Source organism: Pseudomonas sp. WS 5071 (assembly GCF_012985765.1).
GTDB classification, from domain to species: Bacteria; Pseudomonadota; Gammaproteobacteria; order Pseudomonadales; family Pseudomonadaceae; genus Aquipseudomonas; species Aquipseudomonas lundensis_A.
This window is the reverse complement of record NZ_JAAQWY010000006.1, coordinates 1-57,671: the sequence shown is the minus strand read 5'-3', so window position 1 is coordinate 57,671 and position 57,671 is coordinate 1. Positions and strand designations below refer to the sequence as shown.

At 57.9% G+C, this 57,671-nt stretch carries 48 protein-coding genes (1 of these 48 running past the window's edge); 25 read left to right on the top strand and 23 right to left on the bottom strand.

Annotated features, from left to right (window positions below):
- The 3 genes in view from HBN61_RS05210 to HBN61_RS05200 are tightly spaced (at most 59 nt apart) and all read right to left on the bottom strand, a layout consistent with a single transcriptional unit that may run on beyond the window.
- Positions 1 to 846, bottom strand: partial view of a hydroxymethylglutaryl-CoA lyase gene (locus HBN61_RS05210; protein WP_170046275.1) — the 5' portion only. The gene continues 51 nt to the left of window position 1, outside the view; only the first 846 of its 897 coding nucleotides appear in the window; it begins with the start codon at positions 844 to 846; its stop codon lies beyond the left edge, outside the window.
- A gap of 59 nt (positions 847 to 905) precedes the next feature.
- Positions 906 to 1,301 (bottom strand): MerR family transcriptional regulator, encoded by a 396-nt coding sequence (locus HBN61_RS05205; RefSeq protein WP_170046274.1) that lies wholly within the window; start codon positions 1,299 to 1,301, stop codon positions 906 to 908.
- A 26-nt stretch (positions 1,302 to 1,327) separates the two neighbouring features.
- The gene (locus HBN61_RS05200) at positions 1,328 to 2,293 is read right to left on the bottom strand and encodes a LysR family transcriptional regulator (protein ID WP_094993449.1); all 966 of its coding nucleotides are present in this window, start codon (positions 2,291 to 2,293) and stop codon (positions 1,328 to 1,330) included.
- Positions 2,294 to 2,447: 154 nt separating this feature from the next.
- On the opposite strand from HBN61_RS05200, the gene HBN61_RS05195 reads away from it, so the two are divergent.
- On the top strand, positions 2,448 to 3,662 hold the full coding sequence (locus HBN61_RS05195; protein ID WP_094993448.1) for an acyl-CoA dehydrogenase: 1,215 nt from the start codon (positions 2,448 to 2,450) through the stop codon (positions 3,660 to 3,662).
- Positions 3,663 to 3,722: 60 nt separating this feature from the next.
- Here HBN61_RS05195 and HBN61_RS05190 read toward each other — a convergent pair whose 3' ends face one another.
- Entirely contained in the window at positions 3,723 to 5,039 is a 1,317-nt protein-coding gene (locus HBN61_RS05190) for a substrate-binding domain-containing protein (RefSeq protein ID WP_170046273.1), read from the bottom strand.
- Between the two features lie 95 nt (positions 5,040 to 5,134).
- Positions 5,135 to 5,947: an exodeoxyribonuclease III gene (gene xthA / locus HBN61_RS05185; RefSeq protein ID WP_170046272.1), complete on the bottom strand. Its 813-nt coding sequence runs from the start codon at positions 5,945 to 5,947 to the stop codon at positions 5,135 to 5,137.
- 183 nt (positions 5,948 to 6,130) lie between these two features.
- Here xthA and HBN61_RS05180 point away from each other — a divergent pair, with 183 nt between their 5' ends.
- From HBN61_RS05180 to HBN61_RS05170, 3 genes are all read left to right on the top strand, one after another.
- Positions 6,131 to 6,781: a GNAT family N-acetyltransferase gene (locus HBN61_RS05180; RefSeq protein WP_170046271.1), complete on the top strand. Its 651-nt coding sequence runs from the start codon at positions 6,131 to 6,133 to the stop codon at positions 6,779 to 6,781.
- A 63-nt stretch (positions 6,782 to 6,844) separates the two neighbouring features.
- A complete protein-coding gene (locus HBN61_RS05175; RefSeq protein WP_170046270.1) occupies positions 6,845 to 8,572 on the top strand; it encodes an autotransporter assembly complex protein TamA in 1,728 nt (575 codons plus the stop codon).
- Complete coding sequence (locus tag HBN61_RS05170; RefSeq protein WP_170046269.1) at positions 8,569 to 12,243, top strand: translocation/assembly module TamB domain-containing protein; 3,675 nt, start codon at positions 8,569 to 8,571, stop codon at positions 12,241 to 12,243. Before HBN61_RS05175 ends, HBN61_RS05170 begins: the two co-directional genes overlap by 4 nt.
- 61 nt (positions 12,244 to 12,304) lie before the next feature.
- Here HBN61_RS05170 and HBN61_RS05165 read toward each other — a convergent pair whose 3' ends face one another.
- Positions 12,305 to 13,300, bottom strand: coding sequence for an aldo/keto reductase (locus HBN61_RS05165; protein WP_169965156.1), 996 nt, complete (start codon positions 13,298 to 13,300; stop codon positions 12,305 to 12,307).
- Positions 13,301 to 13,418: 118 nt separating this feature from the next.
- Here HBN61_RS05165 and HBN61_RS05160 point away from each other — a divergent pair, with 118 nt between their 5' ends.
- Positions 13,419 to 14,324, top strand: coding sequence for a LysR family transcriptional regulator (locus HBN61_RS05160; protein ID WP_170046268.1), 906 nt, complete (start codon positions 13,419 to 13,421; stop codon positions 14,322 to 14,324).
- On the opposite strand, the gene HBN61_RS22585 is transcribed toward HBN61_RS05160, so the two are convergent.
- The gene (locus tag HBN61_RS22585; RefSeq protein ID WP_262373556.1) at positions 14,321 to 14,443 is read right to left on the bottom strand and encodes a hypothetical protein; all 123 of its coding nucleotides are present in this window, start codon (positions 14,441 to 14,443) and stop codon (positions 14,321 to 14,323) included. The two genes, HBN61_RS05160 and HBN61_RS22585, sit on opposite strands and share 4 nt — an antisense overlap.
- Positions 14,444 to 14,680: 237 nt before the next feature.
- On the opposite strand from HBN61_RS22585, the gene HBN61_RS05155 reads away from it, so the two are divergent.
- Entirely contained in the window at positions 14,681 to 14,869 is a 189-nt protein-coding gene (locus tag HBN61_RS05155; RefSeq protein WP_047276524.1) for a hypothetical protein, read from the top strand.
- Here HBN61_RS05155 and HBN61_RS05150 read toward each other — a convergent pair.
- Entirely contained in the window at positions 14,866 to 15,249 is a 384-nt protein-coding gene (locus HBN61_RS05150; RefSeq protein ID WP_094993440.1) for a fe2+ zn2+ uptake regulation protein, read from the bottom strand. The two genes, HBN61_RS05155 and HBN61_RS05150, sit on opposite strands and share 4 nt — an antisense overlap.
- Before the next feature lie 270 nt (positions 15,250 to 15,519).
- On the opposite strand from HBN61_RS05150, the gene pvdQ reads away from it, so the two are divergent.
- A complete protein-coding gene (pvdQ, locus tag HBN61_RS05145; RefSeq protein ID WP_346266453.1) occupies positions 15,520 to 17,814 on the top strand; it encodes a bifunctional acylase PvdQ in 2,295 nt (764 codons plus the stop codon).
- Here pvdQ and HBN61_RS05140 read toward each other — a convergent pair.
- Positions 17,811 to 18,812: a FecR family protein gene (locus tag HBN61_RS05140; RefSeq protein WP_170046266.1), complete on the bottom strand. Its 1,002-nt coding sequence runs from the start codon at positions 18,810 to 18,812 to the stop codon at positions 17,811 to 17,813. The genes pvdQ and HBN61_RS05140 overlap by 4 nt on opposite strands.
- A 59-nt stretch (positions 18,813 to 18,871) precedes the next feature.
- On the opposite strand from HBN61_RS05140, the gene HBN61_RS05135 reads away from it, so the two are divergent.
- Positions 18,872 to 19,255, top strand: coding sequence for a PepSY domain-containing protein (locus tag HBN61_RS05135; RefSeq protein WP_262373555.1), 384 nt, complete (start codon positions 18,872 to 18,874; stop codon positions 19,253 to 19,255).
- A gap of 137 nt (positions 19,256 to 19,392) precedes the next feature.
- Here the strand turns inward: HBN61_RS05135 and HBN61_RS05130 are convergent, their stop codons facing one another.
- The gene (locus HBN61_RS05130; RefSeq protein WP_170046265.1) at positions 19,393 to 19,650 is read right to left on the bottom strand and encodes a DUF2790 domain-containing protein; all 258 of its coding nucleotides are present in this window, start codon (positions 19,648 to 19,650) and stop codon (positions 19,393 to 19,395) included.
- 301 nt (positions 19,651 to 19,951) lie between these two features.
- Positions 19,952 to 20,206: a DUF2790 domain-containing protein gene (locus HBN61_RS05125; protein ID WP_169965150.1), complete on the bottom strand. Its 255-nt coding sequence runs from the start codon at positions 20,204 to 20,206 to the stop codon at positions 19,952 to 19,954.
- 304 nt (positions 20,207 to 20,510) lie between these two features.
- On the opposite strand from HBN61_RS05125, the gene zapE reads away from it, so the two are divergent.
- A complete protein-coding gene (gene zapE, locus HBN61_RS05120; protein ID WP_170046264.1) occupies positions 20,511 to 21,629 on the top strand; it encodes a cell division protein ZapE in 1,119 nt (372 codons plus the stop codon).
- Positions 21,630 to 21,664: 35 nt separating this feature from the next.
- Here zapE and dkgB read toward each other — a convergent pair whose 3' ends face one another.
- Positions 21,665 to 22,468 carry a 2,5-didehydrogluconate reductase DkgB gene (gene dkgB, locus HBN61_RS05115; RefSeq protein WP_170046263.1) on the bottom strand — a complete coding sequence of 268 codons (804 nt, stop codon included), beginning with the start codon at positions 22,466 to 22,468 and terminating at the stop codon, positions 21,665 to 21,667.
- 227 nt (positions 22,469 to 22,695) lie between these two features.
- Here dkgB and pvdP point away from each other — a divergent pair, with 227 nt between their 5' ends.
- Complete coding sequence (gene pvdP, locus HBN61_RS05110; RefSeq protein ID WP_170046262.1) at positions 22,696 to 24,306, top strand: pyoverdine maturation tyrosinase PvdP; 1,611 nt, start codon at positions 22,696 to 22,698, stop codon at positions 24,304 to 24,306.
- A 39-nt stretch (positions 24,307 to 24,345) separates the two neighbouring features.
- On the opposite strand, the gene HBN61_RS05105 is transcribed toward pvdP, so the two are convergent.
- The 5 genes from HBN61_RS05105 to HBN61_RS05085 form a co-directional block, all read right to left on the bottom strand.
- Positions 24,346 to 25,248: a hypothetical protein gene (locus HBN61_RS05105; RefSeq protein WP_170046261.1), complete on the bottom strand. Its 903-nt coding sequence runs from the start codon at positions 25,246 to 25,248 to the stop codon at positions 24,346 to 24,348.
- Between the two features lie 256 nt (positions 25,249 to 25,504).
- A complete protein-coding gene (locus HBN61_RS05100) occupies positions 25,505 to 26,257 on the bottom strand; it encodes a hypothetical protein (RefSeq protein WP_170046260.1) in 753 nt (250 codons plus the stop codon).
- A gap of 232 nt (positions 26,258 to 26,489) precedes the next feature.
- On the bottom strand, positions 26,490 to 27,884 hold the full coding sequence (locus HBN61_RS05095) for an efflux transporter outer membrane subunit (protein ID WP_170046259.1): 1,395 nt from the start codon (positions 27,882 to 27,884) through the stop codon (positions 26,490 to 26,492).
- Positions 27,885 to 27,891: 7 nt separating this feature from the next.
- Positions 27,892 to 29,859 carry a MacB family efflux pump subunit gene (locus tag HBN61_RS05090; protein ID WP_170046258.1) on the bottom strand — a complete coding sequence of 656 codons (1,968 nt, stop codon included), beginning with the start codon at positions 29,857 to 29,859 and terminating at the stop codon, positions 27,892 to 27,894.
- On the bottom strand, positions 29,860 to 31,032 hold the full coding sequence (locus tag HBN61_RS05085; RefSeq protein WP_170046257.1) for an efflux RND transporter periplasmic adaptor subunit: 1,173 nt from the start codon (positions 31,030 to 31,032) through the stop codon (positions 29,860 to 29,862).
- Positions 31,033 to 31,344: 312 nt separating this feature from the next.
- Between HBN61_RS05085 and HBN61_RS05080 the strand changes: the two genes are divergently transcribed.
- From HBN61_RS05080 to HBN61_RS05045, 8 genes are all read left to right on the top strand, one after another.
- A complete protein-coding gene (locus tag HBN61_RS05080) occupies positions 31,345 to 31,824 on the top strand; it encodes a sigma-70 family RNA polymerase sigma factor (protein WP_170046256.1) in 480 nt (159 codons plus the stop codon).
- Between the two features lie 117 nt (positions 31,825 to 31,941).
- Positions 31,942 to 33,276, top strand: a complete 1,335-nt coding sequence (locus HBN61_RS05075) for a lysine N(6)-hydroxylase/L-ornithine N(5)-oxygenase family protein (protein ID WP_170046255.1) — start codon at positions 31,942 to 31,944, stop codon at positions 33,274 to 33,276.
- 694 nt (positions 33,277 to 33,970) lie between these two features.
- A complete protein-coding gene (mgtA, locus tag HBN61_RS05070; RefSeq protein ID WP_170046254.1) occupies positions 33,971 to 36,733 on the top strand; it encodes a magnesium-translocating P-type ATPase in 2,763 nt (920 codons plus the stop codon).
- A 71-nt stretch (positions 36,734 to 36,804) separates the two neighbouring features.
- Positions 36,805 to 37,521 carry an MgtC/SapB family protein gene (locus tag HBN61_RS05065; RefSeq protein WP_170046253.1) on the top strand — a complete coding sequence of 239 codons (717 nt, stop codon included), beginning with the start codon at positions 36,805 to 36,807 and terminating at the stop codon, positions 37,519 to 37,521.
- 289 nt (positions 37,522 to 37,810) lie between these two features.
- A complete protein-coding gene (locus HBN61_RS05060; RefSeq protein ID WP_170046252.1) occupies positions 37,811 to 38,440 on the top strand; it encodes a response regulator transcription factor in 630 nt (209 codons plus the stop codon).
- On the top strand, positions 38,437 to 41,685 hold the full coding sequence (locus HBN61_RS05055; RefSeq protein WP_170046251.1) for a transporter substrate-binding domain-containing protein: 3,249 nt from the start codon (positions 38,437 to 38,439) through the stop codon (positions 41,683 to 41,685). Before HBN61_RS05060 ends, HBN61_RS05055 begins: the two co-directional genes overlap by 4 nt.
- A gap of 128 nt (positions 41,686 to 41,813) precedes the next feature.
- Positions 41,814 to 42,164, top strand: coding sequence for an ANTAR domain-containing protein (locus HBN61_RS05050; protein WP_169965136.1), 351 nt, complete (start codon positions 41,814 to 41,816; stop codon positions 42,162 to 42,164).
- Between the two features lie 57 nt (positions 42,165 to 42,221).
- Positions 42,222 to 42,710, top strand: coding sequence for a GNAT family N-acetyltransferase (locus HBN61_RS05045; protein WP_169965134.1), 489 nt, complete (start codon positions 42,222 to 42,224; stop codon positions 42,708 to 42,710).
- A 140-nt stretch (positions 42,711 to 42,850) separates the two neighbouring features.
- Here the strand turns inward: HBN61_RS05045 and HBN61_RS05040 are convergent, their stop codons facing one another.
- Positions 42,851 to 44,593, bottom strand: coding sequence for a phosphoethanolamine transferase CptA (locus HBN61_RS05040; RefSeq protein ID WP_169965132.1), 1,743 nt, complete (start codon positions 44,591 to 44,593; stop codon positions 42,851 to 42,853).
- A 169-nt stretch (positions 44,594 to 44,762) separates the two neighbouring features.
- Positions 44,763 to 44,945: a DUF6026 family protein gene (locus HBN61_RS05035; RefSeq protein ID WP_094993418.1), complete on the bottom strand. Its 183-nt coding sequence runs from the start codon at positions 44,943 to 44,945 to the stop codon at positions 44,763 to 44,765.
- Positions 44,946 to 45,236: 291 nt separating this feature from the next.
- Between HBN61_RS05035 and gnd the strand changes: the two genes are divergently transcribed.
- From gnd to nudC, 5 genes are all read left to right on the top strand, one after another.
- The gene (gene gnd, locus HBN61_RS05030; RefSeq protein ID WP_170046250.1) at positions 45,237 to 46,217 is read left to right on the top strand and encodes a phosphogluconate dehydrogenase (NAD(+)-dependent, decarboxylating); all 981 of its coding nucleotides are present in this window, start codon (positions 45,237 to 45,239) and stop codon (positions 46,215 to 46,217) included.
- Entirely contained in the window at positions 46,214 to 47,737 is a 1,524-nt protein-coding gene (gene zwf, locus HBN61_RS05025) for a glucose-6-phosphate dehydrogenase (protein ID WP_094993416.1), read from the top strand. Before gnd ends, zwf begins: the two co-directional genes overlap by 4 nt.
- Positions 47,734 to 48,555, top strand: a complete 822-nt coding sequence (locus HBN61_RS05020) for an HAD family hydrolase (protein ID WP_170046249.1) — start codon at positions 47,734 to 47,736, stop codon at positions 48,553 to 48,555. The genes zwf and HBN61_RS05020 overlap by 4 nt, the downstream gene beginning before the upstream one ends.
- 119 nt (positions 48,556 to 48,674) lie before the next feature.
- Positions 48,675 to 49,487 (top strand): crotonase/enoyl-CoA hydratase family protein, encoded by an 813-nt coding sequence (locus tag HBN61_RS05015; protein WP_094993415.1) that lies wholly within the window; start codon positions 48,675 to 48,677, stop codon positions 49,485 to 49,487.
- 42 nt (positions 49,488 to 49,529) lie between these two features.
- On the top strand, positions 49,530 to 50,360 hold the full coding sequence (gene nudC, locus HBN61_RS05010; RefSeq protein WP_094993414.1) for an NAD(+) diphosphatase: 831 nt from the start codon (positions 49,530 to 49,532) through the stop codon (positions 50,358 to 50,360).
- Here nudC and HBN61_RS05005 read toward each other — a convergent pair.
- Both HBN61_RS05005 and HBN61_RS05000 read right to left on the bottom strand, forming a co-directional pair.
- A complete protein-coding gene (locus tag HBN61_RS05005) occupies positions 50,328 to 51,107 on the bottom strand; it encodes a TSUP family transporter (protein ID WP_170046248.1) in 780 nt (259 codons plus the stop codon). The genes nudC and HBN61_RS05005 overlap by 33 nt on opposite strands.
- A gap of 318 nt (positions 51,108 to 51,425) precedes the next feature.
- Complete coding sequence (locus tag HBN61_RS05000) at positions 51,426 to 52,505, bottom strand: sigma-54 interaction domain-containing protein (RefSeq protein ID WP_170046247.1); 1,080 nt, start codon at positions 52,503 to 52,505, stop codon at positions 51,426 to 51,428.
- A gap of 331 nt (positions 52,506 to 52,836) precedes the next feature.
- On the opposite strand from HBN61_RS05000, the gene HBN61_RS04995 reads away from it, so the two are divergent.
- Together HBN61_RS04995 and HBN61_RS04990 are read left to right on the top strand one after the other, a co-directional pair.
- Positions 52,837 to 54,006 carry a cysteine desulfurase family protein gene (locus HBN61_RS04995; RefSeq protein ID WP_170046246.1) on the top strand — a complete coding sequence of 390 codons (1,170 nt, stop codon included), beginning with the start codon at positions 52,837 to 52,839 and terminating at the stop codon, positions 54,004 to 54,006.
- A gap of 56 nt (positions 54,007 to 54,062) precedes the next feature.
- Entirely contained in the window at positions 54,063 to 55,886 is a 1,824-nt protein-coding gene (locus HBN61_RS04990; protein WP_170046245.1) for an aminopeptidase P family protein, read from the top strand.
- Positions 55,887 to 55,941: 55 nt separating this feature from the next.
- Here the strand turns inward: HBN61_RS04990 and HBN61_RS04985 are convergent, their stop codons facing one another.
- Both HBN61_RS04985 and rhtA read right to left on the bottom strand, forming a co-directional pair.
- Positions 55,942 to 56,223, bottom strand: coding sequence for a hypothetical protein (locus HBN61_RS04985; RefSeq protein WP_094993410.1), 282 nt, complete (start codon positions 56,221 to 56,223; stop codon positions 55,942 to 55,944).
- A gap of 165 nt (positions 56,224 to 56,388) precedes the next feature.
- Complete coding sequence (rhtA, locus tag HBN61_RS04980; RefSeq protein ID WP_169965122.1) at positions 56,389 to 57,276, bottom strand: threonine/homoserine exporter RhtA; 888 nt, start codon at positions 57,274 to 57,276, stop codon at positions 56,389 to 56,391.
- Between the last annotated feature and the right edge of the window lie 395 nt (positions 57,277 to 57,671).

Sequence of the window (57,671 nt, the reverse complement as noted above, 5' to 3'; positions counted from 1 at the left end):
CCGGCTGATGTGTTCACCGGCGAGCAACAGTTTGTCCATGTCGATACCGGTTTCGATGCCCATGCCGTTGAGCAGGTACAGCACGTCCTCGGTGGCCACATTGCCGCTGGCGCCCTTGGCGTAAGGACAGCCACCCAACCCCGCAATGGAGCTGTCGAACACGGCAATGCCTTCCTGCAGGCTGGCGTAAATATTGACCAGCGCCTGGCCGTAAGTGTCATGGAAATGGCCGGCCAGTTTTTCGCGGGGCACAGAGGCACTCACGGCTTCAATCAACGTGCGGGTTGCGGTGGGGGTGCCGGTGCCGATGGTGTCGCCAAGCGATACCTCGTAACAGCCCATGGCATAGAGCTCCTTGGCCACGGCCGCCACCTGTTGCGGCGCAACGTCCCCTTCGTAGGGACAACCGAGCACACAGGACACATAGCCGCGCACCGTGATGCCGTGACGGTGTGCGGCGTCGATCAGCGGCACGAAACGCGCCAGGCTTTCACTGATCGAGCAGTTGATGTTGCGTTGCGAGAAGGCTTCAGACGCGGCGGCAAATACCGCGACTTCTTTGACCCCGGCCGCCACTGCGTCTTCAAAGCCGCGCATATTGGGCGTCAGCGCGCCGTACACCACGCCCGGTTTGCGCTGGATGTGGGCGAAGACCTCGGCCGAGCCGGCCATTTGCGGCACCCATTTGGGCGAAACGAAACTGCCCACTTCGATGTAACCGAGGCCGGCATCGGTCAGGGCGTCAACCAACTGCACCTTGTCGGCCACGCTGATAGGTCGGGCTTCGTTTTGCAGGCCGTCGCGGGGGCCGACTTCAATCAGGCGCACATGGGCGGGTAATGTCATGGGGTCACCGGGTGTGAGTGGAAGTGGCTACTGTCGCGTACCTGCCGCGACGGCAGGGGTCAGGCTGTCTGGCTTTTTATGGTTTGTTCCAGTGCGTGCGTGCAGCGCTCTTCAGCGGTGTCCAGCTCCAGTTGCATCTGCTGAATGTCCAGCAGTTGTTGCTTCAATTGCTGGCGGCGTTCTGTGATTTTGGCCAGCATGCTGGTCAGTTGTTTCTGATTGCCGCTGCTGGGGTCATACAGCTCAATCAACTCGCGGCACTCGGCCAATGAAAAGCCGATGCGCTTGCCGCGCAGAATCAGCTTCAGACTGACCTTGTCGCGGGCGGAGTACACCCGCTCCTGACCTCGGCGTTCAGGAGCAAGCAACCCTTGCTCCTCATAAAAGCGGATCGCACGGGTAGTGATGTCCAGCTCGCGGGCAAGGTCGGAAATACTGTACGTCGGGCTGCTCATGGGTGGGCTCTGAAAGGTGGGTGGGATTAAGCTACTGGCAGGTTGACGTTTACGTCAAGCAGGGGCTGAGCCCGGTTTTTAGTTTCTTGCGCCACTTGTTGTTCGCACAGCTCGATCAACAGTTCACGCATCCAGCGGTTGGCCGGGTCTTGCTCGGTACTTTCGTGCCAATACAAATGGGTTTCCACGCTTGGCAGTTCGTTGAGCGGCAGCGCTACAAAATGCAGCGCATGACGGCGTGCAAAGCGTTCGGGCACAGTCATCACCATGTCGGTGTGTTGCAACACGTTGGAGGCCATCAGGTAATGCTGCGAGCGCAGGGTGATCTTGCGTTGCAGGCCCATTTTGCCCAGTGCCAGGTCAACCTGGCCAAGGCCGTTACGGCGCGTCGATATGTGAATGTGCGTCAGCCCCAAATACTCATCGAGTGAAACAGACGGCTGGCCTGCCAACGGATGGGCAGGGCGCATTGCGCACACGTAGCGGTCTTCCATCAGCTTGACGTGGCGCACTTGCGGGTCGGTGTTAAGCGGCGCATCAATGGCGAAATCCAGGCGTCCTGCCGCCAGATCGCTGGTGGTCTCACGACGATGGGACAAAAAACTTTCAACCACCACCGATGGAGCTTGCTTGCGCAAACGCTGAAACAACGGCGGCAAGACCACGGCTTCTGTCAGGTCGGTCATGCTGATGCGAAAGGTTTTGTTGGCCTGCAATGGGTTGAAGGTGCGGCTCTCTTGTACCGATACGCGCAGCAAGGCCAGTGCACTGCGCACCGGGCTGATGATGTTTTGCGCCATCGGGGTCGGCACCATGCCTTGGGCGGTACGTACAAACAGCGGGTCGTTGAAGCTTTCGCGCAGGCGGGCCAGCGCATTGGACACTGCTGGCTGAGTGATGCCGATGATCTGCCCGGCGCGTGTCAGGTTGGCTTCGGTATAGATGGCATCGAACACGACAAACAGATTGAGATCGACCTTGTTCAGGTTCATGGCACGCAGCTCGTGTTATCGAAGGGAGGTTGGCGGCGAATCATATATTGCTTATGAATGGTAATACACGCTGCAAATAGACAGGGTAAATGATAGGCGGCTGGACTAGCATCGGGTAACACGTTCCCACATTCCCGGTAGAAGGTAGCCACCCATGGATTTCGCTTATTCCCCCAACGTTCAGGCGCTGCGTGAGCGGGTCACGGCCTTTATGGACGCTCATGTGTACCCGGCGGAAGCGATCTTTGATCAACAGGTGGCGCAAGGTGATCGCTGGCAGCCAACAGCCATCATGGAAACCCTCAAGCTCAAGGCCAAAGCCGAAGGGTTATGGAATTTGTTTCTGCCCCAGTCAGAACGCGGCGCAGGGCTGACCAACCTTGAGTACGCACCGCTGGCTGAAATCATGGGGCGCTCGATGCTCGGGCCTGAGCCGTTCAACTGCTCAGCGCCGGACACCGGCAACATGGAAGTGTTGGTGCGTTACGCCACTGAGGCGCAGAAAGCACAATGGCTCGAGCCGTTGCTGCGCGGGGAAATCCGTTCGGCGTTTGCCATGACCGAGCCGGACGTGGCGTCGTCGGACGCGACCAATATGCAGGCTCGCGCCGAACGTGATGGCGATGAATGGGTCATCAACGGCCGCAAATGGTGGACGTCCGGTGCCTGTGACCCGCGCTGCAAAATCATGATTTTCATGGGCTTGAGCAACCCGCAGAACCCGCGCCATCAGCAGCATTCGATGATTCTCGTACCCGTCGACACGCCCGGTGTACAGATTGTGCGCCCGTTGCCTGTTTTCGGTTACGACGATGCGCCCCACGGGCACGCTGAAGTGCAGTTCGACAACGTGCGCGTGCCTTATGACAACGTATTGCTGGGTGAAGGCCGGGGCTTTGAAATTGCCCAGGGCCGACTGGGGCCGGGGCGGATTCACCACTGCATGCGCTCGATCGGCATGGCCGAGCGGGCACTGGAATTGATGTGCAAACGCTCGCTGAAACGCACCGCTTTTGGCAAGCCGCTGGCACGCTTGGGCGGCAACATCGACAAAATCGCCGAGTCACGGATGGAGATCGACATGGCACGCCTGTTGACCCTCAAAGCGGCGTACATGATGGACACCGTGGGCAACAAGGTGGCGAAAAGCGAGATCGCGCAGATCAAAGTGATCGCACCGAATGTGGCGCTGCGGGTCATTGATCGGGCAATTCAGATGCATGGCGGTGCCGGGGTCTCAGGGGATTTTCCGCTGGCCTACATGTATGCGATGCAGCGCACCCTGCGCCTGGCCGATGGACCCGATGAAGTGCACCGCGCCGCTGTGGGCAAGTTTGAGTTGGACAAGTACGCCAAGCTATCAGGTTGAGTCAGATTCTTTACCTGTTATGTGGGAAGTGGCGTTGCGCGTCTGCGGTGGGGCGTACATTCAGTACACCCACACCTCCACCCGGCGATTTTTCAGGCGGCCTTCATCTTCTGTGTTGGCTGCCACCGGCATTTGCGCGCCGTAACCGCGTATTTCGCGCAGGATGACCCCGCTCTTCAGCAACTCGCGGCGCACGGCCATTGCCCGCAACTTTGACAGCAACTGCGCACGCTCGGGGTCGTCTTTCACGTCGCCAAAGCCCACCAGCGTCACCTGTTTGTCGAGCTTGGCGTGGGCACGCAAATAGTCCACTACACGCAACATATCCTGACGTGCCTTGTTGTCCAGTGAGGCGCTGCCTTCTTCAAATCGAAAATTCACGGACAACCGCTGAGCCTGTTGCGTCAGTTTCCGGTAATCGGGCGGCATGTGCGGTCCCGCAGCCACGTGGCCTGCCACGACGCTTTGAGCTACAAAACCGTTATGCGCGACCACGGCCTGGCCTTTTGCACTCTGGGTAAAAGCAATCAGAGCTTTGGCCCAGGGATTGCTCGCGCCGGGCGGCAGGTAAAAGAACAAGCGACGTGACAACGGGTAATCCTCGCTCGCGATCAGGCTGTCCAGCGGCAACATCGGTTGTGATTCGCCGTCAACGATGGCCACTGCTTTGGCCGCGCGCACGTAGGGTAAACCGATAAACCCGATGGCTTGCGGGTCCTGGCTGACGGCATCGGACAATTGTTCGCTGGACTCGAAACGCTGGGCGGTCGGGCTTAACACGTGAGCGCCGCGAGTGAGCACCAACTCCTTGAAGGTTTCCCATGTGCCGGACTGATCGTCACGCGCATACAGATGAATACCCCCACCGCTGCCGCCTAACGCTTCCCACGTTTTGATCTGGCCGCTGAACACCTGCGCCAGTTGTTCGGTGCTCAAGGCAGTGAGGGGATTGTGCGGGTGGAGGATGATTGCCAGGCCATCAATCGCAATCACGTGTTCGGCCGCCTGGCTTTTCAGGTCACCCAGGCGTTCCAGTTCCACCAGCTCGCGATCTTTGATCGGGCGTGAGGACGCCACAATATCGGCTTGACCGGCCTTGAGTGCGGCGAATCCGGTCCCGGAGCCATGGGCCGCCACGTCCACACGCACCTCACGGCCCTGGGCGTCAGTGCCCATGACTGTGTGTTCGTTGGGGGGCGCCGCCGCCACGCGATGAATATCGCGTAAACCGTGTTCGGCCAGCATGGCGGCGACCAGCGCCGGGCCGAGGTTGGCGCCAATGGTGTTGGAACCTTGAATCCGCAGGTCGGCATCAGGCGCGGCGCAGGCCAGGGCGGTCACCCCCCAGAGCATGATTAATGACGTGAAACGCAGCATGTTCCGGCACCTTCCTGGGGCCATGAAAGTGCCGGTAATTTAAGACAACTACGTTGCAGCGCGATGACACCCGACAGCGCAGCGGGTGGGAGGGTTCAGCTCAGTTCCAGCCAGATCGGCGCGTGGTCAGACGGTTTTTCCATGGCGCGCAGGTCGTAGTCGACGCCCGCATCCTTGATGCGCGGCACCAGCCCTTGGGAGGCCAGAATCACATCGATGCGCAGGCCGCGTTTGGGCTCGTCTTCGAAGCCACGGCTGCGGTAGTCGAACCAGCTGAAGCGGTCGGTAACGTCCGGGTGCAGGTAACGGAAGCTGTCCACCAGGCCCCAGCCCTTGAGGCGTTCCATCCACTCGCGCTCTTCCGGCAGGAAGCTGCACTTGCCAGTTTTCAGCCAGCGCTTGGCGTTGACCTCGCCGATACCGATGTCGCAATCCTGCGGTGAGATGTTGATGTCGCCCATCACCACCAGCGGTTGCTCGTTGCTGAACCGGCTTTCTAGCAACTGCTGCAAATCGCTGTAAAAGCGTTGTTTGGCAGGGAACTTGGTCGGGTGATCGCGGCTTTCACCTTGTGGGAAATAGCCATTCATGATGGTGACTGGCTGGCCATGTTCATCGGCGAATTCGCCCCAGATGAACCGTCGCTGGGCATCTTCTTCATCCGAGGCAAAGCCTTTGTGAATGCTCAACGGCGCCTGACGCGACAGCAGGGCGACGCCGTAATGGCCTTTTTGACCATGAAAATACACGTGATAGCCCAGTGCTTCGATGTCGGCAAACGGGAATTGCTCGTCGCTGACTTTGGTTTCTTGGAGGCCGATGACGTCCGGCTGATGCTTTTCGATCAGCGCTGCCAGCTGATGAGGCCGAGCGCGCAGGCCGTTGATGTTGAATGACACAATTTTCATGGGCGGGCAGTCCTGAGCAAAAACCGCGATGCTAGCGGACTGACGCCTCAGCGGCCAGCGTGCAGTAGGGCAAATGCACTGCTAACGTAGTTCGCATGCGCCACGATGGAACTGTTGTGGCGGTCGGGGCTCGTACTCACTAGAAGCGCCGCCATCCAAGCGCCGCCAGGGAGATAAAACGTCATGACGCAAACGTCGATTGCTACAGGCCAGATCCAGCTGCTCGATGGCGGTTACTCGCGCGAGGCGCGGTCGTTGCTGTATCAGGCTTATCGGCATGAACCGACTTTCCGCTTTTTGTTCGATGCAGACCGTCCGGGTTACGAACAGCGGGTCAGGGCGACGGTGCGTGAATTGGTCAAACAGCATTTTTTGCAAGACCGCCCCGGGCTGGGCCTGCTGGTCAATGATCGGCTGGTTGGGGTGGCCCTGATCGCGCCGCCGATGCGGCGTCTGGACATCACTGAAAGTTGGGCATGGCAGTTGCGCATGGTGCTCAGTACCGGCTTGCGTTGTACCCGGCGTTACTTGGAATACCATCAGGCCGTGCTGGCCTGTGTACCGGGCGATGCCGTGCACATGTTGCCGCTGCTGGGTATTCACCCTGAATTTCAGGGCCAGCATTATGGTGAACAGTTGCTCGAAGCGGTGCATAACTGGTGCGCTGAAGACGAACATTCCGAAGGGGTGGTGCTGGATACGGGCAATCCGCGTTACCTGGCGTTTTATAAAAAGCAGGGTTACGTGGAAATTGGAGAAGTTGCGGTCGGGCCCGTGCGCGAGCACGTTTTTTTTCACGCCAATCCGCAGGTGTTACATACGGCAACGTCTTAAGGGCGAACTTCAGTCCTCAGGTGTGCTCTATGACGCTCCTTGCCCGTGTTAGCATCCGCGCCTATGACGTTTCCAGGAAGATTTACCAGCGGTGTGGTCCTGCTGCTCAGCAGCTTTGCAGCCTTTGCGCAAAGCGAGCTGGTGGTCAGGGTCAAGCCCGCCAATAACGCCCTCAAGGCCAATGTGGAAGGCTACATAGGCAGCCTCGGCGATCGCGACGAGGCGGCTTTGCTGCGCTTCAAGCGCGGCGCGCAAGAGCAGGCCCTTAAAGCATCGCAAGCCTTGGGGTACTACAACCCCACCATTGAAAGTGAAGTCCAATCCGGCAATCCGCCGCGTCTGGTGTTGAGCATTGATCCTGGCGAGCCGGTGCATCTGCGCAACGTCAATGTGCGCGTCGAAGGCCCGGCCGCTTCGCTCAAGGCCTTTCAGATTCCCGCCAGCGACGACCTCAAACCCGGGGCCGTGCTTAACCAGGGCAATTATGAAAGCGCCAAGCAAATGATTCAGAACCGGGCGCTGCGCTACGGTTTTTTCGACGGCAAATTTACCCGCCACGAGGTGCTGGTCGACCCCAAGGGCGGCTACGCGGACATCAACCTTGTTTACGAAAGTGGGCCGCGTTATCGGCTCGGCCGCGTCAGTTTTGCCGGTGATACCCCGTTTGATGAAGTGCTGTTGCAGCGCATGGTGCCTTTCACGCCGGACACGCCCTACGATTCAGAACTGGTCAACCAACTCAACCAGAACCTGCAATCGAGCGGCTATTTTGAAGTGGTGCGGGTAGATGCCGCACCCAGTACGGCGGTGGGGCAGGTCATCCCGGTTGACGTTGACCTGCATACCCGCAAACCACGCACCATGACCTTGGGCCTGGGCTACTCGACCGACACCGGACCGCGAGGTAAGGCCAGCTGGACGCGTCATTGGGACAATGCCCGTGGGGACAGTTACGGTTTTGAGTCCGAAATTTCACAACCCAAGCAAAACGTTGGCGCCTGGTATGACATTCCGCTCGACCCACCGCTGACAGACAAATTGCGTTTTGCGGCCGGGTATCAGTACGAAGAAATCGCTAACACCGACACGTTAAGTAAATTGCTGACTGTAGGCCCGGAGTGGCACAGCAAGCTGGACAACGGTTGGACACGCATTGTGTCGTTGCGCTGGCAGCACGAAGAGTACCGGTTGGGCGATGACTCGGGGCTCAGCACCCTGTTGATGCCGGGCGTCAGCTATGCCGTGTTGCGCAGCGACAACCGCATCGACCCGACCCACGGATACAGCGTGTCGCTGGATGCGCAGGTGGCGAAGGAAGGGCTGATGTCGGACACCAACTTGTTGCACGGCAACGCGCAATTCAAGGCCCTGACAACCCTGTGGGAAAAACACCGTTTCCTCGGCCGGGTTCAGTTCGGCGGCAGCGCCACCAACGGCTACAAATCAGTGCCGCCATCGCTGCGTTTCTTCGCCGGTGGTGACCAGAGCGTGCGCGGGTATGACTACCAGAGCCTGTCACCGAAAAACTCAGAAGGTGACCGAATCGGTGGTCGCTATATGGTTGCCGGCAGCGTCGAATACCAATATCAGTTCGCAGATAAGTGGCGCTGGGCAACCTTTGTCGACAAAGGTAACGCGTTCAACAATCTTGATTTTCCCAGCCTGAAAACTGGGGTCGGGGTGGGGATCCGCTGGGTCTCGCCGGTCGGTCCGATCCGCCTCGACCTGGCCCACGCGCTGGAGGATGACGGCGGCGTTCGTTTGCACTTTTCCATGGGGCCAGAACTGTGATTCGTGGTGTGAAAATAGCGGGTCTGGTGTTGCTTGGCCTTGTGTTGATGCTGGTGTTGGCGCTGGGGCTGGTGCTCGGGACTCAAGCGGGCAGTCGCTGGGTGTTGGGCATGGTGCCAGGTTTGCAAGTCGACAACTTTGCCGGGCGATTGGGAGGGCAGTGGAGCGCCGATCATGTGCTCTGGGAGCAGGGCACGAGTCGGGTTGAAGTAGACCGGCCAATCTTTGCCTGGTCGCCGTCCTGCCTGACACGCATGACCTTGTGCATCGATCAGTTGCAGGCCGACCGTGTCAGCCTGCAGTTTCCCCCCAGTGAAGACAGTAACAGCGGCCCGATCAGCCTGCCTGAGTTGAAGCTGCCGGTGGCCATTGAAGTGGGCGTTATCAAAGTCGGCAATGTGCTGTTCAACGGTATCGAGCAGCTCAAGGGCCTGCAGATGGCGGCCCGGTGGACTTCCAGCGGGTTGCAGATCGACTCGGTGCACGTGGACCGTGAGGACGTGAACGTCGAGTTGTCAGGGCTGTTGCAGCCCAACGGCGACTGGCCGTTGACCCTGCAAGGCAACATCAACCTGCCAGCGCCTGATCAAGCGCCCTGGGCGCTGGCGCTCAAGGTAGACGGCAATTTGCGCTCCTCCCTCAACCTGACCGTCGACAGTAGCGGGTATCTCAACGCACAGCTAAAGGGTCAGTTACAACCGCTCGCTGAGAACTTGCCTGCGCAGGTCAGTATTACTTCTGACGCGTTCAAGGCCAGCCCCGCGCTGCCGGACACGTTGCAAGTCAACCAGCTTGTACTGACCGTCAACGGCGACCTCAAGGCCGGTTATGCAGTGGACGGGAGCGCCACCCTGCCTGCCGAAAAGGCGCCGGTCAGCGTGTTGCTCAAAGGCCGGGTAGACGCGAACGGTGCCCACGTGTCGGCCCTGGACCTGACGGTGAACCCCGAGCAGCGCGTGAAAGTGTCGGGGCAAGTCGACTGGCAGGAAGGGGTGAAGGCCGACGCCAAGATCGACTGGCTGGCATTTCCTTGGCACAACCTGTACCCCGTCATCGACAAGCCGGATGTGGACCTGCGCACTTTTAAGGGCGAGGTGTCTTACACCGATGGCAACTATCTGGGTCATTTCAAGGCCAACCTGGATGGCCCGGCCGGGGCGTTCAGCCTGGCCAGCCCATGCAGCGGTGACCTAAGCAAAATCTACCTGCCACAACTGGAACTGGTGGCCGGTCAGGGCAAGGCCCAAGGCCACGTTAATGTGCAGTTTGCCGATGGCGTGGCATGGGATACCGCGCTTGATCTGAGCGCACTCGACCCTGCGTATTGGGTGGCCGAGCTGCCGGGCAATCTCGGGGGGCCACTGCGCAGCACGGGTTCATTCAAGCATGAGCGTCTGGAACTGAATGCCAACCTCGACCTCAAGGGCCGTCTGCGCGGCCTGCCGGCTGTGTTGCAGGCCAAGGCTCAGGGGGCGGGCGAGGACTGGAACCTCAGTGCGCTGGACATTCGCCTGGGGGACAATCGCATCCAGGCCACCGCCCGTTTGCAGCAACAACTCAAGGCGCAACTGGACCTGAACCTCCCGCGTCTTGGGCAGCTGTGGCCAGACCTGCGCGGTCAGCTCAAGGGCCGGGTCGATGTGGACGGCACCCTCAAGGCCCCACAGGGCAAGCTGGTACTCAATGGCCAGCAACTGGCGTTCGCAGACAACCACCTGCAAAACCTGACCCTGGATGCCGCACTGGATCGCAATCAGCGCGGGCGGATTGACCTCAAAGGCAGCGGGATTAAGAGCGGCGATACCCAACTGGGTGTGCTGACCGCCAACGGCAGCGGGGACCTGAAACGCCAGCAACTGAAACTCGCCCTGCAAGGGCCGATGCTGCAACTCGCCTTGGCCCTGGATGGCGGCCTGGACAAGGACAATTGGCGTGGACGTTTGCTCAGCGGGGACGTCAAGGCAGGCGGCCAGGACTGGGCATTGCAAAACCCGGCGCGTCTGGAGCGCCTGGCCGATGGTCGTATCAACATGGGCGCCCAGTGCTGGATATCAGGGCCTGCCAGCCTGTGCAGTGAAGAGCAGCGCTTGATGCCGGACCCAAAACTGCGTTTGCACCTCAAACAGTTCCCGCTCGACAGCCTGGCCAAGTGGTTTCCCAACGACTTCCAGTGGCAAGGCCAGCTCACTGCAGATGTATCCCTCGACCTGCCAGCCAGCGGGCCTAAGGGGCAAGTGGTGGTAGACGCCAGTGGTGGCACGTTGCGCATCAAGGACAAAGGCCAGTGGCTGGACTTCCCGTACCAAGCCTTGCGTTTGACCAGCAACCTGACGCCGAGCCGGGTTGAAACCCGCTTTGATTTCAACGGCGGCAAACTCGGGCAACTGATGCTCAATGCGCGCATCAACCCCTTGCCCAAAAGCAAGCCGGTCACCGGCGATTTCCGCTTGAGCGGGCTGGATGTGTCGGTGCTTCGTCCGTTTGTACCGATGGTTGAAACACTCGCTGGCCAATTGAACGGCACGGGCACGATCGCGGGCGGGTTGCTGGCGCCGCACATCAACGGCACGGTAGCACTGAGTGGCGGGCAGATTTCCGGATCGCAACTGCCGACCAACGTCGAGAACCTGCAACTGACCGCCAACATTGTTGGCGAAACGGCTCAGCTCAACGGCGGCTGGACCAGCGGCCAATTGGGACAGGGCAGCATCAGCGGGAATGTGGCGTGGGGCAAAACCATGGCCGTCAACGTGCTGGTCAAGGGCAGCCACCTGCCGGTGACCGTGGAACCCTATGCCAAACTGGACGTGGCGCCGGACCTGAGAATTTCGCTCAACCCCGACAACACCTTGCTGATCGCCGGCAAAGTGAACGTGCCCAAGGGCGAAATCACCGTGCGCGAACTGCCACCGTCAACGGTCAAGGTGTCTGACGACACCGTTATCGTTGGCCAGCAAACGTCGGAGGCCGATGCACCGATGGTGGTCGACATGGACATTGACGTCATCGTCGGGCAAGAACTGTTGACGTTTTCGGGCTTCGGTCTGAACGCCGATCTGGTGGGGCAGGTGCACATCGGCAACAACCTGGACACCCGCGGCGAATTGCGCCTGAACAACGGCCGCTACCGAGCCTACGGCCAGCGCCTGACCATACGCCGCGCGCGCTTGCTGTTTGCCGGGCCAATTGCGCAGCCGTATCTCGACATCGAGGCGATTCGCCAGACGGATGACGTGATTGCGGGTATTCGCCTGACGGGCAGCGCGGAACAACCAACCACGCAGATCTTCTCCGAACCGGCCATGAGCCAGGAACAGGCGCTTTCCTACCTGATTCTGGGGCGTCCGCTGTCGGGCACTGGCGAAGACAACAACATGCTGGCGGAGGCCGCACTGGGCTTGGGCTTGATGGGCAGTTCGGGGATTACTTCGGGCCTGGCCAATCATCTGGGCATCAAAGACTTTGAACTCGATACCGAAGGCAGCGGCGACAGCACGTCAGTGGTTGCCAGTGGCAAGATCAATGAGCGTTTGAGTGTGCGTTATGGCGTCGGGGTGTTTGAACCGGCGAGCACCATTGCCTTGCGTTACAAGTTAAGCAAACGGGTGTATGTCGAAGTTGCCAGCGGCTTTGCCAGTTCGCTGGACATCTTCTACAAGCGTGATTTTTAGCGCCCGCGTGTGACCTGTCACAGCCTCACGCTACCCGCCAGCGTGAAGCTGTGAACAGCAATCAACGATTAAGCTGCTTCATGTTTTCTTCGGCATAGCGCAAACCGGCCACGGCCTCTGACGGGAAGATGGTTTGCAGGGCGTCCAGCTCGTCAGTGCTCAATGTGATTTCAAGCGCTGCGATGTTTTCTTCCAGGTATTTACGTTGCTTGGTGCCCGGAATCGGGATCAGGTGATCGCCTTGCGCCAAGACCCAGGCCAGCGCCAATTGCCCGGCGGTGACGCCTTTGTCGGCGGCGAGTTGTGTTACCTGTTCAACCAGTCGCAGGTTTTTCGCAAAGTTATCTGCCTGAAATCGCGGGTTGGCGCGTCGGTAGTCATCGGCGGCGAAGTCTTCAGGGCTTTTCAGGGCGCCGGTCAAAAAACCGCGTCCCAAGGGGCTGTAGGGCACAAAGGTAATCCCCAGGCGCTGGCAAGCCGCAAGGCAGCCGTTGTCTTCCTGATCGCGGCTCCACAGTGAGTATTCACTTTGCAGGGCGCTGATGGGATGCACCTTATGCGCGCGTTCCAGTGTGGCCGCTGAGGCCTCACTGAGGCCCAAATAACGGACCTTGCCGGCCTTGACCAACTCGGCCATGGCGCCGACGGTTTCTTCAATCGGCACTTCGGGGTCCATGCGGTGTTGGTAATACAGATCGAGGGTGTCGACGCCTAACCGTTGCAGGCTGCCATCGATAGATTGCCGAACGTACTCAGGGCGACCGCACAATGCCCGACCCTTGGGGTTGGCCGGGTCGCGCACGATGCCGAATTTACTGGCCAGGAACACCTGGTCACGTTTGCCACGAATGGCTTGGCCGATCAGGGCTTCGTTGGTGTGCGGGCCATACATGTCGGCGGTGTCCAGAAAATTGACCCCCAACTCCAGCGCACGATGCAAGGTGGCCACGGCTTCCCGGGTATCGCTGCCGGTGGTGTAGAAGTCAGTCATGCCCATGCAGCCAAGGCCAATGGCGCTGATCTGGGGGCCATTCTTTCCGAGTGAGCGGGTGTGCATGTTAAGTACTCCTGAGTGGGTGGCCTATTCTTGACCTCGACACCTGCAAGATAAACCGGGTAAAAACGCTATCACTATTCGGATAATCCGAATAATCCATGCCACGACGGGAGCGGATATGGACCGATTCAATGCGATGCGGGTGTTTACCCGCATCGTCGAGCTGGGCGGTTTTGCCAAGGCGGCTGACAGCCTGCAAATGCCCCGCGCTTCAGTGACCGTGCTGATCAAACAACTCGAAGCGCACCTGGGCGTGCAATTGTTACACCGCACCACGCGTCAGGTCAGCCCGACACTGGATGGCGCGGCCTACTATCAGCGTTGCGTCAGCCTGCTGGCTGACCTTGACGAGGCGGAAGGGCTGTTCAGCACCAGCCAGCCCAAAGGCACACTGCGGGTCGAGATGCCCGCGGCGGTCGGGCGGTTGGTGGTATTTCCGGCGTTGCCGGAGTTCACGGGGCGCTACCCGCAGATCGAACTGGAAATCGGCCTGAATGACCGCCCGGTGGATTTGATTCGCGAAGGGGTGGACTGCGTGATTCGCGGTGGCCTCACGCTGGACGATTCGCTGGTGGCCAGGCCGCTGGTGCAGATGGACCAGGTGACCTGCGCCAGCCCTGACTATTTACACGCCCATGGCGTGCCGCGCACCCTTGCGCACTTGAGTCGCCATCAGATGGTGGAGTACTTCAGCGGGGTGTCAGGCAAGCGCTACGGGCTGGAATTTCAGCAAGGCGGGGAGGTGCAGTTGATCAATTTGCCCAAACAGGTGGCGGTCAACAGCGCCGAAGGGTATTTGGTGGCCTGTGTGGCGGGCTATGGGCTGGTGCAGGCGCCGCACTACCACGTGGCGCACCTGGTGCGCGAAGGGCGCCTGCAGGAAGTGTTACCGGATTGCCCGCCGCCGAGAATGGCGCTGACGGCGCTATACCCGCCGCACCGGCAACTGTCACGGCGGGTGCGGGTGTTTGTCGACTGGCTGGTGGACCTGTGCGCCAGGCCCACCAGTGGTTTCAGGCGTTAACCCGCAAACGACTCAGCGGCGGTAATAATCCGCTCGACCCTCGTTATAGCGATGATCGTAGCGCTGGTCATATCGTTGGTCATAACGCTGATCGTAGCGTTGGTCATGCCGATGATCATGGTGCCTTCCATGATCTGGATGGAAGACGCACCCGCTCAGGGTCAGTATGAGCAAGAGTGCAAGCGGGCGGGCAGTACGACGGAACATGGATCAATCCTCATGGTGAACGTCGGCTCAAGCGAAAACGCTTCTCCGGCTGTAAGATGAGACCAGGATTGTTTCAATTCATCTCCATGAGCCGCACATATTTGTTAAATTCCGGCCTTTGTTTTCCGCCTTACATTCAGGAACAGGTAATGACTCCTTCGCAGCGCTTGAAATACTCGATTCTGATCTCTCTGGTCGTGCTGGGGATCATGTTTGGTCTTTCGTACATGCAAAACGCCGGCATGATCACCGAGAAGATGTTCCAGTACATTGCCATCGGTGTGGCCGTGGTGGTCGTGGTCATCAATGGCGTCATGCGCCGCAAGACCAAGCTTTAAGCCTCGATTTTGCCCGTCAGCACCGCTTCAGCCTGTGGATGCAGGCTGTAGCTCTTGTCACTGTTAAGCACCACCACCCCCTCGCTGCACAAGCGCTTGAGCACCTCGCGCACACTCAGAAACGACAGCGGAATGTCCAGCGCTTGCAAATGGCTGTGCATGCCGCGCACCCCCAGTCGGCGGTCATTGCCGGCGGCCGTCAACAGCGCGTCGATCACCTTGAGCCGCACCAGGCTGGTGCGCAGGCCGAAAAATTTCAGTAAGTGACGAATACGTTCATTGCCGTGCAGTTGCACCTGTGCTTCCGGCAACCCATTGTCGGGCTGAAAAGCAGATTGGCGTTGTGGATGACCGTCCGCTGGTATGTGCGAGTCGTGCATGCAAAAAACTCCTTTTTCAGAGCTTGATCCGGAAAATAAAAAAAATGCTCTTAAGTGACTAGACGAATGAGCTGCCGAAATCATGAACATTGGGATGTAGAAAATTTGTCGTCAAACCGATGCCTATGCGCGAACCCCCCGTCCCCACAAGGTTGCGCGGGTTGATTAATTTTTTTTCACCGGCTTCGTCTTTAGTGCAGGCACAGGCCGGGTCACTGCGCGTGAATGTCAGCGCTGCGGGGCCTTTCTTACGACAGAGCAGGAGTGCGCGTGATTATTTCCAGGCCATTGAGCAAAACATGCCTTGCAGGGCTGTGTCTGGGGCTGAGTGTTTCAGCCCTGGCTCAGCCGCCCGCCCGGGACGTGAGTGCTGACATTCGCCGCACCACGTTCGGCGTGCCACATATCAAGGCCGCCGACGAGCGCGGTCTGGGTTACGGCATCGGGTACGCCTACGCGCACGACAACCTGTGCTTGCTGGCCAATGAAGTGACCACGGTAAACGGTGAACGCTCGAAATATTTTGGTCCGGATGCGCTGACCCCGGAGCAGCGTGACAACCTGTCCAGCGACGTTTTTTTCAAATGGCTGAATACGCCGCAGGCCGTAGACGCGTTCTGGCAGGCACAAACCCCAGAGGTACGTGAGCTGATTGAGGGCTATGTGGCCGGTTACAACCGCCAGCTCAGCGAACGCCACGCATTGCCGGCGCTGTGTGACAACCCTTCGGTGCGTCCGCTCACGGCACAGGATTTGGTCAAGATGACCCGTCGTTTGCTGGTCGAGGGCGGGGCGGGTCAGTTTGCCGACGCATTGGTGGGGGCGACGCCACCTCAGGCCAGCGCCCGACTGGTGGACAACACGCAGGGCTTCAACGAGGCCTACCGGCGCATGCAGCGTTTCGCCCTGGAACGGGGCAGCAACGCAGTTGCCATCGGCAGTGAGCGCTCACAAACCGGACGTGCTCTGTTGCTGGCCAACCCGCATTTTCCGTGGGTGGGCGGCATGCGTTTTTATGAGATGCAGCTGACCATCCCCGGCAAGCTCGATGTGATGGGGGCCGCCTTGCCCGGCCTGCCGTTGATCAATATTGGTTTCAACCAGCACATGGCCTGGACCCATACCGTCGACACCTCGAAACACTTCACGCTGTACCGGCTGACCCTCGACCCGCAGGACCCCAAGCGCTACCTGCTGGACGGTAAGTCTCTGCCGTTGCACGAGCAAACCGTCAGCGTTGAGGTCAAGCAGGCTGATGGCACTCTCAAGCCGCACTCACAGGTGATGTACAGCTCGGTATTCGGGCCGGTCGTGCAATGGCCGGGCAAGCTGGACTGGGACGATCACGTGGCGTTTAGCTTGCGCGACGCCAACCTCGACAACGATCGTGTGTTGCAGCAGTGGTATGCGATCAATCAGGCGAACAGCCTCGATGCCCTGCAAGCCTCGGTAAATACCCTTCAAGGAATCCCGTGGGTTAACACCCTTGCCGTGGATGACAAGGGGCAGGCGCTGTACATGAACCTGTCGGTGGTGCCGTATGTCGATCAGGCCAAATTGGCGGCGTGCAGTGACCCTTCAGTCGGGCTGGAGATGATCCTGCTCGATGGCAGCCGCCATGCCTGCGCCTGGACCGATGACCCCGACGCGGCCCAAGCCGGGATCTACCCGGCCAGCCAACTGCCGCAGTTGCGGCGCAATGATTACGTGCAGCATTCCAACGATTCGGCGTGGATGGCCAACCCGCAGGCGCCTTTGAGCGGGTTTTCCCCGCTGATCAGTCAGGACGGGCAGCCCTTGGGGCCGCGCGCGCGTTTTGCCTTGCAGCGCCTGAGTCAGCCCGGAACGCTGGGTGTTTCCGATCTGCAAGGGATGGTGATGGATAACCGGGTGTACCTGGCCGGTCAGGTGATGCCTGATCTGCTTCACGTCTGCCAGACGGAGCACCAGGCGCCGCAGGTTGCAGTGTGTGCGAGCCTCAAGGCATGGGATCAACACGCGAACCTGGACAGCGGCATCGGCCTGCTGCATTTCGAGCACCTCATGGCGCGCCTGCTCGAGGTGCCGGATGTGTGGCGGGTGCCCTTCAGTGCGCACGATCCGCAGCATACGCCGCGCGGGCTGAATATCGATCAACCGGCCGTGCGCCAAGCCGTACACGAAGCGCTCAAGGCCTCGGCCGCGCAGGTGGCTGAAGCAGGGTTGAGTGCGGACATGACGTGGGGCCAGATTCAAGGTGTCAGCGTGGGTGACCAGCGCACCCCGATCCACGGCGGCCCGGCGACTTTGGGGGTTTATAACGCCATGCAGAGCGTGCCGGGGGAGGGTGGCAAGCAAGAGGTGGTCAGCGGCACCAGCTATTTGCAAACGGTGACCTTCGACGAAAACGGCCCGCAGGCTCAAGGCTTGCTGGCGTTCTCGCTGTCAAGCGACCCGACGTCCCCACACGCTGCGGATCAGACGCAAGCGTTCTCGAAAAAACACTGGCAAACCTTGCCCTTCACCGAGGCGCAGATCAAGGCTGATCCGAACTACCAGCTGATTCAGATCCGGCAGAGCCGTTAACCGCGGGGCAGGGCGTTGAGGACCGGTTTACCGTCCTGACTCAGGGTCAGGTAGACCGGTAACACCTTCGGCAGGGAGGTCACGAGGCTGTTGATTTCTTTCGTGTTGAACACGCCGCCCACGCGCAGGGCGCCGGTGGCCCTGTCTGCCAGCACGAGTGGCGTACTCAGGTAGCGGTTGATCAGGGGCAGGGCATCGGCCAGGGTCAGGTTGTCCAGCACCAGCTTGCCGTTGCGCCATGCCAGATCCGGCGAGTTGGCGTAGGTCTGGCTGATTTGTGCGGCATAGTCGCCAGCCTTGTAGCGGGCTTGCATGCCCGGTTCCAGCCGCAGCCCGTCGCCACTGAGTTTTTTATTGCTGGTGACCAGCACCGAGCCTTCCAGCAACGTCACTTTGACCTGATCTTCATACATCCAGACGTTGAACTGAGTGCCCGTTACGCGTACACGGCCCTCGGCCGCCTGAACCACGAACGGGTGCGTGGCGTCATGACTGACCTTAAAAAAAGCTTCACCTTTGCTCAACGTGACCCGGCGCTGGTCTTTGTAGTTGGCGTAGGTCAGTTCAGTGCCCAGGTTGAGCTCAATTTCACTGCCGTCCGGCAGGGTCACCGTGCGCAGAGTGGTATCCGCCTGCACGTGCTCGTAGGCGTTGGGCACCCAGCCCAATTCCCAGCCGCTGTAAGCCGCGACCGGAACGGTCAGCAAGGTGATAGCCGCTGCGATGGCCAGTTTTTGCCAGGCGGGCTGGCGAGGACGTTGCACCAAGGCAATCACCTGCGACCCAACAGGCTCGGGCTTGGGCAAGTGTTCGCTGACCTCCCAGATGTCTTGCATCGCTTCGTATTCAAACGCGTGCAGGGGGGCGGCGTTCAGCCACACCGTGAAAGCTTTACGTTCCTGATCTGTGCAATCGGGCTCATGCAAACGCATGCACCACTGGGCAGCGGCCTCGGTGATGGCATCGTATTGGGCTTCGGTGAGGGGTGTTTCGCTCATTGGCTCTTCCTGGTTTTGGGCATTCTACCCCTGTGCCAGAGCGAACGAGAACATGAGGCATGTCAAAAGCATGTCATTTCACCCTCATGGCTGGTTTTTTCTCTGCTACGTTTACTGCGGCAAGCTACGTAACAGACGCAACATCAATTAATGGAGTTAAGACAATGTTGAAAAAAACCCTTACTGCTGCAATCACTGCTGCTGTTCTGTTGAGCGCTGGCGCTGCGATGGCGGCGCCTGATGCAAACTGGGCGTTCTCCAAAGAAGCCATTGAAGTCCTCAAGACTAAAAATGGCTACATCACCATCAAGAAAATCGAACTGGAAAACCCGGCGACGGGTATCTGGAAAGCTGAAGGCGTGAAGAAGATCGACGGTGTCGAAGTAGAGGTCGAAACGACGTTTGATCACAATGGGACAATCATCAAAGAGAAAAAAGACTGATTCTTCAGCGTCTGAACTGCCTCTAAAGCCCGGTCCTGCACGTCAGGGCCGGGCTCCAACCCAGTGCGCTTGACACGCACTAAAAAGCCCCCGAATACCGGAGGCTTGGTTTGCAACCTGCCCCTGTTGTGCCGGTCTTAGCCGTTCGAACAGCCGTTACCCATGATGCGGTACTCAAGAATGTGGCGCTGACCCTGATGGTCTTCGTAGGTCATTTGCGCCGGAACCACTTCGCATACATCGGCAGTGGGCGTCACGCTGATAACTTTGGCAACGTCCAGATCGGTAGCGTAGGTGTACTGTTCAACCACCGGTTGGGCCTGTGCCACTTGAATATCTTCAGCAGCGGCCAGTGTCGAAATACCCATCAAAGCAAGTGCGATCAAACGTTTCATTTATTTAAGACCTTAAAACAATCACGTATCACTGACTTCCATTGCCGTGCAGGCGGGAGAAGTTGTTACGTCATTAAGTCGGTATGGCGTAACACGAAGTACCGTGCCCTGTTTCACTGTTTCGTCCAGGGATGTACATAGAATACCGCCCCCTTGTATTGATTAAAGTCAAAAGATCGCCAAGCAGTTTTTCCGGATTGGTAACAATGGGGGGTTTTTCCCACGCGCACTAAAAAGCCCCCTCCGAAGAGGGGGCTTGGGGTCGCATCCGTGCGTGCAACCATGGGGGCAGCGCACGGGTTTAGTGGGTGCTGCAGCCGTCGCCCATCACTTGGTATTCGACGGTGTGACGCTGACCTTGGTGGTCTTCGTACGTCATCTGTGCGGGTACCACTTCACACACTTTTGGAATAGTCGACAAACTGATGACGTTGGCAATGTCCAATGTCGACCCGTAGGAATAATGTTCAACTTCGGGTTGCGATGGTTGGGTTGTTTCACTGGCCATGGCAACAGTCGCCATGCCAGCCATAAGTAAAGCAATTAACTGTTTCATTTATGTGGCCTCTAAAGTAATCAAGGGGTAACACTGACTGACTTCATTTGCCATGGGGCGGGAAGAAGTTACGGCGCCCGTTGATTATTCAATAAGCCCGTACGAAGTACCGGTTGGAAAGTGCATAGGTTGTGTATTACATGTCGCCAAGTTTACGCCGTTCAAACTTCTGAAAAAGCCCTGATGGCAAAAGGCTGTGTTACCGCATGGGTAACAATGTGGTGACGTTGAGCCCATTTTAAAGGGCGCGTCGTCGAGGCCTTGCTGGCATACTGGCCCGTCAGATTCTGGAGCCAGCCATCGCATGCACGTGGATTCCCCCCTCAGCGCCTGGGAGCAGGCCGTTGCACAACACGGTTTTGTTCACGACCCCGCGCAGTGGTGCGCGGTGCAGGCCTTGCAGCGCTGCCATGAGCAACTGAATCGGGACGTGAACCCCGTCAAAGGGGTGTATTTGTGGGGCCCGGTCGGGCGTGGCAAAACGTGGTTGATGGATCAGTTTTTCCAGAGCCTGCGCGTACCAGCTCGACGCCAGCATTTTCATCACTTCATGCAGTGGGTGCACCAGCGTTTGTTTCAGTTGATCGGGACGGCAGACCCGCTCACTGCATTGGCGAAAGGCCTGGCTCAAGAGGTGCGGGTGCTGTGTTTTGACGAACTGTTCGTCAATGACATCGGTGACGCGATCATTCTCGGCCGTCTGTTTCAGGTGATGTTCGATGAAGGCGTGGTGTTGGTGTGCACTTCCAACCAGCCGCCCGAGCAGTTGTACGGCCACGGTTTCAACCGTGAGCGCTTTACGCCGGCGATTACCGCGATTCTCAAGCACATGGATGTGGTTTCGGTGAACGGAGCCCAGGATCATCGCCTGCACCCGGGCATCGCCGAACAGCGTTATTGGGTAACGCCTGTGGGGCACCCCAGCGTCATGGGGCCTTTGTTCGAGCACTTGACGCAAGGGCGGGCTTGCACCCATCAACCGATTGTGCTCGGGCATCGCTCGCTTGATGTTCTGGGCGCCAGTGACAGCGTGCTGTGGTGCAGCTTTCACGCGCTCTGCGAACAGCCGTTGGCGGCCACCGAATTCATGGTGTTGTGTGACCGTTTCAAGGTCATTGTGCTCAGCGCAGTCCCCTGCCTGAGTGCCGAACAACGCGAAGGCAAGATTGCACGCGGTACTGAGGATGGCGCGGTAAAAGTCGAGGCGGGGGATCGGGAGCTGCCGCAGCTGTCGAAGTATGACGACAGCGTGCGGCGTTTTATTGCGCTGGTCGATGAGTGTTACGACCGCAAAGTGCCCGTGTGCATCGAGGCGCACGTACCTATGGAGCAGCTGTACACACAGGGCTATCTGTCATTTGCGTTTCGCCGCACCTTGAGCCGGTTGCGGGAGATGCAGTTGCAGCGGTTCGGCGTTCACTGACAGCACTGGCCAGCACGAGGCTGCTGCCCTTCGGTTCAGTCCCATTCAGGCGCCAGGCGTTCTGGGCTGGTCAGACGATGGCCACGGTCTAACGCTGCAATATGCTGCATGTCGGCTTCGGTCAGTGTCAGCTCGCACGCCTTGAGGTTGCTCTCAAGGTTGGCGCGCTTGGTAGACGACGGAATCACCGAATAACCCAGTTGCATGGCCCACGCCAGCGTGACTTGCGCCGGGGTGGCGTTGTGCCGCTCTGCAATGTGTTGAATGACCGGGTCTTTCAACACGTCGCCATAGGCCAGCGTCATGTAGGACGTTATGTGAATACCTTGGCTCTTGGCGAATTCAGCCACCTTACGGTTTTGCAAGTACGGGTGCAGTTCGACCTGGTTGGTCGCAATGTGCTCGGCGCCGACTGCGTCAATCGCTTCTTTCATCAGCGCGACGGTGAAGTTGGACACACCGATTTCTTTGGTCAGCCCCTGTTGCTTGGCGTCCAGCAGCGCGGCCATGAATTCGCTGACAGGCACTTCGTTAGCCGGCGAAGGCCAGTGGATCAGGGTCAGGTCGAGGTGGTCGGTGCGCAGTTTCTTCAGGCTTTCTTTCAGGCTCGGAACCAATGTTTCGCGGCTGAAATGATCGACCCAAATCTTGCTGGTGATGTACAGCTGATCCCGTGCCACGCCACTCTCGGCAATGGCTTGGCCGACATCGGCTTCATTCTCGTAAATCTGCGCGGTGTCCACAGCGCGGTAACCCAGCTCAAGGGCATTTTTAACCGAGTCGATCACCACTTGGCCTTTTAGTCGAAAAGTGCCGAGGCCGAAGGCTGGAACTGTCATGGATAACTCCTTGGAGGTCGTAAGAATGAGGGTGAGTATCGCTGCCCTTGTGGGGGTGAAACACCCGTCCTGAGGCAAAGCTCTCTTGAGCACAGGTCATGAATCACTGAGTTCGTTCAGGCGTGGGAGTTCCTGCTGGGTGACCCGGGCCCGAGGCCTAAATTTCGTCGATGCGCACACGTTCTAGCTTGGATAACGCCTGCATTCAGGCTGGGACAGGTAGGGCAATGACGATTTCTCGACGAGGGTTCATCGCAGGTTTAGCGATCACCGGGGCTGCCGCGCCTGCAGCGTTCTATGGACATCGCGCGTTGACGCGGGTGGACGAACCGATCACCCCTGGCGAGGCAACGGTCGATCTGGCAGACACGGCCGGGCAGCAACTGGCCGATCAGTTGCGCGGTCTATGGACGATCCGGTTCAGCGGCCAGGATGCCGGACTGCACGGGTTGCCGTCCGGCGACCTCGAAGTGTGGCTGGACATTGCGCCGCGGGGGCGAGGGGTCCGGGGTTTTCTGGACACGGCTCAGGTGTTGCACAGCGAGCAGACCCCGCGCTATCGCATCCTGGGCGATCTGGTTGAGCCGCAAGCCCGGCGCATGCACTGGCGCCTGACCCGCAGTGATGCTGCTCATGGGCTACCCGATTACGAATTGAGTTTCAGCCTTGATGAAGTGTGGGGCCTGTATGGCAATGCGGGCAGTGGCACTTTGAGTGGCCGGGTGCAGCGTCTGGATCGCCCGCTGGCATTGCCCGAGCAGGACAACCACTTTGTCGCGCTCAAATGCACCTTTCCTGAAGCCCGCGCGCGTATCGGCCTGAACCCGACCCTGCTGGCATGGCTGGTGTCGCCGCAGCATCGGCTTTTTCACCAGCTTTGGCATGCCTCACGCGACACCTGGCACGACCTGTCCGAGACCAAGCGCAATGCCCTGCGCGGCATCGGCTGGCAGCCCGGTCAGCGCAACAAGGAGCGCGACGCCCGGGGGCCACGCAAGGACCGCAATGGCTCGGGGGTGGATTTCTTTTTCATGCACCGACACATGTTGCGCACGGCGCGCTCGATGCAGCATTTGCCCTCGTGGTCCGCGCTCCCGTTGCCCCAGCCGGAGCTGGAACGCGACCGCGCGGGGTTTGCGCGTTACTTTGATAACCACGACGGCAGCGCCTTGCCACCGACCTGGCTGGCGGAGGGCGACGCGCTGTATACCCAATGGTTGAGCGACATCAAACAGCCTGAGACCTTCCACAGTAATTTTGAGGTGTGGGAGTCGCGGTATCGCGATCCGCGTTACCTGTCGAGATTGACCCTCGGCCAGTTCGGTTCGGAGGTTGAGCTGGGGCTGCACGACTGGCTGCACATGCGCTGGGCTTCTGTGCCGCGCGACCCGTCCAATGGGGCGCCTGTGCCCTATGCTCGTGATCCGGCCGATTTTTCCGCGCGTTGGTACGCCCCCGAGAATGACTTTTTGGGTGATCCGTTTTCCTCCCACGTCAATCCGGTGTTCTGGTGCTTTCACGGCTGGATCGATGACCGCCTTGAAGACTGGTACCGCGCCCACCAGCGTTTTCACCCAGGCGAAGTGACCTGCATGGACGTCAGCGGTGTGCCGTGGTTTGCGCCGGGCCGCTGGGTGGAAGTGGGCGATCCCTGGCTGGGGCCCATCACCCATGGTTGCAGCACCACGCCGGGGCTGGCAGAGGGCAAAACGGTGGAAATGGACCCTGAGACCATGAAGCTGGCGTTACGTATTACTTTCGCTGATGAACAGGTGCTGGACACGTTGCAGCGCAAGGTTCCACGTCGTCCCTGGTATGCCCGGCACCTGGCGATATAAGCCCCTCGCAGCCAATCGGCATGAGGGGTACATCAGGTATCAGTCGGGGTTGAATTTTAAAATGGCGAGATCATTGCAAGGCCGCTGACCGATCAAATAAAGATCGCCCGAGTACTGTGTGAGGCAGGGTGGTGACAAGTAAGCGCCTGCAGTTTTGTCTACGTGCTCCATCCCCTGCTTGGGTTGAAACCTGTCAATGGTGTACTGGTTGCTGTCGCGCAGGCGAGCCGCGGAAAAAAAGCATTTATCGTGTGCAGCAAGTGCCGGAGCGCCATAGGTGCCGCGCTGTTTGGAGAGGTGTATGGGGTGCCAGTAGCTGGATAAACGGCATATAAGTTGTTGCTCGGCCGGGGTTCTTATTCCCACATAAGGCACGTTCTCGTAAATGCACAGTGAAGGACTTCCTGCGGTGTTTATATCAGGATCAAGTACATGCGGTTGCCAGCCGGTGTGATCCAGAACCTTGTGGTAAAACGCGTGTTGCCGTGTGCCGCGCAAGGCGAGGTACAAACTAGCGCCATTACTTGCGACAGAAGGCGCATCAGACGTTAATACGTTGGGCACTGACTCAGTCGATGACCACTCAGCGCCTGAATAGTTAAGCAAGCGTATGGTTTGATCGGTCGCGGTATAAAAACAATACAGGTGTTGCGCGTACACCGTCACGGCCGGTCGAAAATGCGCAACTTGCGGGGCCGGTAGCTCATTGATACTTTCCAGTCTTAAGTCGTTGTCCGCGTTTTTGTTCAGCACAACATAACCCAGCGTCACAGCGTCAGGGGTTTTATGGCGGGTATAGAACGCATACAACTTACCTTTGAACTCGACGGCCGACACACCGCTGGAAATACCCGTGCCTTCAATGGGCATGATCAATTCCCAGGTTGGGCAACCCGAATTGTGTATTGGCGCATCTGAATTGTTATTGGATAAATGATTCATGGGGCGTCTTTTTGGCTTGGCTGCAAGTTGGGGGGCGGCAACGGTTAGTTTCCGTTCGCGTGAAGAGGGAGCGGGAATGGCGGTTCACTCCGGGATTTTAATCAGGGTTAAACCGCGAAATACCCAAGTCATTGCACGGCCGCTGTCCAAGTAAATATAAATCATGGTCGTAGGTCGTCAGGCACGGAGGCGACACGTAAGGGCCAGCTGTTTTGTACAGCTGCGGCCTGGCTGCGGGAGGGTGGATAAGTTCGGTTTAAAAACGGTGGGTGACGCTACTGCGCGTGGCAGTAACGATGAATTTTGCCCACGCATGCAGTGCGGGCGCGCCGTATAGGTTGCGTTGAGAAAGCCTTAAAGCAGGTCGCCATTGATTGTCGGTGAATACAAAGACATGCAGTTGTCCATCCAGGCCATTGATTGCCACGTGGGGGTTTTCCTCATACATGCACAGTGACGGGCTGTCGTTGAAAAGGATGTGATAGCTGGGGATGTTCGTGCCCCAACTGAAGTTTTCGAACACGTTGTGATAGAACACATTCCCCACGGTTCCGCGCAGCACCAAATACAAGCGGTTGCCGTGCGTGGCGACAGAGGGTGCGTCGGCCGTTAACGTATGGGGCACGGTATCCACAGCGGACCAGTCGGTTCCCGTAAATACGTGATAGCGCAGGGTTTGGTCGGTGGCTGTAAAAAAGCAAAATAAATGATCGTCGTAAACCGTAACGGCGGGTCTGAAGTGAGCCACGTCCTTGGCAGTGAGTTCATCAAGGCTTTCTACAAAGAGTCTGTTTTTAATGTTTTTGGACAAGGTGGCATAACCGATTGTCGTCGGTTGCCCGGGGTTTGATTTGAGATAGAACGCATAGAGTTTGCCTTTGAATTCAACGGCTGAAACACCACTGTTAATACCGCTTCCTTCAATCGGGATAAGTAATTCCCATGGCTGGCAAGTGAGCGTGTTTGGCAGGGTAGTTAAGTCAACGTCTTTATCAGGGGTGGCGTTCATGGTCATGCCTCGTGCGCGCAATGTGCTGAGTATTTAACTGGGTGCTGTACGAAATGTATGTGCGCTGCGCGTGGGGGATAAATGTCAGCGGGATCATGGGTCGCCGTGCAACCTCATGATTGAGGTGTTTCAACACCGCGCACATCGCTGGGTGTCGAAACAATAAGGCGCAATGAACCCGCCTTGGGGATACATAGTTAAGCGTTCAGAAAAAAGTGAATGCCGGCACAACTTACTTGGCGTGCCAGCCCCCGCCGAGTGCTTTGTATAAGGCAATGCTGGCTTGCAAGCGCGCCCTGCGCAGTTGCACGTGCAGGTCTTGCGCCTGGTACAGCGTGCGCTGGGTTTCCAGCACCGTGAGCAACACTTCCGCCCCGGCTTCATAGCGGTGTTGGGCTATGTCGAACGCCTGTTGCGCCTGCTTGAGTTCTTCGTCTTGCCACTGGCGTTGGCGGTCCAGCCCGATAGCGTTGTTCAGGGCTTTTTCGACATCGGCAAACCCGCTGATGATGCTGGCGCGGTAGGTGTAGAGCAGTTCCTGCTGGCGGGCGTTGGCTTTGTCACGTTCGGCGCTCAGGCGGCCGTTGTTGAAGATCGGCGCGGCCAGCCCTGCCGCAAGGTTATAAAACGGGCTGCGCAGCACGTCACTCAAGCGGTCGGCGCCCGAGCCCAGGCTGGCGCTCAAGGTCAGGCTGGGCAGCATGGCAGCACGCGCGACCGTGATGTCGGCGTGTGCCGCCGCCAGTTTGGCTTCGGCGCTGGCTATGTCCGGGCGTCGGCTGAGTAAGTCGCTGGGCACGCCGCTGCCGAGGGTTGGCCAGTGCAGGCGGGCGAAAGACGTCTCCCCCAGGTGCAGTTGTTGCACGGGTTTGCCCAGCAACACCGCCAAGGTAATGCGTGCTTCTTGGGCTTGTTGTTGCACAAGCGGCACCTGCCGTTGTTGGCTGGCCACCAGGCTCTTTTGCTGGGCGAGTTCCAGCCCCGTGGCCGAGCCTGCGTCATGGCGCGTTTGCACCACCTTGAGCACCCGTTGAGCGTTAGCGAGGTTGAGGCGGGCGATACGCAGTTGTTCCTCCAGGGCCAGGGTCTGCACATAACCATTGGCGACGCTGCTGAGCAGCGTCAGTTCCACGGTTGCACGATCGAACTCGGTGGCCCGAAGCGCCTGTACGGCACTGTCCCGGGCAGCGGCTTTGCCCCCCCAGAAATCCACTTCATAGCTGGCGGTCAGGTTGGCATCAAAGTAGTCCACGGCTTTATTGTCATCGGTGGCATCCAGCTGGCTGTAGCCTTTGCCGCGCAGGAGTTTCTCCCGGTTGCCGCTGCCGCTGAATTTGACCTCCGGCAGCAGCGGCGCACCGGCAATCACGGCGCTGGCGTGGGCTTGCTGCACGCGGGCGACGGCGGCCGCGAGGTCGTAGCTGTCCGCTTGGGCCCGGGTAATCAAGCGATTCAATTCGGGGCTGCCAAACTGTTGCCACCACTGTTGGTTGACGGTTAGAGAGGCGCGGACAGCTGCGGATTGCCACGTCGCCGGTGGCACCACGGCCTTATCGTCGCCTGCAGGATTCTGGCTGCAGGCGCCCAGTAACAGGCACAAGGACAACACACTCAAGGACGGCTTCATCAATTGTTTATTCACTGGTCAGGGCCGTGACCGGGTCGAGCCGGGCAGCTTTGCGGGCCGGCATAAAGCCGAAAATGACGCCAGTTACCAGTGCGCAGCCAAAGGCGCCGAGGACGGCAACCCACGAGAACGCGACTGCGACATCGCACAGAGACAACACGGCGCCGACGATAAATGCCAGGCCGACCCCGGTCGCACCGCCCACCACCGAGAGCATCAGGGCTTCGGTGAGGAATTGGCGCAGGATGTCGCGTTGGCGCGCCCCGGTGGCCATGCGAATGCCGATTTCACGGGTGCGTTCACGCACCGTCATCAGCATGATGTTCATCACCCCGATGCCGCCCACCAGCAGCGAGATCGCAGCAATCGAGCCGAGCATCAACGACAGGGTGTTGCGGGTTTTGGCTTCGGCCTGAATCATTGCCGCGTTGTTGGTGATTTCGAAATCACGATTGCCGCCGTGCAACTTGAGCATCAATTGCTCAATGGCTTTTTCGGTCTGATTGACCTTGCTCGCGTCGGCCGCGGCGATCACCACGTACTCAGGGTTGTGGGTGCCAAACAGGCGCACACTGGCCGCGGAGTAGGGCACCACGATGCGCGAGTCACTGTCAGAATCCCCGGAGCTGGCGCCTTTTTCGGCCAGAATCCCCACCACGCGAAACGGTACGTTCTCCAGCAGGATGTAGCGCCCGATCGGGTCGGGCACGTCCTTGAGTACCTTTTCCCGCACTTTCTTGCCGATCACGGCCACGGCGGCCGCGGCATCCTCGTCGGCCTGGGTGAAAAAACTGCCTTGCACCACCGGCCAATTGAAAATGGCCGGGAAGTCGATGCCGTTGCCCCCCGTGTACATCGTGTGATCGACATTGCCATAGCGCACACCGATCTCGGCGCCGTTGATCGGCATGATCATCTTCACGTGCGGCAGCGTGGACAGCGCGGCCACGTCATTGAGCGTGACAATCCCCAGCGGCGCCCGTGGGCGCGGCGACATGCCGCTCAGGTAGATGATGTTGGAGCCAAACGCGCCCATTTCGGCCATGACGTGACGCTTGCTGCCTTCACCCACGGCCAGCATCACCACCACCGACGCCACGCCAATGACGATACCGAGCAAGGTCAGGGCGGTGCGAAAGCGATTAATCCACATCACCCGCCAGGCCGCGTGGACGGCATCCAGCAGCTCGCCTTTCCAGGCGCCACGGGCTTCGCTGCCTTGATTGAGGCGCTGGCGCAGGTCGATGGCCTGCAGGGTGGTGGGGGTGTCCGTGAGCGGTTGTGCACCGTGGGCGCTGTCGCTGATGACCTCGCCATCGCGCACCTCGATGATGCGTTTGGCCCGTGCCGCGACTTCGCGGTCGTGGGTAATCAGGATTACCACATGGCCCTGGCTGGCCAGTTCATCGAGCAACGTCATGACGTCGGCGCCACTGTGGCTGTCGAGGGCACCGGTGGGTTCGTCAGCCAGGATAATGTGCCCGCCGTTCATCAAGGCGCGGGCGATGGACACCCGTTGTTGCTGGCCGCCGGACAGTTGATGCGGCCGGTTGCCAGTGCGCTCGGCCAGGCCCAGGCGCGTCAGCAGGGCAGCGGCGCGGGCATGGCGTTCGGCGGCGGGCATGCCGGCATAAATGGCGGGCATTTCGACGTTTTCCTGGGCCGAGGCAGAGGGAATCAGGTGATAGCCCTGAAACACAAAGCCGAACGCTTCGCGGCGCAGCCAGGCCAGTTCGTCGCTGTCCAGGCTGGCCACGTCTTGGCCCGCAAACAGGTAGCGCCCGGAGGTCGGGCGATCGAGGCAGCCGAGGATGTTCATCAGTGTCGATTTGCCGGAACCCGAGGCGCCGACAATGGCCACGAATTCGCCCGCATGGATCGACAGGCTGACGCCTTTGAGCACCTGCACCTGCGGGGTGTCGACACCACCGTACACCTTGCGGATGGCATGCAGTTCAATCAGGGGCGTGGCCATTTAACCTCCGTCGCCGGGGGTGGGGCCGATCAGCAGGTGGTCGCCCTCGTTGAGCCCTTCAAGGATCTGTACCCGCAAGCGGTCGCTGATACCGGTGCGGATCTGGCGGGCTTCGATGTCACCGTTTTTGGCCACCACCTGGGCTGTCTGGCGATCGCCGTCGTTGCTGCCTTGCAGGGCCACGATGGGCGCCAGCAGGACATCTCGGGCCTGATCGGCGACAAAGAACACTTGGGTCGTCATTTCGGGCATCAGCGCTTGATCGGTGTTGTCGACATCGAGCAGCACGGTGTACAGCACCACCCTTGCGCTGCCGCTTTTGCCTGAACTGGCAGGGCTGCCGCCGCCCTGGCTGGCCTCGTTCAAGGGCTTGGGCGGCACGGGCAGGATTTGCCGCACAGTGCTGGTCCAGCGCCGGTTGCCGCCGCTCAATGTTGTGAAATAGGCCTGCATACCCGGTTTGACGTGGCCGATGTCGGCTTCCGAGACTTCGGCCCAGACCGTCATGGGCGACAAGTTGGCGATCCGCAGGATCAGCGGCGTTTGCTGCTGGGCATTGAGGGTTTGTCCTTCGCGGGCGTCGATGGCCACGACAGTGCCGGACATGGGCGCAAAGATGCGCGTATAGCCCAATTCGGCTTCGTCACTGCGCAAGCTGGCCTGGGCCTGACGGATCTGCGCCTGGAACATGTCGATGCGCGCCTGAGTAGTGCGCACCTCTGCCTGGGCACTTTGTATGTCTTCTTCGCGCGTGGCGCCGCCTTGGGCGAGGCGCTGCTGGCGCTGGAATTTCTGCCGCGCCAGATCATGCAGGGCGCGCTGCTCGTGCAGTTGAGCCTTGAGGTTTTCAATGGCGAAGCGGCTGGCGTCGAGCTTTGCGGTTTGTGTCGACGGATCAATCTCCACCAGCGGCTGACCTTGCGTGACCTCGGCGCCGACCTCGACGTGGATCTTGCGGATTTGCCCGGACGCCTGGGCGCCGACATCCACGTACTGACGTGGTTGCAGCGTGCCAAGTGCCGTGACGCTGTTTTCAATGTTGCCGCGCGTCACCGTCACCGTGTCATACGTTTCGCGGCCGGGTGTCAGAAAGGGCCAGGCAACAAAGGCACCGACCAGCAGTGAAGAAAATGCGATCAGTACAGCGCGGCGGGTCTGTCGGGGGCGTTTCATGCAGGGTTCCGGCCAATGGGATTTGGCCCGTCGTCAGGTCGTCGAGCCGAAATGCCCTACAGCTAACGCTGTCACGAGCTGACAGTTACGGGGAGCTGTTGAGTAGACGTAGAGCTGAACAACGAATTTAAGGCGGGGCAGAACAGGTTATTTCTGAATATTTCCTGTTTGTCTCAACGGCCGGACTTTAAATCTATATGAGAATTACTATAAATTACGTCCCCTTAAGTGCCATCATCATGCCGCCATCTGATTCGGCCTTGTTTCAGCGCTCATGGAAAGTTGCCGCACCGGTTGCGGTCAGGAGTTACGTTGGAAAACTACTACCGCGAGCTGGTCAGCTTTTTGAGTGCCAGACTGGGCAATGCGCAGGCCGCCGAAGATGTGGTGCATGACGCCTATGTACGCGTTCTGGAGCGTTCCAGCGATGAGCCGATTGAGCAGCCGCGGGCCTTTTTGTACCGCACGGCCCTCAACCTGGTGATCGACGGGCATCGACGCAACACCTTGCGCCAGATCGAGCCACTTGAGGCGCTGGACACCGACGAGCGCTTTTACAGCCCATCCCCTCACGCCACCCTGGCGCAGGGCCAGCGTCTGGAAATGGTGCAGCGTGCGCTGAATGAATTGCCTGCGGTATGCCGCGACAGTTTCTTGCTGCGCAAGCTTGAAGGCTTGTCACATCCGGAAATTGCCGAGCGCCTCGGTGTCTCCCGCAGCGTGGTCGAAAAGCATATTGTCAACGCCATGAAGCATTGCCGGATTCGGATTCGGCAGTGGGACAACGCCTAAATTTTATTTCTGTAGTCTCGTTCCTACTCAACAGACGACCTGCCGTGCTGCCACAGCGCAATCGGGTCATGGGCTTTTTCTCCCCCCTGTTGAGGGGTAATCCAGAGGACACTGGAAATGACACAGGCAATCGCTTCGGCCGTCGTTCATGATCTGATCGGCATTGGTTTCGGGCCTTCCAATCTGGCCTTGGCCATCGCCCTGGAAGAAGGCGGGCAGGTGCAAGGCCCGCTGGATGTGCTGTTTTTGGACAAGCAGGCGGACTACCGCTGGCATGGCAATACGCTGGTCACCCAGAGTGAGCTGCAAATTTCCTTCCTCAAGGATCTGGTCACATTGCGCAACCCGACCAGCCCGTATTCGTTCGTCAATTACCTCAATGCCCACGGTCGTCTGGTTGATTTCATCAATCTCGGCACCTTTTACCCGTGCCGCATGGAGTTCAATGACTACCTGCGCTGGGTGGCGTCGCACTTTGAGGCCCAAAGCCGCTACGGCGAGGACGTGTTGGCCATCGAGCCGGTGTTGCATCAGCAACAGGTACAGGCGCTGCGCGTGATTTCCCGCGATATGTCAGGCCAGCAGCACGTGCGCACGACGCGTTCGGTGGTGGTCAGTGCCGGTGGTACACCGCGTATTCCTGAAGCATTCAAGGCACTCAACAGTGACAGCCGCGTCTTCCATCACTCGCAGTACCTGGAGCGCATGGCTGCGCAACCTTGCGTGAGCGGCAAGCCCATGCGTATCGCGATCATTGGCGGTGGCCAGAGTGCCGCCGAAGCATTCATTGATTTGAATGACTGCTTCCCGTCGGCGCAGGTGGATTTGATCCTGCGCGGCTCGGCCCTCAAACCGGCCGATGACAGCCCGTTCGTCAACGAAGTGTTTTCTCCGGCGTTTACCGACCTGGTGTATCAACAGAACACCACCGAACGTGAGCGCCTGATTACCGAGTACCAGAGCACCAACTATTCGGTGGTCGACATTGACCTGATCGAGCGTATTTACGGGATTTTCTACCGTCAAAAAGTGTCGGGTATTGCCCGTCATGCGTTTCGTAGCCTGACCAGTATTGAAGGGGCCGTTGCAGATGCGCAGGGCATCACCCTGGCGCTGCGCAACACCGCCACGGCTGACCTCAGCGCGCAGCAGTACGACGCGGTGATTTTGGCCACAGGCTATGAGCGCCAGTTGCACCGGCATTTGTTGGCACCGCTGGCCGAGTACCTGGGCGACTTCGAGGTGGACCGCGATTACCGCATTGTCACCGACCAGCGCTGCAAAGCCGGGATTTACATGCAGGGCTTTTGCCAGGCCAGCCATGGATTGAGCGACACCTTGTTGTCGGTGCTAGCGATTCGTTCCGAGGAAATAGCCGCGTCGCTGTATGCCCACGTTAAACGCCATACCCAAAGTCACCTCAACGCCGAGCAGCTGTTGGCGGCTGTATAGCCTTTAAACAAACGGGCTGTGTCACTCATTGAAGGGGCTTTTGCGGTTGAGGGTTCAGGGGGGGGGCACTTGAACCCTCACTGGAATCTGAACCCTTCCTGAAGGGTTTTCCGATTTACCGCACGGACGTATGCCTGCGGTTTACTCTCTAAAGCGTCAGGCGTAAGCTGCCGGCGTTTTCATCCATAGCGGAGTTCCTCAGTGGGTACCAGTTCGAGTGACAGTAGTCGGCCGGTCTTCAAGACTGGCAAACATTCGGCAAGTTAACGCGCAGATTCCCCTGCCGTTTCTTGCTGAACAGCGAGAAATGGCGTCTAGAACCGGTCCCCTGTGACCTGATCCGGCAAGCCCTCTCTTCGACACTTAAACCTGTGTGACCAACGCCTTTCGCCAGGCCGGTTGCCTCAGGAAGCAGGCCCATGCCCCGCGTTTGCGGCGTAGCGCCTGTGCTCGTCTGCACCTGCCGTGGAACACCGCTGACGTTGTAAGTCAGAGGACTCACCATGGGCCACACCCTTATGCCAATCCGCCGTCGCCATCATCGACCTGCATTGCCGGGCCGGGGGCGATTGCCCCGTTAAACGCAGGTATCCGACCTGCACACGAGTATTGACACCATGAATGACGGTTCGAGATTAAGGCCGCCTGCGTAAGCCCCGATCAGGGTGAGCGCAGGCGGCGCAGGAGTAGCACGATGAAACTCACCCTGAAAGAATTTTTCGCAGGTTTTCTGCGCACGCGTCACATTGCACGGCACTTTCGCCGCCTGGCATTGCTGGACAGCGTGACAGACACCACGGTCAGCCGCGAAGTGCCGCCCACCCTGGCGCAAACCCTGGTGGCGGCCGCCCACCGCGACAGCGCGCAGTTGATCGACAGTCTCGGTACTCACACCGATGGCCTGAGCGAGGTCGAAGCCCAGGCACTGCGCCAGCAACACGGGCTTAACGAGGTAGAGCACGAACAGCCCTTGAGCCGTTGGGTGCACCTGTGGCACTGCTATAAAAACCCCTTCAACTTGTTGCTGACGCTGCTGGCGGCCGTGTCGCTGGCCACCGATGACGTCCAGGCCGCTGTGGTGATTGGCACGATGGTGGTGTTGTCCACGGTGTTGCGCTTTTGGCAGGAAGCCAAATCCAACAAGGCCGCAGATGCGCTCAAGGCCATGGTCAGTAACACAGCCACAGTGATGCGCCGCGACTTCAGTGCCGATGCGGCGCCGGTGTTTGGCAAGTTTTATGGGGCGTCGTTGCACATCAAGGGTGCGCAACGCATCGAGCTGCCGATCAAGCAACTGGTGCCGGGCGACCTGATCGTGTTGTCGGCCGGGGACATGATTCCGGCAGATTGCCGCGTGCTCAGCGCCAAGGACCTGTTTGTCAGCCAGGCCGCCATGACCGGCGAATCCATGCCTGTGGAAAAATTCCCGCACCAGGCAGACCGTGACACCCGCAACCCGCTGGAACTGGAAAACATCGTGTACATGGGCACTAACGTGGTGTCCGGTGCGGCAACTGCCGTGGTGCTGACCACCGGCAACAACACCTATTTTGGTGCATTGGCCCAACGGGTCGGCGCCACGGACCGTGGCCCGACGTCGTTTCAGACCGGTGTCAATAAAGTCAGCTGGTTACTGATCCGCTTTATGTTTGTGATGGCGCCGCTGGTGCTGTTCATCAACGGTTTCACCAAAGGCGACTGGCCAGAGGCCCTGCTGTTTGCACTGTCGGTGGCCGTGGGCTTGACCCCCGAAATGCTGCCCATGATCGTTACCTCGACGCTGGCCAAGGGCGCTGTGTTTCTGTCGCGTAAAAAGGTCATCGTCAAACGGCTGGACGCGATCCAGAACTTTGGTGCAATGGATGTGTTGTGCACCGATAAAACCGGGACCCTGACCCAGGACAAAATTTTCCTCGCCCGTCATGTGGATGTGTGGGGGCAAGAGTCCGACGACGTGCTGGAAATGGCCTACCTCAACAGCTATCACCAGACCGGCCTGAAAAACCTGCTGGATGTCGCAGTGCTGGAGCATGTTGAGGTGCACCGCGAGTTGAACGTGGGCACGGCCTACAGCAAGGTCGACGAAATCCCTTTTGACTTCACCCGCCGTCGCATGTCGGTGGTGGTGGCCGAGCAAGACCGCCCGCACGTGCTGATTTGCAAAGGCGCTGTCGAAGAAGTCCTGTCCGTGTGCAAGAAGGTTCGTCATGGCGACTCGGAAGAAGCTCTGACGGATGAACTGTTGGCGCGCATTCGTCGCGTCACGTCAGCGTTCAATGAAGAAGGGTTGCGGGTGGTGGGGGTGGCGGCGCGCTCAATGGAGCCGGGGCGCGACACTTATACCCTGGCGGATGAGCAGGACCTGACCCTGATTGGCTACGTGGCATTCCTTGATCCGCCCAAGGAGAGCACGGCGCCTGCGCTTAAAGCCTTGGCTGAGCACGGCGTGGCGGTCAAAGTGCTGACCGGTGATAACGAGTTGGTGACGGCGAAAATCTGCCGGGAAGTGGGGCTGGACCAGCAGGGCTTGTTGCTGGGCAATGACATTGAGCGCATGAGCGATGCTGAACTGGCGGTTGCAGTGGAAACCACCAATGTGTTCGCCAAGCTGACGCCCACACACAAGGAGCGCATCGTGCGCTTGCTCAAAGCCAATGGCCATGTGGTCGGTTTTATGGGCGACGGGATCAATGACGCCCCGGCCTTACGCACCGCCGACATCGGGATCTCGGTCGACAGTGCCGTGGACATTGCCAAGGAGGCCGCTGACATCATCCTGCTGGAAAAGAGCCTGATGGTGCTGGAGGAGGGCGTGCTGGAAGGGCGTCGCACCTTCGCCAACATGCTCAAGTACATCAAAATGACCGCCAGCTCGAACTTCGGCAACGTGTTCTCGGTATTGGTGGCCAGCGCCTTTATCCCGTTCCTGCCGATGCTGCCAATGCACCTGCTGGTACAGAACCTGCTCTACGATGTGTCGCAGATTGCGATCCCGTTCGATAACGTCGATGACGACCTGTTGAAAAAACCACAGCGCTGGCAGCCGGCGGATGTCGGACGTTTCATGCTGTTCTTCGGACCGATCAGCTCGATCTTCGACATCCTGACGTTTTGCTTGATGTGGTACGTGTTTCAGGCCAATACCCCCGAGCATCAGACGCTGTTCCAGTCGGGCTGGTTCGTGGTTGGCCTGCTGACTCAAACCCTGATCGTGCACATGATCCGCACGCCGAAGATTCCGTTCCTGCAAAGTCGCGCCGCCACGCCGTTGCTGGTGATGACGGGGGTCATCATGGCCATCGGGATTTTCCTGCCAATGGGGCCATTGGCCAGCTACTTTAAGCTTGAAGCTTTGCCACCGTTGTACTTCGTGTTCTTGCCTGTGATTTTGCTGGCGTACATGGGGCTGACCCAGGCGGTGAAAGGGTTTTACATCCGCAAGTTCGGCTGGCAGTAACGTCAGTCTTCTTCCATCGCCGCCTGGTAAGGCGGCGATGATATCCAGCGATTGAGTCAAGGATGAAAGCTATGCAAGCACTCAACAATATCAACCTGGTTTCACTGGTCGACACGCTGCTCAGCCTTAGCGCAGCGTTTGTGTTGGGCGGATTGATCGGTTTCGAGCGTCAATACCGCCAACGCACCGCAGGCTTGCGCACCAACGTGCTGGTGGCGGTGGGGGCGGCCATTTTTGTCGACATGGCCAACCGCCTAGGCGGTGCCGAAGGCGCCGTGCGGGTGGTGGCGTATGTGGTGTCCGGCATCGGTTTTTTGGGCGCCGGCGTCATCATGCGTGAAGAAGGCAATGTGCGCGGGCTTAACACGGCCGCCACGTTATGGGCTTCTGCCGCCGTGGGCGCCTGTGCAGGAGCCGACCTGATTCTCGAGGCACTTCTGGGCACGTTGTTTGTGTTGGCGGCAAACACCTTGTTGCGCCCGATTGTGAACAACATTAACCGTCAGCCGTTGGACGTTATTTCGTCTGAAGTCACTTACATGGTCTATGTCATAGCGCGCCGTCATCAGCAAAAAGCCGTACTCGCCTTGCTGGAAGCCGAGCTTGAGCGCAGCAATTACCCGGCGCGGGATCTGGATATACACGCGTTTGGTCAGGAGGATGTCGAGATTGAATGCACACTGGTCGCCACGTCAGTGGACGGTGACGAGCTGGACGCATTGGTCGCACGCATCTCCACCTCCACGTTGGTGGTTCAAGCCTTTTGGAGCCCGAGTACCACAGAGTAAATCCGGGATAACGAATGACTTCTTAAGGGAATTCTTACAACAAGAGTCACCAATGCCCTTCCTCTCCAAGGCTTTTAATTAGCCATTATTTGCAGCTTGGCTGGATGAAGGTTAAAGCCGGGCAGCCAGCAAGTGTTGAGATGGGTACGAGCGCTTTGTAGGATTTTTCCTATACTCAGTTTATGTCTCAATAATATTGTCTGTTTGAGTTGATATTGAATCGTGTCCATTCAAAACGATATTTTTCGCTCGGTGTACACCGGCATTGAAACCACTGGCTGGGGTACGCATGACTAAAATTTTGATTGTTGACGATCATCCGTTGATCCGTTCTGCCGTCAGCGCAATGTTGAGCAACCATGGCTATCACGTGGTGGCTGAAACAGACAGCGGAATTGATGCTGTCCAGCTTGCCCGCGAACATTCTATTGATCTGATCATTCTGGACCTCAGTCTGCCCGGGCTCGATGGTCTTGAAGTTATCAAACGCATACGCCTCTCAGGGCTACAAAGCCGGATCCTGGTACTGACTTCCCAGCCCGCGCTGCATTATTCAAAGCGTTGCATGAGCGCCGGAGCGACCGGTTTTATCACCAAAACCAAGGGGCTGTCCGAGGTGCTGCAGGCGGTGAAGGTTGTCTTGGGGGGCTACACTTTTTTTCCTGATTTGAGTGATAGCTCGGTGCGCACCAGCGACTGCGGCGTGTCTGAAAAAGAGTTGATCCAGCTGTTATCCCCCCGCGAGTTAGAAATTTTGATCAAGCTTGCGCGAGGCCAGCGCAACATTGAAATTGCCAACAACATGACGCTCAGTAGTAAAACCATCAGTACTTATAAGTCACGCCTGAAAGAAAAGTTGAACATGAAGTCGGTTGTGTACCTGGCCGAGTTTGCCAAACGTAATAACCTGATTGAATGAACACGTTCATCCTCCAGGCCCGGGTGGGCGTGTTGCTGCTGATGTTCGGATGGCCGCAGGCGCATGCAGAGGTTTCAGTCCAGACGTTGCAGCTTTTGGGGCGTTCGAATGTTGAAGACTACAACGTGGTGCTGGAGGCTGCAGATAAGCGCTGGTTACAGCAAAAGGCTGTCTTGAAGTTGGGGGTGTCTGCCCCTGACAACGTCCCTTTCGAGCTCACCGAAGATGAGCAGTACCTTGAAGGCATTACGGCTGACTACGCTGAGCTGCTCTCGGAGTTGTTGCACATTGCTATTGACGTCAAGCGCTATCCCTCGAGACCGCTGGCTGTGCAAGCCCTCAAGCAGGGGGAAGTTGACCTTCTGGGCAGTGCCAATGATTTTGAAGCCCAGGATTCCACCCTCAAGTTGACCCAGGCGTATGCCGAAGACGCTCCCACGCTGGTGACGCAAACTGCGCGCAAAGGTCATTTGCCCACCGATCTGGCGGGACTGCGGGTGGCACTGCTGGATCATTATTTGCAGCCGCAAAAAGTCCAGGCGTTCTACCCCAAGGCCACGCTGCAACTGTACCCGTCGACCCTGACCGCGATCGGCGCGGTGGCCTTCGGGCAGGCAGACGTCTACCTGGGCGATTTCATTGGGGCCAATTACCTGATCAACAGAAATTATCTGAACAATGTGCAACTGGCGGACTTCTCGCGTCTCGAGGTGACGCCTTATTCGTTTGCACTGGAACGCGAAAACGTCAGGCTGCTGCGCATTGTTAACGCGACCCTGTCCGCCATTCCGCCCAGCGAGCGCATGACGATCCTGCGCCGCTGGAGTTCCGAAGGGCCTCAGGTGAGCGGCCATTGGCGATTGAACCTGAGCAGCAATGAACAGCGCTGGTTGAATGAACACCCGCGACTGAAAGTGGCCATTAACGACCACTACCTGCCGTTGTCGTTTATTGATGAGCAGGGCACTTTCAAAGGTGTGAGTGCCGATGTATTACGCAATATCAGCACTCGAACCGGGCTGGTGTTCGAACCGGTGACCGGCAAGTCGGTTGAAGAATTGATCGAACAGGTGGTCACGGGCGAGGCCGACCTGATGGGGGCCTTCACACCCAGCACCGTCCGTGAAGGGCAGCTACGCTTTACGCGGCCTTATCTCACAACGCCGTTTGTACTGGTCACGCGGGTGGGGCCGGGCAGCCCGGCGACCCTTGACCAGATGGCCGGCCAGCGCGTCGCCATGGTACGGGCCAATGTACTGCGCGATTTCGTTTTGCATCACTACCCCAAGGTTCAGGTGGTCGAGGCGCAAAATGCGTGGGAAGCCATGAACATGGTGGCGCAAGGTCAGGCCGATGCGGCGGTGAATGCGTTAATCAGCGCGCGTTTCATGATTTCACGCCATTTCAGCGAACAATTGCACATCACCAGTACGGTAGGCACCCAGCCTGCGCAGATCGGTTTCGCCACGGCGCGCCATTCATCTGAATTGAGCTCCATTCTCGATAAGGCGCTGTTGAGTATCAGCCCTGAAGAAATGGCCACCTTGACGCAGCGCTGGCGTACCACCGGGCCAGAAACAGACAGTTATTGGTTGCGTAACCGTGCTGCGATTCTTCAAGGGTTTGCGATTGCGGCTGTTTTGTTGGCGGTGGCGCTGTGCTGGATTGCCTATTTGCGTCGCGCGGTCGTTAAACGACAGCACTTGCTGGAGCAACTGCAAGCCGCCAAACAAAGTGCCGATGAAGCGAATCGCGCGAAAACCACGTTTTTGGCCACCATGAGCCATGAGATTCGAACGCCCATGAATGCCGTGATCGGCATGCTCGAACTGGCCATGAAAAAAGCCGAGCAGGGTGTGCTGGACCGTTTTGCTATTGAGGTGGCTTCCAGTTCGGCGCAAGAGTTGCTGGCGCTGATTGGGGATATTCTGGACATCGCGCGCATTGAGTCCGGGCACTTGTCTTTGAGTCCTGAGCGGGCGGACGTGCAGGCATTGATAGCGTCTGTGTTGCGTATGTTTGACGGGTTGGCGCGTCAAAAGCGCCTGAGTCTGGTCAGTCAAATTGTGTGCGAGGTGCCCGATACCGAGGTGTGGATGGACCCGCTGCGCTTCAAACAGATTATTTCCAATCTGCTGAGCAATGCCATCAAGTTCACGGATAACGGTGAAGTGAGACTTGTCTTGAGCGTGACCCAGGGCAGTGACCCTTCTGAACTCAGCGTATGCGTGCGCGTCAGCGATACGGGCATGGGCATCTCTGAAGCCGATCAGTCACGTTTGTTCAGTCCGTTTGTCCAGGCCAGCAACAACACCCAATCCGCCCGCAGCGGTTCAGGCTTGGGCTTGGTTATTTGCCGAACCCTCTGCGAAATGATGGGCGGTACGTTGCGTTTGCAAAGTGCAGTGGGCATGGGGACCCAAGTTGAAGTGCAGTTGCAGGTCCCGCGCCTGGAACCCATGGCAACCAGCGTTGAACCCGCACCGCAAACGGTACAACGCCATTCGTTAACCATTCTGGTGGTGGACGATTACCCGGCGAACCGCATGTTGCTGGCTCAACAGATGCGCTATCTGGGCCATCAAGTGATCGATGCAGAAAATGGTGCGCAGGGGGTTGAAACGTGGCGTGCGGGGTCGTTTGACGTGGTCATCACTGACTGCAACATGCCAGTTATGGACGGTTATGAGCTGACGCGTGCCATACGCGATCAAGAACGGCTATTGGGGATCAACCCTTGCTTGATCCTGGGGTTCACGGCCAATGCCCAGCCCGAAGAGGTGGGGCGTTGTCTGGAAGTCGGGATGGATAACTGTTTGTTCAAACCCATCAGCCTCAAAGATTTAAGCGACTGTCTGGCCTCGCGCGCGATGAGTAAAGAGGCCGATCCACTCACCGCTCAGTCTGAAATAGACCTGAGGTACCTGCTCGAAACAACTCAGGGCAATCGAGTACACGTGCAAAAAATGCTGGAGGCGCTGGTCGGGAGTAATCATCAGGACATGGCCCGGCTGCTGGCGTTGTTTGTGGCAGATGATCGCAAAGGGTTGATGGCGCTTGCGCATGGGATCAAGGGCGGTGCGCGGCTAATTGATGCGCGGGTTGTCATTGAATGCTGTGAGCGCCTTGAAGCGGCGTGTACTGCCAGTCATGCGCCCTTGCTGACCGAGTATGTAGACGCTCTGCATGACAGCATGGAAAGGCTTGATGAGGTCTTGGCGACTTATCTGGAGCAAGAGGATTGACCCGCTTGAAAAGACAAGCGGTCCCTTGAAATGCTGCGGGCTGTACTTATCTTGCTGTTGCCGTGACGCAGAGCTGTGTGGCGCCGGTAGAACATTCCAACGACACACTTGCTGATGGTTCAACTGAAATGCCAACTAAATCATTACGAATCTTGATCGCCGATACAGAGCGAACAGAGGCTCTGAAGATAGAGAGGGCGCTTAACGGATTGGGCTATTACCGCATTGCGCCACTGGACCGCATTGAAGCCCTGCTGGGGCTGAGGGATGCCGAGAAACATGCGTTTGATGTGTTACTCATCAGCCAACGCATGGCGAATCTGGCGGGGTTGGACTGCCCCGAAGCGCGTAAAGAGTCAGTGCACTTCAAGCACGTGCTGCTGTATGACAGTGCGCCCGCCATCCTTGAGCAACTCAACGCCCTGATGCAGGCCATTGATGTGCAAGGCGCCGCTTCCTCGCGAGGCTTGTCGGCCTGACGCTGGCCGCGTTAATGTCCCGGTCTTCTTAAGCGGTCTCATAGAGGAGCCGGTGGTATGTCAGACATCGTAGTGGTGCAAGCGGACTATTTGAATCCTGTTCATGCGCAGGCCGTCAGGGAGGTGCTCGACCACTACGCCCAGGATCCAATGGGTGGCGGCGAAGCGTTATCGGACGCGGTGTTGCAAGCATTGCCTGCTGAGCTGGCCAAGCGCCCGCATGCGTTCAGCGTGCTGGCGTTTGTGGATGGCCAGGCGGCAGGGCTGATTAACTGTTTTGAAGGCTTTTCAACTTTTGCGGGCAAACCGCTGGTCAACGTACACGACGTGTCGGTAGTTAGTACCTTTCGGGGATTGGGGTTGAGCCAGAAAATGCTGGGGAAAGTTGAAGCCATCGCCCGTGAACGCGGTTGCTGCAAAATCACCCTGGAGGTACTTGAAGGCAACCCGGTGGCGCAGGGGTCTTACCGCAAGTTTGGCTTTAGCGACGGCCAACTGGATCCGGCTTACGGGCGCATGCTGTTCTGGAACAAACATTTGGATTGAAGGGTTTCGCTCATTTGAGGGGCAGCCCTGTGAAAAAGCGATAAGGGTGCAAATCGTCCAAATGAGAAGGCTTCTTATCTCAACGTATGTCTTTGCGGAACGCAACGTCAGCGAGGCGGCATGGCCGCCTCGCTGTCGGGTTATTGCTTGGCGATTTCGCCGGGCGCCGGGTGTTTGGGTTTGATGAGGCTGAAGTCAATCAAAGCTTTTTGCGGGCGCGAGTACGGGTCGCCGATCAGTTGCGGGCGCGCGACGAATTGGTCGCTGACCAGACTCTTTTTATCGTCCAACTCATCGGCGGACAGACCGGCCAGGTCGGTCCAGGTGTGAATGAACTGAGAGCTGCTGTACGGACGACTCAGGTCACGGGTGAAATTCCACGGGTGGTTTTCGCGCCATTTCGGGCTGGCCCAGGCCATGAAGGGAATGGTGTACATCGGGGCCGTCGGCTTGGCTTCGTTACGCCCAAGCGTGCTGTGGCCGACCGAGTCGAACACGTCTTCGCCGTGGTCGGACAGGTACAGCAGGAAGCCGTTGGGGTCGGTCTTGGCGAAGTCCTTGATCAGGCTCGACACTACGAAGTCGTTGTACAGCACCGCATTGTCGTAACTGTTGTAAGTCGGCACCTGGTCATCGGTCAGGCCCGCAGGCACGCCCGTGCGGTCTGTGAACTTGTCAAAGGTCGGCGGGTAACGGTACTGGTAGCTCATGTGCGTGCCCAGCAAGTGAACCACGATCAATTTGCGCGGCGCGCTGTCGGCAAGGATTTTTGAAAACGGCTCCAACACATCGCCATCGTACTGACGGGCGTTCTGATTGCGGTTGTTGTTGAGGTAGACCTGCTCGTCCGCCTGCTCGGAGAATGTGGTGAGCATGGTGTTACGTTTGGTCATGGTCTGCTGATTGGTGACCCAGAACGTTTTGTAGCCAGCTTGCTTCATCACACTGACCAGCGACGGCGTGCTCAGGTACAGGTCCGGGTTTTCTTCGTCAGCAAACGTCAGCACTTGCTGCAGGGCTTCGATGGTGTACGGACGCGGGGTCACGACATTGTCGAAAATCGACAGCTGATCGCGCAGTGCATCAAGATTGGGCGTGGTTTTACGGTTGTAGCCATACAGGCTCATGCGCTGGCGGTTGGTGGACTCGCCAATCACCAGCACCAGGGTCGCGGGCTTACCGGCTTCGCTGTCTTTGAGGTGGGTCAGCGGCGGAATTTTGCTGGCGCTGGCCAACATGCCCTGCATGCTGTCCAGTTGCTCGAGGTAACGGCGATACGCCACGACCATCTGCCATGGCACCGCAGGTTCAACGCGACTTTCAAAGCTTTCCATCGCCGCGGCCAGGGTGTCGTGCTTGAGTGTTTGCTTGATCAGCGGGTAACCCACGATGGCGACCAAAATACCGACGGCAGCGGCCCATGCCTGAATGCGGGGCAGGTACACCGGACGTAAACGCGTCCACAGGAAGATGGCCACAGCGGTATGCGCCACAAAGGCCAGCAGCATCCACCAGGCAAAGTATTGGGTCAGGTATTCGCCTGCTTCAGAGATGTTCGATTCGAACATGATGAAGATGACGCTTTGGGAAAATTCCTGCTGATAGATGAAGAAATAGCCGAGACTGGCTAACGAACAAGCCCACAACACAACCCCAATAATCGCGGCGAGCAAGCGGGTGCGGGCAGGGAAGAGCAGCATCGGAGCCAGCCAGATTGCACTCATGACGAATGCCTGACGGAACCCCGAAAACCCTGAGGTGCCTGTCAGCTGGATCAGCAGTTGGGTGATTCCGGAAAAGTACCAGAAGAACAGAAACAGCCAACCCAGGCCTGCCCAGTCGAAACTTTTAACCGAGGTGGTGCCGCGTTTGAACATCCCCATACAGCGCTCCAGCTGATAACCACTTGGATGGTTGGCACAGCAAGGCGCGGCCAACGCGTCAGCGCTGCATCAAGAGTTGAGCAGCATTCAAGGGGGCAAGTATCAACAAGGGGATGTGAAAACTTTGTCGCGAAAAGGGCGAGTATTCACTCGCCCTGGCAGGCAGGTATCAGTTCAGATGCGCGGTCTTGTGCGCAAGGGACAGTGACGATTGCCCGAGGGCCAGTTGCTGGCGTAACTGCTCGACCTGTTGCAGTAGCTGTGCGTGTTCGTCCTTGAGCTGACGCAACTCATCACGACGGATCGTGACATAGAGGGTTTGCGCGGGTCGTGCGGACAGTACTGTGGTCATGGTTCACCTCGTTTTTGACATCTTCGATCGCGTACCCGAACGGCCCGCTGCGGGTCGTGGGTCACTGCCGGGGTGAATTGTGATTTCTTTTGTTGGCGAAGTGAACTTTTATATTTTTTGTTGTCAGCGTGCCTTCGTCCGTCGCCAGAACGTATTGAATAGGGAATCTGTTACCTCTCATGTGCGAAACTATGCGCCATGCGCTAGGACTAATCCTCAGCGAGGCACTTTAAGCATCGCTGCACTAAAGTGTTGTAACCCTTTTTTATTTTGTGTTTGGAGCATCAGTACATGCAGTTGGGAATTATTGGATTGGGCCGTATGGGCGGTAATATCGCACGGCGTCTGATGCTCAATGGGCATACCACCGTGGTTTTTGACCGCAATACCGATTTCGTCAGCGCGCTGGAAAAGGACGGTGCAACCGGTGTTGCCGACCTGCAGGCGCTGGTCGACGGCCTGTCCAAGCCACGTGCAGTGTGGGTGATGCTGCCCTCCGGTGCACCCACCGAAGACACCATCGAGTCCCTGAGCCAACTGCTTGACGCCGATGACATCATCATCGACGGTGGCAACACGTTCTATAAAGACGACATCCGCCGTGCCGCATCGCTGGCCGCCAAAGGCATCCGTTACGTGGATGTCGGCACATCCGGCGGTGTATGGGGCCTGGAGCGCGGTTACTGCATGATGATCGGCGGTGACACTGAGGTGGTTAAGCACCTCGACCCGCTGTTCGCTACGTTGGCGCCGGGCATGGGGGATATCCCGCGGACCAAGGACCGTGTCTCTGACGATGACCGTGCCGAACGTGGCTACATCCATGCGGGCCCTGCCGGTTCGGGGCACTTCGTGAAAATGGTCCACAACGGTATCGAGTATGGCCTGATGCAGGCTTATGCCGAAGGCTTCAATGTGATGAAAATGAAGGCTTCCGAAAACTTGCCGGAAGATCAGCGCTTTGACCTGAATCTGGCTGATATCGCTGAAGTCTGGCGCCGTGGCAGCGTGGTGTCGTCCTGGTTGCTGGACCTGACAGCCGATGCGCTGGCAACCGACGCGCCGCTGGACGGTTTCTCGGGCGCCGTTGCTGACAGTGGTGAAGGTCGCTGGACCATTGAAGCGGCAATGGAGCAATCGACGCCGGTTCCTGTGCTGTCGAGCGCTTTGTTTGCCCGTTACAGTTCCCGTCAACAAAGCCTGTACGGCGACAAGATGTTGTCGGCTATGCGCTTTGGTTTCGGTGGTCATGTGGAGACCCCTAAAAAATGACCGACCTGTCCAGCCAACCCGACGCCAAGCCAGCACCGCCCACCACGCTGTTTCTGTTTGGTGCGCACGGTGACTTGGTCAAGCGCTTGCTGATGCCTGCGCTGTACAACTTGAGTCGTGACGGTTTGCTGGACGATGGCCTGCGCATTGTGGGCGTAGACCACAATGCGATCAGTGATCAAGGCTTTGCCAAAAAACTTGAGGATTTCATCCGTACTGAAGCCTCCAGCAAAGTCGATCATCCTGATGGCCAAGGTTTGAATGCCGAGTTATGGGCCTCGCTGGCAAAAAACATCAGCTACGTGCAAGGCGATTTTCTCGACGACAGCACTTACGCAGCGCTGCAGCAGAAGATTGCTTCAAGCGGCACGGGCAATGCGGTGTTTTACCTGGCCACTGCGCCGCGCTTCTTCAGCGAAGTGGCGCAGCGTCTGGGGGCCAGCGGGTTACTCAAGGAAGCCCCGGATGCATTTCGCCGGGTCGTGATTGAAAAACCCTTTGGCTCGGATCTGGAAACAGCTCAGGCGTTGAACGCTTGCCTGCTGCAGGTGATGAGCGAGAAGCAGATCTATCGGATTGACCACTACCTGGGCAAAGAGACTGTCCAGAATATTTTGGTCAGCCGTTTCTCCAATGGGCTGTTCGAAGCCTTTTGGAACAATCATTACATTGACCATGTGCAGATTACCGCGGCCGAAACCGTGGGGGTCGAGACACGTGGCAGTTTTTACGAACACACGGGTGCGTTGCGCGACATGTTGCCCAATCACCTGTTTCAGCTATTAGCCATGGTGGCCATGGAGCCACCCGCAGCGTTCGGCGCAGATGCGGTGCGGGGCGAAAAAGCCAAGGTGATCGGTGCGATTCGTCCGTGGTCAATTGAGGACGCGCGCAAAAACTCGGTTCGCGGGCAGTACACCCAAGGTGAGTCGGGTGGTAAGCCGGTGCCGGGTTACCGCGAAGAAAACAATGTAGCGCCCGACAGCACGACGGAAACTTACGTCGCCCTCAAAGTGATGATCGATAACTGGCGCTGGGTGGGCGTGCCGTTTTATCTGCGTACCGGCAAGCGGATGAGTGCCCGGGACACGGAAATTGCCATCTGCTTCAAACCTGCGCCCTATGCGCAGTTCCGTGACACTGAGGTTGAGCGCATGCAGCCCAACTATTTGCGGATTCAGATCCAGCCCAATGAAGGCATGTGGTTTGACTTGCAGGCCAAGCGGCCGGGGCCGGGCCTGAAAATGGCCAAGATCGAGTTGGGATTTGCCTACAAGGATTTCTTCAAGATCCAGCCTTCCTCGGGTTACGAAACGTTGATTTACGACTGTCTGACAGGCGATCAGACGCTGTTCCAGCGTGCTGACAATATCGAAAACGGCTGGCGAGGCGTGCAGCCTTTTCTGGACGCCTGGCGTGAGCACACTGAAGTCCAATCCTACAGGGCTGGCGAAGATGGCCCTGAAGCAGCTAAAGACCTGCTGGCCCGTGATGGCCGGGTGTGGCTGAACATAGGATGAGTGACGTGAAACACGATTCAATTGAATTGGTGCTGTGTGACATGGACGGAACGTTGCTGCGCCCGGACCATACCCTCAGCGAGGCAACCGTCAAGGCGGTCAGGCAGTTGCAGAAAACCGGGGTGTATTTCACGCTGGCCTCGGGACGCCCGCCTCGTGCGATGCTCGACCAGATCGCACAACTCGATATTAAATTGCCCACGGCTGCTTTCAATGGCGCGGTGTTGGTGGATGCTAATGGACGCTACCTGGAATCTCACCACTTACCAGTGGAAGCAGTGCGCCATAGTTTGAAGGTTTTGGCAGCGCACCCGGTTGATCTTTGGGTGTTCGCCGATGATGAATGGTATTTGCGCGACCCAAACGGGCCGATGGTGGCGCACGAGAAGAGCGCGCTCGGCTATGGGCCTGTGTGGGTCGACAGCTTCGAACCTCATGTGCACCGCGTCGACAAAATCGTGGCTGCCAGTCACAACGTACAACTGCTGATTGATCTTGAGCATCGCCTGCAGCGCGAGTTGACAGGCAAGGCGTTGGCCAGCCGTTCTCAGGCGTTCTATCTCGATATCACTGCGCTCAAGGCGAACAAGGGCGAAGCGCTGAAAGCACTGGCGCAGCGGCTGAATGTGCCGTTGTCGCGGACCATGGCTATCGGTGACGGGGGCAATGACCCCGCTATGTTTGAAAGGGCCGGGCTTTCCATTGCCATGGGGCAAGCGGATGAATCCATCCGGCTGCAGGCCGACCACGTCACAGGCACCAACGTGCAAGACGGTGTGGCTCAGGCGCTAGAGCGGTTCATTCTTCAACACAGGTAACGTGGAGCATGTCATTTTGTCCGGCGTTTGGCAGGATCGCGGCCTGCTAGCGAGGTTTGTGGCTTGTTATAGTCCTTGGCTTATTGTCCGGCAACGGCACTTAACAAAGGATTCAAGTGATGTCCAAGTACCAGGCGTTTGAGGTTGAGTTAGACGGTAATATCGCTCACGTGCGGATCAATCGACCGGACAAGGTCAACGCGATGAATGCCGCGTTCTGGACCGAAATCATCGACATTTTCCGCTGGATCGACGAAACCGATGCTATTCGGGCTGTGGTCATCAGTGGTGCCGGCAAGCATTTCTCGGCGGGTATCGATCTCATGTTGCTGGCTTCGGTTGCCAACGAAATGGGCAAGGACGTCGGGCGCAATGCGCGTCTGCTGCGTCGCAAAATTTTGCAGATGCAAGACTCCTTCAATGCCGTGGATCGTTGTCGCAAGCCTGTACTGGCGGCGGTTCAAGGTTACTGCCTGGGCGGTGCAATTGATCTGATTGCCGCGTGCGACATGCGCTATGCCGCCGAAGACGCGCAGTTTTCGATCAAGGAAATCGACATGGGGATGGCCGCCGACGTGGGTACTCTCCAGCGTTTGCCGCGCATCATCGGCGATGGCATGCTCCGCGAAATGGCCTACACCGGGCGTATGGTAAGTGCCGAAGAAGCACGTGCCATCGGACTTGTTAATCGTGTTTACCCCGACCACGAGGCGCTGCTTGCCGGGGTGATGGGCATCGCGCGTGAGATTGCTGGCAAGTCGCCTATTGCGATCGGAGGGACCAAGCAAATGATTGGTTACATGCGTGACCATCGGGTGGACGACGGGTTGGAATACGTCGCCACCTGGAACGCAGCCATGCTCCAATCCACTGATTTGCGGGTAGCCATGACGGCGCACATGTCCAAGAAAGCGCCGCAATTCCTCGACTGACGCCTGCGCGGCGTCAGCGTTTAACCCTGACAAGGACCTTGTATGACACCGCGTTGGACCACTGCAGTACTGGACAGCAACCTTCCGGGCGGCCTTGCCGTGGCGCGCAGTCCGGAAGGCTTTCTGGTTAACGATAATGGACCGCTGTTTTCGCGTGAGTGGCTTGGCTCACAACCGCTGCCGGTGATGGCCGAACACGGGATCGGTCATCTGGATGGCGAGCCGGTGTATGTGTTGGAGCTGGAACGTGCGGTGGAGGTGGAGGGCTGTCGCTGGCAAGGGTTGCGCGCCTTTATGCTGGAAGGCGATCACACGCTTTATAAGGTATTGGGCTATGCGGCCCAGATTGCTACGTGGGCTCGCGAGCATCGGTTCTGCGGGAGCTGCGGCCGGGCGACGACTCAAGTGCCCGGGGAGCGCGCGATGTACTGCGCACCCTGTGAGTTGCGCAGTTATCCCCGCATTTCGCCTAGCATGATCGTGCTGATTACACGGGGTGATGAGGTGTTGTTGGCACGCTCACCGCGCTTTGTCCCCGGTGTCTACAGCACCTTGGCGGGGTTTGCCGAGCCGGGGGAGTCGGCGGAGGAGTGCCTGATTCGCGAGGTGCGTGAAGAAGTGCAACTTGAGGTCAAAAACATCCAGTATGTGGGCAGCCAGTGTTGGCCGTTCCCGCACTCCATGATGCTGGGTTTTCACGCGGAGTATGCAGGCGGAGAGATCGTCCCGCAGGCCGATGAGATAGAAGATGCGCAGTGGTTCAACGTGCATCAACTGCCGCCGTTGCCGGCCTCGCGCTCAATCGCGCGCTACCTCATCGACCTGTATGTGGCGCGCCGTTCAGGCTTGGCCGAACCAGTGCTGCCAGGCTAGACGTACAGTCAGCCCCAGTACCACGGTGATGAATACCGGACGAATGAACTTGGCCCCGCCGCTGATTGCGCTGCGGGCGCCAAAGAAGGCGCCAACCATCACTGCAAGGCCCATGCTAAGGCCGATAATCCAGTCCACGTGCCCTGAAAAGATAAACACCGACAGGGCTGCAATATTGCTGACGAAATTCATGCTGCGGGCTACCCCGCTGGCTTTCACAAGATCAATCGGATAAAGCAGCATGCTGCTGACGGTCCAGAACGCCCCTGTGCCTGGCCCCGCAACACCGTCGTAGAGTCCTAGGCTGAAACCCTGAGGCAACTGCCACTTCTTTTTGATTGGTGCATCGTTGTCGATCGGTGTTTTGGGCGTGCCGCCGAACAGCAGGTATAGGCCGCAAGCGAAGACAATCACCGGCAGCATTTTGTTGAGCCACTCGGCAGGCATGTAATGGGCGACGATGGCGCCGATCAGTGCGCCGACCAATGTGCCGAAAATCGCCAGTTTCCACTCGCGTGGGTGAAACAGTTTGCGCCGGTAAAAAGTGAAACTGGCCGTGGCGGCACCAAAGGTCGAACTGAGCTTATTGGTGCCCAGGACCAAATGCGGCGGCAACCCTGCGGTGAGCAATGCAGGCGTGGTGAGCAGGCCGCCACCGCCGGCGATGGCATCGATGAAACCGGCCACAAAGGCCACGGCTGCCAGAATGGCGAGGGTGGTCAAATCTACGCTGAGTTCAAAAGGCATGGTATCGACTTAATTCGGCGGGACGTAAAGCGCAGTTGCGCGGGAAGGCCAACATCTTACCCATAACCCGACAGGGCGGCGACAGGCATGTCGACGATTTGCTATGTGCTGCTCAGGCAACAGGCATTCAATAACCGTGGCGTTTAAGGCATTGGCCGTGTGCCTGATCCTCGTCGGGTTTCTGCATGTTCAGGAGGGAATCCAGTATTGGGTCTGCGCGTAAAACCTTGGCTGCGTAAGCCGCAAGCTGAACGGTGCTTGCTGGACGGCACGACCTGACATCTTTTGAAGCCGCTGCCCATTGCGGCTGCTGATGACTTAAAACGTGCTCGCGGTTTCAAGGCGACGGGTGTTGACGGTCAATGCTCCAAGCTTGATCAAGCGGGTACGGGTGACATTGCGGCTGAGCCCCAGCAGTTTTGCCGTGTGCACCTGATTGTGATGGCAGAAGTCATAGGCGGCGCGTAGCAGGGCGTCTTCGACGGTTTCGTGCAGCGCTTCGTTATGCTCTTCAAACAACTTGCGCAAGGCCCGTTGCAACAACTCTTTGGCAGAATCAGGCGGGGCGGCGGAGGCGGGTGATCTTCGCTTGCTGCGTGGTTGCGGCATGCGCAGGTCGTCCGCTGTCATGGTGGCCTGGCGGCTTAATAGCAGACTGTGATGCATAACGTTTTCCAATTCGCGGATATTGCCTGGCCATGGGTGGTCAGTCAGTGCGCTTTCTGCGCACGCGCTTAGGGAGGTCGGACCGTGGGCCAAGCGTTGGCGATACGTGTGCAGAAAGTGGCGTGCCAGCGGCAAGATGTCGCCCGGTCGCTCACGTAAGGGGCGCAGGCAGAGGCTGACGACGTTTAAGCGGTAGTAGAGGTCTTCGCGAAAATGCCCGGCTTCAATGGCGTGTTCCAGGTTGACGTTGGTGGCTGCGAGCACGCGCACGTTGATGGGCGTGCTCTTGCGTGAGCCGAGGCGCACCACCTCTTGTTCTTGCAGTACCCGCAGTAACTTCACCTGTATGGGCAGAGGCAAATCGCCAATTTCGTCCAGAAATAGAGTTCCGCCATTGGCTTCCTCAAACCAGCCGGCCTTTGCACTGAGAGCGCCTGTGAAGGCTCCCTTTTCATGACCAAATAACTCGGCCTCAACCAGGGATTCTGAAAATGCACCGCAGTTCACCGCTATAAACGGTTGCTGGTGGCGCGTGCTGAGTTGATGTATGTGCCGTGCAACAAGCTCTTTGCCTGTACCGGTTTCACCCATGATCAGAACACTGGCATCGCTTGGGGCAATATGTTGCAAATGGACCAGCAAGGCTTTTGAGGACGGATCTTCGAACACCTGCGCAGTGGCCCGGATTGAGGTGGCCAGAGAGGGTGTGGGAGGTAATGTTAAAAGCTGCATCGACAACGCCTTCTATCGGGGGCTTTGCCCACAAAAGGTAAGCCGGAAACAGCTTTATAAGAGGCTTTACATATTCCGTAAACTAACCTAATTCCATATTTATATATCCTTATTGCATATAAGACTTGCGCAAGATGCGGGTTCTGGCGCTTTATAAAGGTCATTGCCGTGCAAAATTTGAATTTGGGAAACCTCCTACGATTTTTCTAATACGCGTCTCTTTTTTCGCAGGCTTCGATCGGGTACTTGTAAAGGCCCTCAAACCTGTTTGCCTTCAGCCTCTGTTATCAAGCAATGCCTGATGCCGGAACTCGATCAGTGGATGTTCACAATGGATAAGCGACCTCTTTATTTCGATTACGCAGCGACTACGCCCGCCGATCCTCGGGTCATTCAGGTAATGGTTGAATGCCTCGGTTTTGATGGCAACTTCGGGAATCCAGCTTCAGATTCCCATGTATATGGCCGCCAGGCGCGAGCTGTGGTTGAGCAGGCGCGGGAACACGTCGCCCGGCTGGTCAGGGCCAAGGCATCACAGATTGTCTGGACATCCGGGGCTACAGAGTCCAACAACTTGGCACTCAAAGGTGCGGTATTGGGCAGTGGCTTGACGCGTGGGCACATAATTACCAGTCAAATCGAGCACAAGGCAGTATTGGACACAGCGTTGTTTTTGCAGCAGTCAGGTTTTGATGTGACCTGGCTGAAGCCTGACTCCAACGGGCTGATCAGTGCCCAGCAGGTCCGGGATGCGTTACGCGAAGATACCCTGCTGGTTTCCTTGATGCTGGTGAACAACGAGCTGGGAACAGTCAATGATATTCAGTCCATCGGGCAACAGGTTCGGGAGCATGGGGCTCTGTTTCATGTGGATGCTGCACAAGGTGCAGGAAAGCTAGCGATTGACCTCAGCCGCTGGCCAGTGGATTTGATGTCCTTTTCAGGGCACAAGATTTACGGGCCAAAAGGGATTGGCGCTTTGTACGTTGGTCCCGGGGCGCAGGACCGGCTACAGGCGCAGATGCATGGTGGTGGTCATGAATTTGGCCTGCGCTCAGGCACGTTGGCCACTCATCAGATTGCCGGGATGGGGAAAGCGTTTGCGCTGGCAGACCAGCAGTTCAGTGAAGAGCTGGCTCATATCGCTCGGCTGCGCGAGCGTTTACTGAGTCAATTGGCCGGTATTGCAGGGTTGAGGTGTAACGGTTGTCAGACTCATCGTATTGCTCACACCCTGAGCCTCACATTTGTTGAAGGCAATTTTGACAGTACTGTGCTGGGGGCTGCCGTGGCGTATTCGTCAACCTCGGCGTGCAATTCAGCCAGTCATGCGCCGTCCCATGTACTGCTCGCTTTGGGATTAGATGCCAATGAGGCCGCGCGCACCATTCGCTTGAGTTTCGGACGCTTTACGTCAGATGAAGATGTCGATGCTCTGGCCAGGGCTATCCACGCTGCGACTCAGGTCGCCGCCCCGTTTTGGGCAGTTGCTCAACCTTAGTGGCTGATACATGATCGGGGCTTCATAACAATGACCATTGACCTGCAGGAGAGAGGATGAGTACTCAGTTGTTGAATCAGGGATCGGTTGTGCAGCGTCTGGCACGGGTCCGGTCAGTCATGAGCGAGCATGGAGTCCACGCGTTGCTGGTGCCTTCCGCCGATCCTCATCTATCGGAGTACTTGCCTGCGTATTGGCAAGGGCGGCAGTGGTTGTCGGGTTTTCAGGGGTCAGTCGGCACATTGATCGTGACGCCGACATTTGCAGGTTTGTGGGCCGATAGCCGCTATTGGGAGCAAGCAACCAAAGAGCTCGCAGGCAGCGGTATCGAGTTGGTTAAATTGATGCCCGGTCAACCGGGGCCGCTTGAGTGGCTTGCCGAGCAAACCCCCAAGGGGGAAACCGTCTCGGTCGATGGCTCAGTGCTTGCCCTGGCCCCTTCACGCACGCTGGAGAACAGGCTGAAAGAGCGCGGTGCGAACTTGCGTACCGATATCGATCTGTTAAATCTGGCTTGGGAGGATCGTCCCTCACTGCCTGTTCAGCCGTTGTATGAACATGTTGCACCTTGGGCGAGCGTAGGTCGGGTACAAAAGCTGGCTCAATTGCGTGAAACGCTGCAACAGCGTCATGCCGATGCGCACTTTATTGCGACCCTCGACGATATCGCCTGGCTTTTTAACCTTCGAGGGTCGGACGTTTCCTTTAATCCGGTCTTCCTGTCGTTCGCATTGATTGAGCAAAGACAAGCTTCCCTGTTTGTTGATCTGAACAAGGTGAGTCCAGAACTCCGGAGTACGTTGCAGCGTGAAGGCGTGACGCTACGTGACTATAGAGACATTGCAGCGGCGTTGGCTGCATTGCCTGAGTCAGCGCGGTTGTTGCTCGATCCCGCACGGGTCACATGCGGGTTGATTGCCAATGTGCACAAGGGCGTTACGCTGGTTGAGGGGATAAACCCGACCACGCTGGCTAAAGCCCAAAAGAGTCCTGATGATGCAGTGCATATCCGCCAGGCAATGGAGCAGGATGGTGCAGCGCTGTGCGAATTCTTTGCGTGGCTGGAGTCGGCTTGGGGTCGCGAGCGTATTACCGAGTTGACCATTGATGAGCGACTGACGGCGGCGCGGGCTCGGCGTCCGGGATTTGTTTCGTTGAGCTTCAATACCATTGCAGCTTTTAACGCAAACGGTGCAATGCCTCACTATCACGCGACCCAGCAGGAACATGCTGTGATCGAGGGAGACGGGCTGCTGCTGATTGATTCTGGAGGGCAGTATTCAGGCGGCACAACCGATATCACGCGGATGGTTCCGGTGGGCCATGTCAGTGATGAGCAAAAACATGACTGTACCCGTGTGCTTAAAGGCGTGATCGCATTGTCCAGGGCCCATTTTCCGAAAGGTATTTTGTCGCCTTTACTGGATTCGATCGCGCGCGCACCCATTTGGGCGGACGGCGTCGACTACGGACACGGAACTGGGCATGGGGTTGGTTACTTTCTGAATGTACATGAAGGCCCGCAAGTGATCGCCTATCAGGCAGCTGCTGCTCCACATACCGCCATGCTGCCGGGCATGATTACATCCATCGAGCCGGGTACTTACAGGCCGGGCCGCTGGGGCGTGCGGATTGAAAACCTGGTCTTGAACAGGGAGGCGGGAGTATCTGAGTTTGGTACCTTCTTGAGGTTTGAAACGCTCACGATGTGCCCGATTGACACGCGTTGCCTTCACGCTGATTTGTTGACGTGCGAGGAGTTGAATTGGCTCAATGCTTATCACGCAGAGGTGCGTGAGCGCTTGTCGCCGTTGCTTGCAGGCGATGCTCTGAAATGGCTGAACGCGCGCACTGAGGCTGTGGCCAAACCGGTTTTATAACGAGAGTGGCCACGCAAACGATCAAAAAGTTGCGTGGCTGAATTGCCTGGCTGTTTTATTTACAGATGATGATCAAGCTGCGGCTGGTGTAGCCCGCTGGATTCAAGCCGAAGGGGTAATCACCGGGCTCTTCGGCAGAATCGCCTGACTTTGCGATGGTACGGAAACCTTTTTCGCCACAGGAGCGTGCTGCCTCGGCATAGCATTTGTCCCATGAAGACGACAAACCTGAGCAGTTGATATGCATGCCTCGCTTGCCATGTTTTACAGTGGTTTCTGAGGTTGCTGCACAGCCTGCTATTGCCAATGCTGCCAATCCTATCAAAAAGCGTTTCATTCCTGTCCTTAAGCGTTAGCGTCGGGTTGCGGATGTGGGTGCCGAACTGCCTTTGCCGTGGCTATTTATAGATCTCCCTGTCCAGAACCGCCCCAATTGACTCTCACGGTGATCAAACATCGCTTAAATGAAGGTCAATTACCAGCGGTTGTAGTGATTAGATTGTCATTCGGCTTTGGTCACAGGCTTTGTGTGGCCGCGCATGGTTAACGTTGCACCGACTGAGGCCATGATGATGCACAGAATGGCCATCCATTGGGCGAAAGACAGTATTTCGTTGAGAAAAAGCAGGCCTGACAGCGCGCCAAAAGCGGGTTCGATGCTCATCAGTGTGCCGAACGTACGGGTAGGCATGCGGGTAAGTGCCACCATTTCCAGGGTATAGGGTAATGCGGTCGACAGGATTGCCACGCCGATAGCGATAGGGATCAGGCTTGGAGTCAGTAAAGTTGCTCCTGCATGGACGATTCCAATCGGAGCAATGAAAAGCGCTGCAATCATCACGCCGAGTGCGGCAGTCTGCACGCCGTTGTCCGCTCCCGCTTTTTGACCGAACAAGATGTACAGTGCCCAGCAAACGCCAGCACCTAAGGCATAACCGGCGCCAATCAAGTCAATGCTGTGAGTGCTTTCGCCAACAGGAATCAGCAGTAGAAGGCCTGTGATAGCAAGTGCAATCCAGACGAAGTCGATCGCCCTGCGGGACGCGTAAATGGCGACGGCCAAGGGGCCTGTGAACTCGAGTGCCACTGCAATACCGAGAGGTACCGTTCGCAGTGACATATAGAAGAGGAAATTCATTCCGCCTAACGCTATCCCATAAACAATCACAGTCTTTAAGGACTTGGCTGTGAGTTTGGCCCTCCATGGGCGCAAAATGAGCAGCATGATAAAACTGGCAAAGATAAGACGCAGGGTCGTTGTACCCTGTGCGCCCACGATCGGAAACATGCTCTTGGCGAGTGAGGCGCCTGATTGAATAGACGCCATGGCTATCAGAAGTAAGCCAACGGGGAAAAGAACTGATGCAAGGCTTTGAGGCTGCTTGGTCATTTAAGGGTGGCCTAAGAGTGATAGACAGTCTGGTGATGAAGGGCATGATGCTCAAGTAATCAAGGTTGTGCAATATAGTGCGCATCAAGGTGCGGATTAGTTTTTGAACTTCTTGCGAATAAAGCAAACATAGCACTTGACTCAGAATTTCATCGGCCTATAATTCGCCCCACTTGCGGCGCAGTCGAAACGGAAAACTCCTTGAGATTCAAAGAGTTAAACGATTTCGAAAGTGTCAGCTTCAAGTCATCGAAGCAGGAAATGAGGTGTTGACAGCAGCGTGTAACGCTGTAGAATTCGCCTCCCGCTGACGAGAGATCGAAAGCGCAAGTGGTTGATGTTACAGAGGAAACTTTGAAAACATCTTAAAATAACCGCTTGACAGCAACAGGGGC

What these genes read in the sequence shown, in the direction of transcription:
- pvdP (WP_170046262.1), top strand. Translation starts at nt 22,696, where the DNA reads ATGACGATTTCTCGACGAGGGTTCATCGCAGGTTTAGCGATCACCGGG.
- rhtA (WP_169965122.1), bottom strand. Translation starts at nt 57,276, where the DNA reads ATGACCAAGCAGCCTCAAAGCCTTGCATCAGTTCTTTTCCCCGTTGGC.
- HBN61_RS05055 (WP_170046251.1), top strand. Translation starts at nt 38,437, where the DNA reads ATGAACACGTTCATCCTCCAGGCCCGGGTGGGCGTGTTGCTGCTGATG.
- HBN61_RS05190 (WP_170046273.1), bottom strand. Translation starts at nt 5,039, where the DNA reads ATGCTGCGTTTCACGTCATTAATCATGCTCTGGGGGGTGACCGCCCTG.
- HBN61_RS05085 (WP_170046257.1), bottom strand. Translation starts at nt 31,032, where the DNA reads ATGAAACGCCCCCGACAGACCCGCCGCGCTGTACTGATCGCATTTTCT.
- HBN61_RS05090 (WP_170046258.1), bottom strand. Translation starts at nt 29,859, where the DNA reads ATGGCCACGCCCCTGATTGAACTGCATGCCATCCGCAAGGTGTACGGT.
- HBN61_RS05060 (WP_170046252.1), top strand. Translation starts at nt 37,811, where the DNA reads ATGACTAAAATTTTGATTGTTGACGATCATCCGTTGATCCGTTCTGCC.
- HBN61_RS05020 (WP_170046249.1), top strand. Translation starts at nt 47,734, where the DNA reads ATGAGTGACGTGAAACACGATTCAATTGAATTGGTGCTGTGTGACATG.
- HBN61_RS05015 (WP_094993415.1), top strand. Translation starts at nt 48,675, where the DNA reads ATGTCCAAGTACCAGGCGTTTGAGGTTGAGTTAGACGGTAATATCGCT.
- HBN61_RS05045 (WP_169965134.1), top strand. Translation starts at nt 42,222, where the DNA reads ATGTCAGACATCGTAGTGGTGCAAGCGGACTATTTGAATCCTGTTCAT.
- HBN61_RS22585 (WP_262373556.1), bottom strand. Translation starts at nt 14,443, where the DNA reads ATGATCATCGGCATGACCAACGCTACGATCAGCGTTATGACCAACGAT.
- zwf (WP_094993416.1), top strand. Translation starts at nt 46,214, where the DNA reads ATGACCGACCTGTCCAGCCAACCCGACGCCAAGCCAGCACCGCCCACC.
- nudC (WP_094993414.1), top strand. Translation starts at nt 49,530, where the DNA reads ATGACACCGCGTTGGACCACTGCAGTACTGGACAGCAACCTTCCGGGC.
- HBN61_RS05100 (WP_170046260.1), bottom strand. Translation starts at nt 26,257, where the DNA reads ATGAACGCCACCCCTGATAAAGACGTTGACTTAACTACCCTGCCAAAC.
- HBN61_RS05200 (WP_094993449.1), bottom strand. Translation starts at nt 2,293, where the DNA reads ATGAACCTGAACAAGGTCGATCTCAATCTGTTTGTCGTGTTCGATGCC.
- HBN61_RS05005 (WP_170046248.1), bottom strand. Translation starts at nt 51,107, where the DNA reads ATGCCTTTTGAACTCAGCGTAGATTTGACCACCCTCGCCATTCTGGCA.
- HBN61_RS05130 (WP_170046265.1), bottom strand. Translation starts at nt 19,650, where the DNA reads ATGAAACGTTTGATCGCACTTGCTTTGATGGGTATTTCGACACTGGCC.
- HBN61_RS05050 (WP_169965136.1), top strand. Translation starts at nt 41,814, where the DNA reads ATGCCAACTAAATCATTACGAATCTTGATCGCCGATACAGAGCGAACA.
- HBN61_RS05095 (WP_170046259.1), bottom strand. Translation starts at nt 27,884, where the DNA reads ATGAAGCCGTCCTTGAGTGTGTTGTCCTTGTGCCTGTTACTGGGCGCC.
- HBN61_RS05135 (WP_262373555.1), top strand. Translation starts at nt 18,872, where the DNA reads ATGTCAAAAGCATGTCATTTCACCCTCATGGCTGGTTTTTTCTCTGCT.
- HBN61_RS05140 (WP_170046266.1), bottom strand. Translation starts at nt 18,812, where the DNA reads ATGAGCGAAACACCCCTCACCGAAGCCCAATACGATGCCATCACCGAG.
- mgtA (WP_170046254.1), top strand. Translation starts at nt 33,971, where the DNA reads ATGAAACTCACCCTGAAAGAATTTTTCGCAGGTTTTCTGCGCACGCGT.
- HBN61_RS05065 (WP_170046253.1), top strand. Translation starts at nt 36,805, where the DNA reads ATGCAAGCACTCAACAATATCAACCTGGTTTCACTGGTCGACACGCTG.
- gnd (WP_170046250.1), top strand. Translation starts at nt 45,237, where the DNA reads ATGCAGTTGGGAATTATTGGATTGGGCCGTATGGGCGGTAATATCGCA.
- HBN61_RS05105 (WP_170046261.1), bottom strand. Translation starts at nt 25,248, where the DNA reads ATGAATCATTTATCCAATAACAATTCAGATGCGCCAATACACAATTCG.
- HBN61_RS04990 (WP_170046245.1), top strand. Translation starts at nt 54,063, where the DNA reads ATGAGTACTCAGTTGTTGAATCAGGGATCGGTTGTGCAGCGTCTGGCA.
- HBN61_RS05195 (WP_094993448.1), top strand. Translation starts at nt 2,448, where the DNA reads ATGGATTTCGCTTATTCCCCCAACGTTCAGGCGCTGCGTGAGCGGGTC.
- HBN61_RS05180 (WP_170046271.1), top strand. Translation starts at nt 6,131, where the DNA reads ATGACGCAAACGTCGATTGCTACAGGCCAGATCCAGCTGCTCGATGGC.
- HBN61_RS05075 (WP_170046255.1), top strand. Translation starts at nt 31,942, where the DNA reads ATGACACAGGCAATCGCTTCGGCCGTCGTTCATGATCTGATCGGCATT.
- xthA (WP_170046272.1), bottom strand. Translation starts at nt 5,947, where the DNA reads ATGAAAATTGTGTCATTCAACATCAACGGCCTGCGCGCTCGGCCTCAT.
- HBN61_RS05160 (WP_170046268.1), top strand. Translation starts at nt 13,419, where the DNA reads ATGGACCGATTCAATGCGATGCGGGTGTTTACCCGCATCGTCGAGCTG.
- HBN61_RS04985 (WP_094993410.1), bottom strand. Translation starts at nt 56,223, where the DNA reads ATGAAACGCTTTTTGATAGGATTGGCAGCATTGGCAATAGCAGGCTGT.
- HBN61_RS05165 (WP_169965156.1), bottom strand. Translation starts at nt 13,300, where the DNA reads ATGCACACCCGCTCACTCGGAAAGAATGGCCCCCAGATCAGCGCCATT.
- HBN61_RS05000 (WP_170046247.1), bottom strand. Translation starts at nt 52,505, where the DNA reads ATGCAGCTTTTAACATTACCTCCCACACCCTCTCTGGCCACCTCAATC.
- HBN61_RS05175 (WP_170046270.1), top strand. Translation starts at nt 6,845, where the DNA reads ATGACGTTTCCAGGAAGATTTACCAGCGGTGTGGTCCTGCTGCTCAGC.
- zapE (WP_170046264.1), top strand. Translation starts at nt 20,511, where the DNA reads ATGCACGTGGATTCCCCCCTCAGCGCCTGGGAGCAGGCCGTTGCACAA.
- HBN61_RS05035 (WP_094993418.1), bottom strand. Translation starts at nt 44,945, where the DNA reads ATGACCACAGTACTGTCCGCACGACCCGCGCAAACCCTCTATGTCACG.
- HBN61_RS05155 (WP_047276524.1), top strand. Translation starts at nt 14,681, where the DNA reads ATGACTCCTTCGCAGCGCTTGAAATACTCGATTCTGATCTCTCTGGTC.
- HBN61_RS05205 (WP_170046274.1), bottom strand. Translation starts at nt 1,301, where the DNA reads ATGAGCAGCCCGACGTACAGTATTTCCGACCTTGCCCGCGAGCTGGAC.
- HBN61_RS05125 (WP_169965150.1), bottom strand. Translation starts at nt 20,206, where the DNA reads ATGAAACAGTTAATTGCTTTACTTATGGCTGGCATGGCGACTGTTGCC.
- HBN61_RS05040 (WP_169965132.1), bottom strand. Translation starts at nt 44,593, where the DNA reads ATGGGGATGTTCAAACGCGGCACCACCTCGGTTAAAAGTTTCGACTGG.
- HBN61_RS04995 (WP_170046246.1), top strand. Translation starts at nt 52,837, where the DNA reads ATGGATAAGCGACCTCTTTATTTCGATTACGCAGCGACTACGCCCGCC.
- dkgB (WP_170046263.1), bottom strand. Translation starts at nt 22,468, where the DNA reads ATGACAGTTCCAGCCTTCGGCCTCGGCACTTTTCGACTAAAAGGCCAA.
- HBN61_RS05150 (WP_094993440.1), bottom strand. Translation starts at nt 15,249, where the DNA reads ATGCACGACTCGCACATACCAGCGGACGGTCATCCACAACGCCAATCT.